Consider the following 57,494-nt stretch of genomic DNA (forward strand, 5'->3'; position numbering starts at 1 on the left):
GCCTTCGGCAGCTCCTACATCGATTCGGGTCAGCCACAGATCCAGCGTCTGCCACAGAGACTGTGGGGGAGCCTGCTCCTACAGTGGTTCGAGGTTGCCCGCAGCTTTGTGTCTAGCCACAAAACCTGTGGGAGCTGGCTTGCCAGCGATGGCGGCCTGACGGATGTACCCCAAACCACTGTAGGAGCCGAGCTTGCTCGCGATGCACGCCAGAACACCACGGGGCACCAGACAGCCCGCGTCATCGTTGACCACTATCGCGAACATGCTCGCTCCTACAGGGGTTCCCGACCTGCTTTGGCTTTGGCTTTTGATCTTGCTCTTGATTTTGATCTGCCCCGTCGGAAGGCCGAGTGGAGGTGTTCATCCGGGGGGTAAGGCGCGCGGGCCGTGCGGCGCAGCCGCACACATCGAGAGGAGGTGCAGCGCAGCAAACCGGAGGCGATGCCCCCGGATGGACACCGGAGCTCGGGAACCCCGAGCCTCAGCGAGGGGCCGTACGTCAGGGGATAAAAGCGCTTGGTTACTTGGCGCTTTTCCAAGTAACCCGCCGTCAGGCGGAACCATAAGCCGCCGTTACCGCAGCAATGGATATGTACACAGCCTAAAAAGCTCGCGAGCCTGCTCGCTCCTACAGGTTTGCGTGACACCCCACAGGTCTATGTTCCAACAGAAAACGCAGGCAAAAAAAACGGCGACTGCTGGTACAGTCGCCGCGAAAAGCCGGTGTTTTTCAAGCACCGGCCGTCGACTGCAACACGTCAGGAGTCAACGTGCTGCAGCCCTGCCACTATCGTCAGGCACCCCAGTGCAGCAACAGCAACACCAGAACAACCAGGAACACCGTCTCCCCCACCATCAGCAAAATCGGTTTGATCCCCACCGACGCCAGTTCTTTCAGCCGGGTCTTCATCCCCAGCGCACTGATGGAAATCACCAGGCACCAGCGCGACAGTTCGTTGACCGCGCCCTGCACCGCCGGGACCACCCAGCCGGTGCTGTTGATGCAGGCCAGGATCAGAAAGCCCACGGCGAACCAGGGCAGCAATGGCGGACGCTTGCCGGTCGGATCAGCGCCCTGCATGCGAGTGATCATGGCGGCAGTGACGATCACCGGCAGCAGCATGGCAACACGCATCAGCTTGACCACCGTGGCCGTGTCGCCCGTCTCGGTGGACATGCTGTAACCCGCACCCACCACCTGTGCCACATCGTGAATGGTCGCGCCGAGGAACACCCCCGCCAGCTGCGGCGACAGGTGCAGCCAGTTGGCGATCATCGGGTAGACGATCATCGCCATCGTCGACAGGGCCGAGACGCCGATCACCGTGAACAGGGTCGCGCGTTCTTTCTGCGGATGATTGGGCAGCGCCGCCGCCAGCGCCAGGGCCGCCGAAGCGCCGCAGATGGCCGTCGCGCCACCAGTGAGCATGCCGAACAGGCGTTGGAAGCCCAGGGCCTTGGCCGCGATCACCGACACGCCGATGGTCACCACCACCAGAATCACCACCAGCGCAATCGGCTTCCAGCCCAGCGCCGCCATCTGCTCCAGGGTGATGCGCATGCCCAGCAGCGCTACGCCGATGCGCAGCACCGTGCGGGCGGTGAATTCGACGCCGGCCTTGCACGCACCGTCGTCGGCCAGAAAATTCAGGGCCATGCCCAGCAGCAAGGCAAACAGCATGACCGGCGCACCGTAGTGCTCGGACAGGAACGAGGCGGCTGCGGCCACGATCAGGCTGACGATAAACCCCGGTGCCAGTTCGCGCGTGCGACTGTGGATACGGGTCAGGGCAATGGCGCTCATGGCGCGGACTCCTCTGAAGCGATGACGATAAACGCCTGGTCGTCGATGATCTCGACCGGGTAGTTGTTGACCTTCACCAGGTTGGAATTGAGCATGTAGCCACTGCGCAGGTCGAACCGCAGACCATGGGCGCAGCACTGGATCACCCTGCCCTCAAGGCGCCCGCCGCACAGCGAGGCGCCCTGATGCGGGCAGCTGTCGTCGATGACGTACAGCTCACCGTCGACGTTGAACAACGCCAGGCTCTTGTCATCGAATTCGAACAGCGCCCGGCCACCGGCCGGCGGGTATTTGCCGGCGGGTACGGGAATGCGCCGAGTCATGCGGTTGCCCGCTCGCGTTCTTGTTCCTTCAGCGCTTCGTTCATCGCCCCGAGCAGCGCATGGGCCGGTTGCGCACCCACCACGCTCATGCGGCGATTGAACTGAAAGCTGGGTACGCCACTGGCGCCGCCGGGAAAACCGTCGAACGGCGTGGCGTCGCCCAACAGGCAGTCGGCCACAACCCGAGGATCGATACCGCAGGACTGCGCGATGGCAAGCAAGGTTTCACGGTTGCCCAGGTCTTCGCCCTTCTGGAAATACGCAGCGAACAGGCGCTCGATCAGTACATCGCTCTGCACCGCATTGCCCTGGGCACTGACCCGTTCCATCAACCGATGGGCATCGGCGGTGTTGGGCATCACCGCAATGTTGCTCAAGTCGATGTTCAACCCCACCGCCGCGGCCGCCTGCTGCACCTGGGCCTGACGCATGGCCACGGCGTCGGCATTGCCCAGGCGCTTGCGATAGAACTCGGCGAAGGGTTCACCCTGCACCGGAATCTGCGGCAGCAACTGCACGCCATGCCACTTCGTGGAGATCTGCACATCCGGGTGACGACTGCGAAACTGCACCTGGGCATGCTCCATTTGACGCTTGCCGATCAGGCACCAGGGACAGATGAAATCGAAAAACACATCAATATCTAAACGACGACTCACAACTTCACCTCAAGCCCGGCTTGAGCAACGGGGTAAGGCACGCTCTGACCCTGAAGACGGGCAATATCTTTGTGGTAATGACACTTGGCGTAGAAGAACACTGCCGCGGCCGCGAGGCTGACCAGCGGCACCAGCTGGAAAGCCGCGTGCAGGCCGATCAGGTCGGACAATTTGCCGGTCAGGAACGGTCCGGGCGCCAGGCCCAGCATGTTGTTGGCCAGGGTCAGCGTGGCGAACGCCGTGCCGTGGACCGAGTAATGGGTCAGGTTGGCAACCATCGCACCGGCAGGCCCGGTGGTACCGGCGGCAATCAGCATGCCCATGCAGATCAGCAGCAGTTGCACAGGCCCCGCCGGCAAGGCGAACGCGGCCGACAACAGCAGGCAGCTGCCCAGGCAGTAGGCGATCGCCAGCGCCACCTTGCGCTCCGGCGAGTTACGGCACAGACGGTCGCTGAGCATGCCGCACAGGATCATCCCGGCACCGCTGCACAGCACGATGATCGCCGCGACACCGCCCGCCTTGTCCGTGGTCATCTCGTAGTAGCGATTGAGGTAGCTGGGCATCCACACAATCACCGTACCGCCAACGAACAGTTGCAGGCCGCTGCCGATATAAGTCGCAATCACCGACTTGCTCGACCACAGGGTGCGCAACGGACGCTTGACCGCGGCAGTCGCCGTGTCCACCACGCGCTTGGGCGCGATGCGGGCTTCCTTGACGATGATCGGGTACAGCACCGCCAGCACCAGGCCGAACAGCGACATCCCGGCAAACGACCAGCGCCAGCCCAGCTTGGCGGCAATCGCGCCGCCCAGGGCCATGCCCAGCACCGAACCGAACATGCCGCCGGCCATGAACGCACTGGCCAGGGTGGCGCGCATGTGTTTGGGGAACACCGAGATCACCACGGCGATACCGACACTGCCGTAGGCGGCCTCGCCGACGCCGACCATGAAGCGGGCGATGAACATCTGCTGGTAGTCCTGGGCCAGGGCGCAACCCAGGGTCGCCAGGCTCCAGAGCATGGCCATCAGCGCCAGGCTCTTGACCCGGCCGAAACGGTCGGCGAGCAACGACAGCGGGAACGTCAGCAGCCCGACCATCAGCGCGACGATGCCGCTGAGCAGGCCAAGCTGGCCGTCGCTCAGGGCCCATTCGCCCTTGAGCAGCGGGAATACCGCGTTCAGCACCTGACGCGACATGTAATCGGAAATCAACAGACCGAACGTCAGAGCGAAGACGATCCAGGCATACGGACGCGCAACAGCGACGGCACCGTCGTCATCGCCAGCAGCGATTGGGTGAAAGGCCATTCAGCCTCCTCGAAACCTTGTTTTATTGTTGTTATCGAGCTTGTTTGACGGGTGGGGACGAGAGGTCACGGCCTCCCGTCCCGTCCCGTTTGCGACTACGGATCAGCCGCGTTGTGGCACGCCCTTCTGCCCGGCCTTGCGGTTGGGGGCCATGCCGTTGGCCAGCAGGGTTTCCTCGATGCTGTTGTACTTCACACCGATGCGATAGATCTCGCGGGCTTCTTTGCCGCTGGCGATTTCGCGACCCAGTTCGTGGGCGATGCGCACGGTCTGCTTGATCTGGTCGACCGAGCCGAAACGGTCGCCCTTGTGATCAATGATAGTGTCTTCGTTACCCACACGCGGGTGCAGGCCCATGGCCATGGACATGGTGTTGAACGGCATGACGTTCTTGAGCAGCGATTCGCTGGTCAGGGTGCAACCGTCCGGCGCGCGGTGGATGAAGTTGAAGAAGTTGAACGGGTTAGGACCGTCGAAACCGCCGCCGATGCCGATCCAGGTCAGGTTCAGCGGGCCCATGTACACGCCACGGCGCACCAGGCGCTCGAGGGTTTCCAGGGCGTGCATGCCGGTCAGCTGGAAATGCGGCTGGATGTTGTTGTCCATCAGGCGCTTGAGGTGCTCGGCCACCCAGGCCGGCCCCGCCGGTACGGTCATTTCGCTGTAGGCGGCATGGACCATCGGGTTATCCAGGGACGTGCCCTTGAGGTACTCCGGATACAACAGCTCCATGATGTTCATCTGGGTGGTGTTGATCGCCACGGTCACCTGATCCGGTTTCGGCGTCAGCTCGGCCAGCATGTGGCGGGTGTCGTCCGACAGCCACTTGGCCGCCTCGCCTTCACTTTCCGGAGCGAAGGAGATCGAACCGCCGACCTGGATGATCATGTCCGGCACGGCTTCGCGCACACCGGCGATCAGTTCGTTGAACTTGGACAGGCGCTTGGAGCCCTTGCCGTCCAGTTCACGCACGTGCAGGTGCAGCACGGTGGCGCCGGCTTCGTAGCAGTCGACCGCTTTCTGCACCTGCTCGTCCATGGTCAGCGGGATGTCTTCCGGGAAGTCTTCCGGCATCCACTCCGGGCCGTACGGGGCCACGGTAATGACCACCTTTTCCATGTTTTCCGGGTGCAGGGAATCGTCAAAAAATTGCATGGTGTACTCCAGTTCTTATGATTGTCCCGTCCGCCCGGGGTCGTGCCGGGCAGACGTATTTATGAGTGCGGATGCAGAAAGGTCGGATCAGTACGTCTTGTCACCGATGATCCCGGCGCGCTCCATCTTGCGATGGCACGGCGGGTAGTCCATGACGGCGTAATGCTGGGTGCTGCGGTTGTCCCAGATGGCGATGCTGTTGGGTTTCCAGCGCCAGCGCACTTGGTACTCCGGGATGTAGGCCTGGCTGATCAGGTAACGCAGCAAGTCGCTGGCGCCCGGGTTGGCGTCCTGGCCGAAGCGCACCCGGTCCGGGGTGTGGTAGTTGCTGAAATGGGTGGTGAAGGCGTTGACGAACAGCACTTTCTCACCGGTTTCCGGGTGCGTGCGCACCACCGGGTGCTCGGCGTCCGGGTACATCGCCTTGAGTGCCAGACGCTTCTCGATCGGCATGGCCGCGCCAAAGCTGGCTTCGATGCTGTGACGGGCGCGCAGGTCGGCAATCTTCAGCTTCACGTCGTCCGGCAGATTGGCGTACGCCTGGACCATGTTGGTCCACATGGTGTCGCCGCCCACCGGCGGGCATTCCACGCAGCGCAGCACGCAGCCCATGGGTGGTGCTTCGCGCCAGGTGGCGTCGGTGTGCCAGGCGTTTTCGTAGCGGTCCATCGGCTGGTCGGGGTTCTTGTAGATGCGCACCAGGCCCGGGTGATCCGGATCGCTGCCGGCCACCGGATGGTCTTCCAGCTCGCCGAACCGGCGGGCGAAGGCCACGTGGTCGGCGCGGCTGATGTCCTGGTCGCGCAGGAACACCACCCGGTGCTTGAGCAACTGGGCACGAATCTCGGCGAAAAGACCATCGTCGTGGACCGCGTCGGCGAGGTTCACGCCGATCAGTTCCGCGCCGATGTTGCAGGTCAATTGTTCGACTTTCATGGCAGGCAAACTCCCTTAAATGACGAAAATCGAGGAGCCGGTGGTCTTGCGCGATTCCAGGTCACGGTGGGCCTGGACGGCGTCCTGCAAGGCGTAGTGCTGGTTGATCTCGATCTTGATCCGGCCGCTGCCGACGTGATCGAACAGCTCGCCGGCCAGGGCGGCTTTTTCCGCCGGGTCGGCGATGTAGTCGGCCAGGGCCGGACGGGTCATGTACAGCGAGCCTTTCATCGCCAGCATCACCGGGTCGAACGCCGGGATCGGGCCGGATGCGGTGCCGACGCAGACCAGCAGGCCGCGGCGCTTGAGCGAGTCCAGCGAGCCCATGAAGGTATTCTTGCCGACGCTGTCGAACACCACGTTCACGCCGACGCCGTCAGTCAGTTCGCGGACGCGCTGGGCGACGTCTTCGTGGCTGTAGTTGATGTAGTGGTCACAGCCGTGGGCCTTGGCGATTTCGCCCTTGGCATCGCTGGAAACGGTGCCGATGACGTTCAGGCCGAGCAACTTGGCCCATTGCGAAACGATCAGGCCGACACCGCCAGCCGCGGCGTGCAGCAGAATGCTGTCGCCGGCCTTGAAGTCGTAGATGCGGCGCATCAGGTACGAGGACGTCAGGCCGCGCATGGTCATGGCCGCGGCGGTCTCGAAGCTGATGGTTTCCGGCAGCTTGATCAGCGGCGCGGCCGGGATCAGGCGTTCGGTGCTGTAGGCGCCCAGGGTGTTGAGGAAACCGGTGTAGGTCACACGGTCGCCCACCTGAACATTGGTCACGCCCTCGCCGATGGCCTGGACCACGCCGGACGCTTCGACACCCATGCCGTTGGGCATCGGGATCGGGTAGGTGCCGTTACGAAAGTAGGTGTCGGCATAGTTCAGGCCAACGGCTACATGACGAAGACGAACCTGACCCGGACCGGGTTCGCCGACTTCGACATCTTCATAACGAAGTACTTCGGGACCACCGGTTTCGTAAAAGCGTACGGCTTTGGCCATTTTGTTGTTTCCCCAGTCAGCATTATTGTCGGGTGCGTCGAATTGCGCTGATTGGACTGTAGGGCGCCGCCCCTTGGGTCGCTTCTCATCAGACGACAATGGCTTTTCATTTCATGACAGCCGGCGTTTCAATGGGCTGGCCTCTTCGCGGGCAAGCCTCGCTCCTACGGAGCCTGTGTCGATCACAAGGCCTGTGAACTACACAAAAACCCGTAGGAGCGAGGCTTGCCCGCGAAGGCACCGGATCCTCCAACATCAATGTCGAATGTGCTGATTTTCATTGGCTTTCAACGCGGTTAGCGCTGCGCAAACTTTGTGTCTACGCTTCTGATCGGGGAGACAGTCAGGAGCGTGGGGATGGGTGTGAGATCATTCGTTGTCGGGCAGCGCTTGAGCCTGCCTGTTGTTGCCCTTGTCGGGCTTTCGAGTCTGTTGGGTGGATGTGGCAAAGAGCCGGTTGCACCGGCCCGCCAGCCACCGGAGGTGACCGTGATGACGGTGGCCTCGCGCGATACGCCGGTCACTTTCGAATTCGTCGCCCAGACCCAAAGCTCACGGGAAGTGGAAATCCGCGCCCGGGTCGCCGGCTTCCTCGACAAGCGCCAGTACACTGAAGGCGACCTGGTGAAAACCGGGCAGGTCCTGTTCCAGATGGACCGCAAGCCGTTCGAAGCCGCGCTGGCCTCGGCCCAGGGCCAGATGGCCCAGCAACAGGCGCGCTGGGAAGTGGCCAAGGCCACCCTCGCCCGCGTCCGTCCGCTGGCGGCGCAGAACGCGGTCAGCAAGATGGACCTGGACAACGCCGTGGGCTCCGAGCGCGAAACCAAGGCCGCGGTGCTCGCCGCCGAAGGCCAGGTGCGTACCGCACAGCTGAACCTGAGCTACACCACCATCACCTCGCCGCTCAACGGCCTGTCCAGCGACGCGAAAAAGCAGGAAGGCAGCTACGTCACTCCCGGCGAATCGGGCCTGTTGACCTCCGTGTCGCAGATGGACCCGATGTACGTCAACTTCAGCCTTTCGGAAAACGAAACCCTCAAATACCGCGACGAAATCGCCGCCGGGCACCTGATCTTCCCGCCACGCAGCGACTTTGTCGTCGAGGTGGTCCTGGCGGACGGCACCACCGTTCCGGAACGCGGCAAGGTCAACTTCACCGCGCCGTCCTACAGCCAGGACACCGGCACCTTCCTGGTCCGCGCGGTGCTGGCCAACCCCAACGGCCTGCTGCGTCCCGGCCAGTTCGTGCGCGCCCTGGCCAAGGGCGCGACCCGGCCGAACGCGATCCTGGTGCCGCAAAAAGCCGTGCTCGAAGGCGCCAAAAGCAAATTCGTCTGGGTGATCAACGGCGAAGGCAAACCCGAGCAACGGGTGGTCGAGGTCGGCGAATGGCAAGGTGACAACTGGTTCATCAACAAAGGCCTGAAAGCCGGCGAGCGCATCGTGGTCGACGGCGCCCTCAGGGTCACCCCCGGCGGAGTGCTGAAAATCAACGAGGCGGCCGTCAAGGCGCCGGTCCCCGCTGAATCCGGACAAACCATCAAGGCCGGCCCGACCACGCCACCTGCCAGTGGGAAAGCGCCATGAGCATTTCCCACTATTGCATCGACCGACCGATCTTCGCTTCCGTCATCTCCATCGTCATCACCCTGGCCGGCGCGGTGGCCATGCTGGCGCTGCCCGTGGCCCAGTACCCGGACATCACGCCACCGCAAATCACCGTGGCGGCCACCTACCCCGGCGCCGATGCGCAGGTGGTGGCCAATAACGTCGCGGCACCCATCGAGCAGCAGGTCAACGGCGCCGACAACATGATCTACATGAACTCGTCGAGTTCGGCGACGGGCAACATGACCCTCAACGTGTTCTTCGAGATCGGCACCGACCCGGCCCTGGCCCAGGTCGACGTGCAGAACCGGGTCAACCTGGCCCTGCCGCAACTGCCCGACGCGGTGCAGAGCCAGGGCATCCAGGTGCAGAAGAAATCCTCGGCCTTCATGATGGTGCTGGCGGTGTACTCGGCGGGCGACCGCTATGACAGCACCTACGTCGCCAACTACGCCAACCTCTATATCCTCGATGCCATCAAGCGCATTCCCGGCGCCAACCAGGCCAGTATCTTCGGCACGCCGGACTACGCGATGCGGATCTGGCTCAAGCCCGACCGCATGGCTCAGCTGGGCATCACCGCGGCTGATGTGCAGAAAGCCGTGGCCAACCAGAACCAGCAATTCGCCGTGGGCCGGGTTGGCCAGTCGCCGACCGGCTCGCCGGTGGAGCAATCTTTCGCGGTGACCACCAAGGGCCGCCTGACCGAGCCTTCGGAGTTTGAAAATATCATCCTGCGTGCCAGCAACGAAGGCGCGGCCATCGTGCGGCTCAAGGACGTCGGCCGGGCGGAACTGGGGCAGAAGGACTACTCGCTACGCAGCACCTACCAGGGCAAACCGGCGACGCTGATCGCGGTCTACCAGCAACCCGGCGCCAACGCCCTGGACGTTTCGGCGGCGGTGACCAAGACCCTCTCGGACATGAAGGCCACCTTCCCCGAGGGCATCGAATACAAGGTCGTGATGGACACCACCGCCTTCACCCGCGCGTCGATTTCCGAGGTGATCCACACCTTCTTCGAAGCCCTGGTGCTGGTGGTGATCGTGGTGTTCCTGTTCCTGCAGAGCCTGCGCGCCACGCTGATTCCGGTGATTGCGGTACCGGTGTCGATTGTCGGCACCTTCATCGGCATGACCGCCCTGGGTTTCTCGGTGAACATGCTGACGCTGTTCGGCATGGTGCTGGCCATCGGTATCGTGGTGGACGACGCGATCGTGGTGATCGAGAACGTCGAGCGCAACATGCACGTGCACAAGATGAACCCCAAGGACGCCGCCAAACGGGCGATGGACGAAGTGGCGGGCCCCGTGGTCGCCATCGTGCTGGTGCTCTGTGCGGTGTTCATCCCGGTGGCGTTCATGGGCGGGATCACCGGCCAGCTCTATAAACAGTTCGCCATCACCATCGCCATTTCCGTGGTGATTTCAGGCCTGGTGGCCCTGACCCTGTCTCCTGCCCTCGCCGCCCTGCTGCTAAAGCCGCAGCACGGTGAAAAGAACAGATTCTTTCGCTGGTTCGAACGCAGTTTCGAGCGCATGACCGACGGTTATTCGCGCTCGGTGGCGTTCATGATCAAGCGTTTCGCCCTGGCCTTGCTGGTGTTTGCCGGGATGATCGTGCTGATCGTGCTGATGGGCAATCGCATCCCCAGCGCCTTCCTGCCGCCCGAGGACCAGGGTTACCTGCTGGGCGCGATCATCATGCCCGATGCCGCGAGCCTGGATCGCACCGGCGCGGTGGGACAGGTGGCCAGTGATTTCTTCCAGAACGACCCGTCGGTGGAAGGCGTGGCGATCGTCAACGGCTACAGCCTGCTGGACGGCCAGAACAAGAACAACGCCGGCGCGTTTTTCGTCGGTTTCAAGGATTTCGAAGGCCGTTACAAGGACTCCGACACCATCGCCCAGCAAAGCGCCCCGGCGGTGATCCAGAAAGCCGCCCGCGCCTTCTCTACCGTGCAGGAAGGCATCATTCTGCCGGTGAACCCGCCGTCGATTCCGGGCCTGGGCACCACCGGCGGCATGGAGGTCTGGGTGCAGAGCAAGGGCGACGGCAATGTCGACCAGTTGGCCGAGATGGTCGGCACCCTGGTGGCCAAGGCCAAGGAACGTCCGGAACTGGGCGCCGTCACCTCGACCTTCAACGTGCATTCACGGCAACTGATGGTCGATGTCGACCGTGAGAAAGCCGAGTCCCTGGGCGTACCGGTGGAAGACGTCTACAGCGCGATGCAGACCATGTTCGGTTCGCTGTACGTTTCGCAGTTCAACAAGTTCAGCCGCTTGTGGCAGGTGATCCTGCAGGCTGAGCCGGCCTACCGCCTCAAGGCCGAAGACCTGCAGGAAATCTACGTGCGCAGCAAGAACCTCGGCATGGTGCCGCTCAAGGCCGTGCTGACCACCCGCTACGTCACCGGGCCGGACCTTCTGACCCGTTTCAACAACTTCCCGGCGGTCAAGCTCACCGCCAACGCAGCCCCCGGCTACAGCTCCGGCCAGGCCCTGGCGGCGCTGGAGGAAATCAGCGCAGAGATCATGACCAACGACTTCGCCCTGGCCCTGAGCGGCGAGGCCTTCGAGGAGAAAAAGAGCGGTGGCGCGTCCTCCCAGGTGTTCATCTTCGGTCTGGTGATGGTGTTCCTGATCCTCGCGGCGCAGTACGAGAAATGGTCGCTGCCGGTGGGTGTGCTGATGGCGGTGCCGTTCGCCATCTTCGGCGCCCTGCTCGCCGTATTGATCCGTGGTTTGAGCAATGACGTGTACTTCCAGATCGGCTTGACCATGCTGGTGGCGCTGGCGGCGAAGAACGCGATTCTGATTTTCGAGTTCGCGGTGCTGAACCGCGAGACCGGCATGTCCGCCTACGATGCCGCCATGACCGCCGCCAAGGAACGTCTGCGGCCGATCGTGATGACCTCGCTGGCGTTCATCCTGGGTTGCGTGCCGTTGGCGATTGCGGTCGGTGCGTCCGAAAACAGCCGGCACTCCATCGGTACCGGGGTGATCGGCGGCATGCTCGCGGCGACGGTGATTGCGGTGTTCTTCATTCCGGTTTTCTACTTCCTGATCGAGCGCGTGACCGGCAAGAAGGATGACAAGCAAACACTGTTGACTCAGACACCTTCCGCGCACATCCCCGACGGGGCGGCGCAAAACAAGCATGAGGGGGATTGAGATGCGCAAGAACTCTATCCCGCTTTGTCTTTGCCTGGGCTTGAGCCTGACCGGCTGCATGGTCGGCCCGGACTATCAGGCGCCGAACATCGACACCCCGGCGGCCTACCGTTATGCGGACAAGGAAGCCAAGGACCTGTCCAACACCCTGTGGTGGGAGCAGTTCCAGGACCCGGTGCTCAATGAGCTGATCCGCAGCGCCCTGCTCGAGAACAAGGACATCAAGATTGCCGCGGCCCGGGTCGAGCAATTCCAGGGGCGCTATGTAGAAACCCGATCCCTGTTCTTTCCTCAGGTCGGTCTGGACAGCCAAGGCCAGCGCACACGTTCACCGCGGGACAACGGCCCGGTGCCGCTGGATTCGTCGGTCGATCCGGTGTTCAACAATTATCAGGCGCTGCTCAGCGTCAATTGGGAGCTGGATATCTGGGGGCGTCTGCGGCGTCTGAACGAGTCGGCCCGCGCCGATCTGCTGGCGTCCGAGGAAGGTCGGCGCAGTGTGATCCTGAGCCTGGTGTCGTCGGTGGCGACCAGTTACATCACCCTGCGGGATCTGGACCGCGAGCTGGAAATCGCCCGCACCACGGCCAAGGTCCGGGGTGATTCCTATGGCATCTTCAAACAGCGCTTCGAGGCCGGGGTGATTTCGGAGATGGAACTGGCGCAGAACCTGTCCGAGTATCAGCGCACCCAGGCGTCGGTGGCGCAATTCGAGCCGCTGGTGGCGCAGCAGGAAAACCTGCTGGCGATTCTGCTCGGGCGCAACCCAGGGCCGATCCTGCGCGGGCGCAGCCTGGCGCAACTGACGCTGCCGGCGGTGCCCGCCGGGTTGCCATCGGACCTGCTGGAACGCCGGCCGGACCTGCGTCAAGCCGAACTGGATCTGATCTCGGCCAACGCCCAGATCGGCGCGGCCAAGGCCCAGTATTTTCCGACCATCTCCCTGACCGGGATGCTCGGTTCGGTGAGCAACCAGCTCTCGGACCTGTTCACCGGCCCTGCGGCGACCTGGTCCTACGGGGTCGCGGCGAGCATGCCGATCTTCACCGGTGGCGCAATTGCCGGGCAGGTTCAGCAGGCCGAAGCCTTCCAGAAACAGGCGCTGCTGACCTACCAGAAAGCCATTCAATCGGCCTTCGGCGATGTGGAAAATGCCCTGGTCGCCTCCAGCAAGTCCCGAGAACAAATGGCCTTCCAGGCCGGCCAGGTCGACGCCCTGCGCACCTACGCCCACTACGCGCGGCTGCGCTATGACAACGGCTACACCAGCTACATCGAAGTGCTCGACGCCGAACGCAGCCTGTTCGACGCCGAAATCAACTACACCCGCACGCGTGGGCAGGTGTTTACCTCAATGGTCGATCTGTACAAGGCCACGGGTGGGGGCTGGGTGTCCAAGGCGGATGAGCTGACGGCGTCGGGGTCTTAAAAAGGTCTGTGTCTCACACAATACCTGTAGGAGCGAGGCTTGCCCGCGAAGAGGCCGGCACATCCAACATCGATGTCGGCCTATCTGACGCCTTCGCGGGCAAGCCCGCTCCCACATGGGTTCTGTGTCGTTCAGGGGTATGAAAGCCAGTCTCGGGACCTGTAGGAGCGAGGCTTGCCCGCGAAGAGGCCGGCACATCCAACATTGATGTCGGACCAACTGACGCCTTCACGGGCAAGCCTCGCTCCTACACATCCGGCAGTGGATGCTTCAGAACTTCTCGGGCACGCGGCGCAGCGGGTGGTCTGCTTCTTTGTAATTCCCCTGTTTCTGGCGCTTGGGCAGGACGATCCTTTCGCGCTTGACCTCCTTGTAGGGAATGCGGCTCAACAGATCGGTGATGATGTTCAAACGCGCCCTGCGCTTGTCGTTGGAGTTGGCCACCAGCCATGGTCCGTACTCGGTGTCGGTGGACTTGAACATGTCGTCGCGGGCGCGGGAGTAGTCGTACCAGCGGCTGTAGGACTTCAGGTCCATCGGTGACAGTTTCCAGATCTTGCGCCCGTCCTCGATCCGCGCTTCCAGCCGACGGGTCTGTTCTTCCTCGCTGACCTCCAGCCAGTACTTGAGCAGGATCACCCCCGAATCAACGATCGCCCGCTCCACCGCCGGCACGGACTTGAGGAATTTCTGCGCCTGTTCCTCGGTGCAAAACCCCATCACCCGCTCGACGCCCGCGCGGTTGTACCAGCTGCGATCGAAGATCACGATCTCACCGGCCGCCGGCAGGTGCGGCAGGTAGCGCTGCAGATACATCTGGCTCTTTTCCCGATCAGTCGGCGCAGGCAGCGCCAGCACCCTGAACACCCGCGGGCTGACCCGCTCGGTCAGCGCCTTGATCGTCCCGCCCTTCCCGGCACCGTCGCGCCCCTCGAAGATTACGCAGATCTTCACGCCTTCCTGCTTCACCCACTCCTGCAACTTGACCAGCTCGACGTGCAGCAAGCGCAACTGAGCCAGGTAGTCCTTGTTGCTCAATTTCGTTTCTTCTACCGGCTGTTTCTTCTTCGCGTCTTTCTTGCCTTTTGCCATGTTCAATACCTCACGAATACGGACCACTGACAGTTATCAAAGGAAGGGAGCGGACTAGCCGCCCAGAGCAATGATCGCGGACACCAGCAAGGTGCCGGCGATGGCCAGCGCAAAAGCGCCCAGCCAGGGCTTGAGGCCCGCATAGCGCGCCAGCACCCACCCGGCCACGAACAGCATCCCGACGCCGACCAGGTTGGAGACGCGCACGGCCTGTGCCGTCTGGTCCACCAGCAGAAACGGCAACGCAACGGGAAAGGTCGAAAACACCACCAACAGGAAAACCCCGAACGCGCCCTTGAAATCATCGAAGCCAAGTCGGGGCGGCACGTTCTGTGCCGGTGCCTGGAGCAAGCGCTGACGCAGCATTTCCACCCCCTCGCTGCCAACCGCCGTGGCGATACGCGGGGGCAACGCATCAGCCACCAGCGCCTGCCCGGCAGCAGGATCCGGATCGCTGTGCAGGCTGGCGAGCAAGGTGCGTTTGCGACTGCGTTCGATCAGCACTCCCAGCAAATACATCGCCGCATCGGCCAGGCCCCAGGCCAGGTTGCAGCCCAGCGCGGCGATCAGCATCACCCGCTCGGCTTCCTGGTCGGTGGTGACGACGCTGATGGTGGACGTGAAGGTCATTGCCATCAGCAGGCCGAAAATCACCTCCGTGGCACGCTCGATCGGGTCGAGCACGGGTGCGCGCTTCTTGTCGCCACTGCTCTGCATGGGTCCAACCTCGCATTTCAGCCCGGTGTTGAGTGTAGTTTGAAACGCCCGTGACGCTTACAGCGACAGCACACCGCTGTACAACCCATAGGCCGCCAGCCCTGCTCCGATGATGACCAGGGCGAAGATGCCCTTCTCGAGGGTGGTGAACAGCGGCTGGCCCTGCTCGCGCTTGGCCTTGGCGAACAGGATCACACCGGGTGCGTAGAGCAAGGCCGAGAGCAGCAGGTATTTGACCCCGCCGGCATACAACAACCACACCGCATAACCCAGGGCGATCGCACCGATCAGCAGGTCCTTGGTGCGTTGCGCCGAGTCTTGCTCGTAGGTTTCGCCACGCCCGCTGAGCAGCACCGCATAGGCCGCCGACCACAGGTACGGCACCAGAATCATCGAGGATGCGAGGTAGATCAGGCTGGTGTAAGTGCCGGCGGAAAACAGGGTGATCAGCAGGAACAGCTGAATCATGCCATTGGTCAGCCACAAGGCATTGACCGGCACGTGATTGGCGTTTTCCCGGGTCAGGAACACCGGCATGGTGCGGTCCTTGGCCGTGGCGAAGAGGATTTCGGCGCACAGCAGCGCCCAGGACAGCAAGGCGCCGAGCAGCGAAATCGCCAGGCCGATGCTGATCAGCAAGGCGCCCCACGGGCCGACAATGCGCTCCAGCACCGCCGCCAGCGACGGGTTCTGCAAGGTGGCCAGTTCCGGCTGGCTCATGATCCCCAGCGACAGCAGGTTCACCAGCACCAGGAGTGCCAGCACGCCGAGAAAACCGATCACCGTCGCCCGGCCGACATCGGAACGTTTTTCCGCCCGGGCCGAGTAGACGCTGGCCCCTTCAATGCCGATGAACACGAACACGGTCACCAGCATCATGTTGCGCACCTGGTCCATCACGCTGCCGAAGCTCGGATTGGCGCGACCCCAGATATCGCGGGTGAAGATATCGGCCTTGAACGCCACGGCGGCAATCACGATGAACATGATCAGCGGCACGACCTTGGCCACGGTGGTCAATTGGTTGATGAAGGCCGCCTCCTTGATGCCGCGCATCACCAGAAAGTGCACGGCCCACAGCAGCACCGAGGCGCAGCCGATGGCGATCGGCGTATTGCCTTGGCCAAAGACCGGAAAGAAATAACCAAGAGTGCTAAACAGCAAAACGAAGTAGCCGACATTGCCCAGCCAGGCACTGATCCAGTACCCCCAGGCAGACGAAAAACCCATGTAATCGCCGAAGCCGGCCTTGGCGTAGGCATAGACACCGGAGTTGAGTTCCGGCTTGCGGTTGGCCAGAGTCTGGAACACGAAGGCCAGGGTCAGCATGCCCACCGCCGTGATGCCCCAACCGATCAGCACCGCGCCGGCTTCGGCGCGCTCCGCCATGTTCTGGGGCAACGAGAAGATCCCGCCACCTATCATTGAACCGACCACCAGCGCTATCAGCGCACTCAAGCGAAGCTTTTGTGTCGGCTGCGACATACCTGTGTCTCCCTCCACGGTAAGACTTAAGTTGCAAGACCATCAAATGCTTGTAATCAACTTGTTTGGACGATAGCGCATTAATAAATTTGCGCTAATGCCAACTGAATAGGACTTATAGCCAATCGAAATAAAAAGTTTATCTGTAATTTCGGTCAATTAACCAAAAAGTACAGGATCCAAAAACGAAAGCTATTCTTTACAATAAAAAAAAGTGAACTAATGTCTAGATTCAGCTGTATCCGCCTCTTAACAGCAAAGCCTCTGGAAAAGGCTTTTACGGCTGTTGGTTAATTGACCTGCACATTATTAGGTCACTCACTAACACCGTTGTTGTATGCCATTGATCCAGGTCAGTCGATTGAACAGGTAATGGAAATAATCTGCTTTCTCTCTTCTCGCACAATGGAGTCAACACATGTCTGAATCTCCCGGAAAGTTGCGATTGGGTGCATTGGTAGCCCTGGTTGTTGGCTCGATGATTGGGGGCGGGATCTTCTCCTTGCCACAGAACATGGCGGCCAGTGCCGACGTAGGCGCCGTGCTGATCGGGTGGGCCATCACCGCGGTCGGCATGCTGACCCTGGCCTTCGTGTTCCAGACCCTGGCCAACCGCAAGCCTGATCTGGACGGCGGGGTCTACGCCTACGCCAAGGCCGGTTTCGGCGACTACATGGGCTTCTCTTCGGCCTGGGGTTACTGGATCAGTGCCTGGCTGGGCAACGTCGGTTACTTCGTGCTGCTGTTCAGCACCCTGGGTTACTTCTTTCCAATCTTTGGCGAGGGCAATACGGTAGCGGCGATCATCGGCGCCTCCGTGCTGCTGTGGGCCGTGCACCTGCTGGTGTTGCGCGGGATCAAGGAAGCGGCGTTCATCAACGTGGTGACCACCGTCGCCAAGATCGTGCCGCTGCTGCTGTTCGTGCTGATCGCGCTGTTCGCCTTCAAGCTGGACATCTTCACCGCCGACATCTGGGGCGTGAAAAACCCTGACCTGGGCAGCGTAATGAACCAGGTGCGCAAGATGATGCTGGTCACCGTCTGGGTGTTCATCGGCATCGAAGGCGCGAGCATCTTCTCGGCCCGGGCGGAGAAACGCAGCGACGTCGGCCGCGCCACCGTGATCGGCTTCATCACCGTGCTGCTGTTCCTGGTGCTGGTGAACGTGCTGTCGCTGGGCATCATGACCCAGCCTGAGCTGGCCAAATTGCAGAACCCATCGATGGCGGCGGTGCTCAAGCACGTGGTGGGCGACTGGGGTGCGATCCTGATCAGTGTCGGCCTGATCATTTCCCTGCTCGGCGCCCTGCTGTCGTGGGTCCTGCTCTGTGCGGAGATCATGTTCGCCGCCGCCAAGGACCACACCATGCCGGAGTTCCTGCGCAAGGAAAACGCCAATCACGTACCGGTCAACGCCCTGTGGCTGACCAACGCGATGGTGCAGATTTTCCTGATCATCACGCTGTTTTCCGCCAGTACCTACCTGTCGCTGATCTACCTCGCCACCTCGATGATCCTGGTGCCTTACCTGTGGTCGGCGGCCTATGGGTTCCTGCTGGCGGTACGCGGCGAAACCTATGAAAACGCGCCATCGGAACGCAGCAAGGACCTGTTCATCGGCGCCATCGCGCTGCTGTACGCGATCTGGCTGATCTACGCCGGCGGCATGAAGTACCTGCTGCTGTCCGCCCTGCTCTATGCCCCCGGCGCGATCCTGTTCGCCAAGGCCAAGCTGGAATTGAAACAACCGGTATTCACCCACGTCGAGAAGCTGATTTTCGCCGCAGTGGTCATTGGCGCCCTGGTGGCGGCCTTCGGTCTCTACGACGGCTTCCTGACCTTGTAACGACTGCTTTTTTATCTGGAGGATCACTGAAATGACCACGGAAAAAGTCAAGTACGGCGTTCATTCCGAAGCCGGCAAACTGCGCAAAGTCATGGTTTGCTCCCCCGGTCTTGCCCATCAGCGGCTGACCCCAAGCAACTGCGATGAACTGCTGTTCGACGATGTGATCTGGGTCAACCAGGCCAAGCGCGATCACTTCGATTTCGTCACCAAGATGCGTGAGCGCGGCATCGAAGTCCTTGAAATGCACAATCTGTTGACCGAGACCGTGCAGAACCCCGAAGCGCTGAAATGGATTCTGGATCGCAAGATCACCGCCGACACCGTCGGCCTGGGCCTGACCAACGAAGTGCGCAGCTGGCTCGAAGGTCTGGAACCGCGCAAGCTCGCCGAGTTCCTGATCGGTGGCGTGGCCGGTGAAGACCTGCCCGACAGCGAAGGCTCCGGCGTGATCAAGATGTACCGCGACTATCTGGGCCATTCGAGCTTTTTGCTCGACCCGCTGCCCAATACCCAGTTCACCCGCGATACCACGTGCTGGATCTATGGTGGCGTCACCCTCAATCCGATGTACTGGCCGGCCCGCCGTCAGGAAACCCTGCTGACCACCGCCATCTACAAATTCCATCCTGACTTCACCAAGGCTGATTTTGAAGTCTGGTATGGCGATCCGGACAAGGACCATGGCAAGGCCACGCTGGAAGGTGGCGACGTGATGCCGATCGGCAATGGCGTGGTGTTGATCGGCATGGGCGAGCGCTCTTCGCGCCAGGCCATCGCCCAATTGGCGCAATCGTTGTTCGCCAAAGGCGCGGTGGAAAAAGTGGTGGTTGCCGGCCTGCCCAAATCCCGCGCGGCCATGCACCTGGACACCGTGTTCAGCTTCTGCGATCGCGATCTGGTCACGGTGTTCCCCGAAGTGGTCAAGGAGATCGTGCCGTTCATCATCCGCGCCGACGAAAGCAAACCTTACGGACTGGACGTGCGCCGTGAGAACAAATCGTTCATCGAAGTGGTGGCCGACGTGCTCAACCTGCCAAAACTGCGGGTGGTTGAAACCGGCGGCAACGCCTTCGCCGCCGAACGCGAACAGTGGGACGACGGCAACAACGTGGTGGCGGTGGAACCCGGCGTGGTCATCGGCTACGACCGCAACACCTACACCAACACCCTGCTGCGCAAGGCCGGCGTGGAAGTCATCACCATCAGCGCCGGCGAACTGGGGCGCGGGCGTGGCGGCGGCCACTGCATGACCTGCCCGATTGTCCGCGATCCGATCGACTATTAATTTCAGGGAGACGCACCATGGCTTTCAATATTCATAACCGCAATCTGCTGAGCCTGGAACATCACAGCACTCGCGAATTGCGCTACCTGCTCGACCTGTCCCGCGACCTCAAACGCGCGAAATACACCGGCACCGAACAGCAGCACCTGAAGGGCAACAACATCGCGCTGATCTTCGAAAAGACCTCGACCCGTACCCGTTGCGCCTTCGAAGTGGCTGCCTATGACCAGGGCGCGAATGTCACCTATATCGACCCGAACTCTTCGCAGATCGGCCACAAGGAAAGCATGAAGGACACCGCCCGGGTGCTCGGGCGCATGTACGACGCGATCGAGTATCGCGGCTTCAAGCAGGAAATCGTCGAGGAACTGGCCAAGTTCGCCGGCGTGCCGGTGTTCAACGGCCTGACCGACGAATATCACCCGACGCAAATGATCGCCGACGTGCTGACCATGCGCGAACACTCCGACAAGCCGCTGCACGACATCAGCTACGCCTACCTGGGCGACGCGCGCAACAACATGGGCAACTCGCTGTTGCTGATCGGCGCCAAGCTGGGCATGGACGTGCGCATCTGCGCGCCGAAAGCACTGTGGCCGACCGACGACCTGGTGGATCGCTGCAAGAAATACGGTGAAGAAAGCGGTGCCCGCATCACCCTCACCGAAGATCCGAAGGCCGCGGTCAAGGGCGTGGATTTCATTCACACCGACGTCTGGGTATCGATGGGCGAACCGGTGGAAGCCTGGGCCGAGCGTATCCAGCAACTGCTGCCTTACCAGGTCAACGCCGACCTGATGAAAGCCACCGGCAACCCGCGCACCAAGTTCATGCACTGCCTGCCGGCTTTCCACAACAGCGAGACCAAGGTCGGCAAGCAGATTGCCGAGCAATATCCACACCTGAAGAACGGCATCGAAGTGACCGATGACGTGTTCGAGTCGCCAGCCTGCATCGCCTTCGAGCAAGCGGAAAACCGCATGCACACCATCAAGGCGATTCTGGTGTCGACACTGGCTGACCTGTAACGCAGATCAGCGGGTCAAACTACTTGTCCCGCTGCCTGACCTGTAGGAGCGAGGCTTGCCCGCGAAGGCGGCAGGCCTGACACACCGTGAAAGTCCCTTCGCGGGCAAGCCTCGCTCCTACGGGATCACCGAACTCTGAAAGGACTTGCATCATGCGTATCGTCGTTGCTCTGGGCGGTAATGCCCTGCTTCGCCGGGGTGAACCGATGACCGCTGACAACCAGCGCGCCAACATCCGGATCGCCACCGAACAGATCGCCAAGATCCATCCCGGCAACCAACTGGTCATCGCCCACGGCAATGGCCCTCAAGTGGGCCTTTTGTCGCTGCAGGCGGCGGCCTACACCTCGGTCACTCCCTACCCGCTGGACGTGCTCGGTGCCGAAACCGAAGGCATGATCGGCTACATCATCGAACAGGAACTGGGCAACCTGCTGGCCTTCGAGGTGCCTTTCGCGACCCTGCTCACCCAGGTCGAAGTCGACGCCAACGACCCGGCCTTCAAGAACCCGACCAAACCCATCGGCCCGGTCTACACCAAGGACGAAGCCGAGAAACTGGCCGCCGAAAAAGGCTGGGCCATCGCCCCCGACGGCGACAAGTTCCGCCGCGTGGTCGCCAGCCCCAAACCCAAGCGCATTTTCGAAATTCGCCCGATCAAGTGGCTGCTGGACAAGGGCAGCATCGTGATCTGCGCGGGCGGCGGCGGCATTCCGACCATGTACGACGAAAACCGCAAGCTGCAGGGCATCGAGGCGGTGATCGACAAGGACCTGTGTTCGTCCCTGCTGGCCGAGCAACTGGAGGCCGATCTGCTGGTGATCGCCACCGACGTCAACGCGGCTTTCATCGACTACGGCAAGCCGACCCAGAAAGCCATCGGCCAGGCCCATCCGGACGAACTGGAACGCCTGGGGTTCGCCGCCGGCTCCATGGGCCCCAAAGTTCAGGCAGCCTGCGAATTCGCCCGCCATACTGGAAAGGTCGCCGTGATCGGTTCGCTCTCGGATATCGAGGCGATCGTTCAAGGCAAGGCCGGGACCCGTGTGAGCACCGCCGCACCGGGGATCAGCTACCGATAAAACGATGTGCCAGGCAGGTTAATCCCTGCCCGGCCTCACGATTTCCAAAGGGGATAAGAAAATGGCCATGTTCGAGCCAGGTCATCTGCACATCGAGCGCCATGCGCTGAACGACAAAGATGTGAGCTACAACATTCACCTCGACTACGAAGTCAGCAGCGATCCCAAGCAAGGCAAGGGCATGCTGTTCACCATGCACGGCAGCATCCAGGGCAAGGAACTCAAGGAGACGTTCTTTCTGCCCAAGGAAGAGGCCTACAACTTCGCCAGGAACGTGACGCAAATCGCCGAGAAATACGGTATTCCCAAGTCCATGAGCAGCATCGGCTCAATGCACAAACACTATGACCTCATGTTCGAGGATGTACGGGTGCAGCTGAACATGAAGTCCGGGGATACGGTCAATCCCGAACACTTCGAGTGACCTGCAGACGCTTCAAACGGATTCGTTCTGTCACACCATTGAATGGAAAAACAGGCTTATGAAATCTATCCGCTCCCTTGCTTCTGCCGTCGCCCTCGCCTCCCTCTTTTCAACCGCTTGCCTGACGGCCCATGCCGCCGATATTCCGTTGGGCAGCCGCGCCATTGAAGGCCACATCGTCTCGAAGGTCCTGGCCGTCGATCCGGCGAACTATCAGGTGACCATCGAAGGCCCGGACCAGCAACCGGTGCCCCTGCAGCTCACCGACCAGGCGAAGAACCTGAACAATCTCAAAGTCGGCGACACCGTCGATATCCAGGTGATCCGCTCGGTCGCCTATGTGCTGGACACCACCGTCGGTGGCGCGCCAGGCATGACCAATGAAGCGATGACCGTCCGTGCGACCAAGGATAATCCCAACCCCGGCGGTGAAGCCGTGCGTCAGGTCAAGGTCACCTCGAAAATCACCAAGATCGACATGAAAACCCACGAAGTGACGCTGATGCCTCCGGAAGGGAAACTGCGGGTGGTGAAGGTCGAGGATCCCGACCTGCAAGCGCGCATGAAGAACCTCAAGGAGGGCCAGACGGTCGACGCCGTTTATACCGAAGTGCTGAAGGTCCAGACCTCGCGCTAGTTGCGCGGCCCTGAACGAAAGGACCCGGGTTCGATATGATAGATCTGCTCAATGCTATCGGGCTCGGGTTGCTGGCGCTGCTGCCGTTGACCAACCCGCCGACGACCGTGGCGCTGTTCCTTGCCCTGAGCAAGGGACTGAGCCAGAAGGAAAAGGACTCCCAGGCTTTTCTGACGTCCTTCTATGTGTTTTTGATCATGGCGGTCACCTACTACATCGGTGCCTTCGTCATGGATGCCTTCAACATTTCCATCCCGGGCCTGCGCATCGCCGGCGGCGGGATTCTGGTGATCATGGGCTTGAAGATGCTGTTTCCGCCGCCACCCCAACCCGTCGTTGCCGGGGCCAGCACCGCGGAACAGCCGACCTTCGCTTTCATCCCGCTGGCCATGCCCAGTACCGCCGGGCCCGGCACCATCGCGATGATCATCAGCGCCGCCGCCACCATCAAGAACAACACCTTGTTCCCGCCGTGGGTGCTGCTGGTCGCCCCGCCGCTGATCTTCATGCTGACCGCGCTGATCCTCTGGATCTGCCTGCGCTGCTCGGGATTCATCATGCGGATCATGGGCCAGTCAGGCATCGAAGCCATCTCGCGGCTGATGGGTTTTCTGCTGGTGTGCATGGGTGCGCAGTTCGCGATCAATGGCTCGGTGGAGGTCCTGCAAACCCTGATCGACCACAACGCTCACCTGTTGCGAGCGCAGTGAATCCGCTGCGCTGCGATGGGATGAATGGCCGGTGTTTACCCGGCAAAGAGGCGGAAAATCGGCTGTACTCAAATTCCGGGTTCATGGGAGACACGATCATGAAAAAGCCCAGGGCACTTGGTTGGCTGGCGATGATTTTATTGCTGGTGGTGAACGGCACGGCGTGGGCCGCCACCGACCGCTCCGAAAAACGCCGCGCCGCGCGCGATACCCGCCAGGAAACCCGTCAGGACGCGCGTCAGACGAAACAGGATTGCCGGGCGGCCGACGCCAAGAGCAATCCGGAATGCAGGCAGGACAAACGCGAGACCCGGCGCGAAGGTCGGCAGAAGGCCAGGGATATCAAATATTGAGCCTTGATATCTGTGTAGCAGCTGGCGAAGCCTGCGTTGGGCTGCGAAGCAGTCGCAAAATCAGACAATGCGGTGTTTCAGGTAAATCCGGGATTCAGGTTTCACGACTGCTGCGCAGCCGAACGCAGGCTTCGCCAGCTGCTACAAAGATCGCAACCACATGGAGAGCATGATGCGCATTCCATTGTTTTACGCGGTGTCGGTCGTACTGTTGATCAATGGTTCCACTTGCCTGGCGCAGACGGTGCAGGCCACGGCGACTGCCGGCACGGGCAACAGCACGGCGACGGCGACCGCCGGCAACGGGACCGCCACGGCCACGGTGGGTGATGCCAGCGCCACGGCCACCACCGCCGATGCAGCGCCAGCTGCAGAGGTGGCAAAGGATCCGGTGTTCAATCAGGAACAACTGGATCAGATGGTCGCGCCGATCGCGCTGTATCCGGACCCGTTGCTGGCCCAGGTGCTGATGGCCAGCACCTACCCCGGGCAAATCGCCGAGGCCGTGACCTGGTCCAAGGCCAATCCGAAAGCCAAGGGCGACGATGCGGTCAAACAGGTGGCGAATCAGCCCTGGGACCCGAGTGTGCAGGCGCTGGTCGCCTTCCCGCAGGTGCTGGCGACCCTGGGCCAGGATCCGGTCTGGGTGCAGCGGTTGGGAGATGCGTTTCTCGCGCAGCCGGACGATTTGATGGGCGCGGTGCAGCGTTTGCGGCATCAGGCCCAGGCCGCCGGCAACCTGCAGAGCAACCAGTATCAGAATGTCACGGTGCAGAATATTACGCCGGCAGCGGCGCCGGCTCCCGCGCCCGAATCGTCCTCATCGTCTTCAACGCCGGCACCTGCCCCGGCCAGTTCGTCCACGATCATCATCCAGCCCGCCGATCCGCAGGTGGTGTACGTGCCGACCTATAACCCGACCACCACCTATGGCACCTGGGCCTATCCGGCCTCACCGCCGGTCTACTACCCGCCGCCACCGGCCTATTACCCGGGCCAGGCACTGGTCGCGGGGCTGGCGTTCGGTACCGGGGTGGCGATCGTCGCTTCGCTCTGGGGCGATTGTGACTGGGGCAACAACGACATCGACGTGGACGTCAATCGCTACAACAACATCAACCGCAACAATCAGATCACCAACAACCAGAACAAGTGGCAGCACAACGCCGTCAATCGCCAGGGGGTGCCCTATCGCGACCAGCGCAGCCGCGAGCAATTCGGTCGCCAACTCAACGGTGCCACTCAGCGCGAAGCCTTTCGCGGCGACAACGCCCAGCGCGCCCAGGCTCGGGAGAATGCCCGTAGCGCCATGGACCGAAGCGGCATCGAGAGACCGGCCACCAGCAATCGCCAGGCCCGTGATCAGGCGCGTCAGGCGCAGTCGGGCATGGCGGCCGGCAATCGCATGCAAGGTGGCGCGGACCGGCCTCGGGCGGCGGACAGAAGCCAGGGCGTTGACCGCAACCAGGTCGCCACGCGAAACCAGGGTGAACGAAACATTCGCGAAAACCAGCAGCCCAGAAGGCAGGACGCTCAGGTGAACCAGCGCCGACAGGATTCGACCTTTTCTCGTCAGAACGCGCAAAAACGCCCGGCCGCCAGTCCCGGCAGTGCCCGCAATAACGCGTTCGCCGGTGCGCGCTCACCTTCCCAATCCAATGCGCAGGCCCTGCGGGGTCGGGCCAGCCAGGCATCCGCCCAGCGCCCAAGCTCGATGCGGTCTTCCGGTCACCAGATCAGCAGACCGTCCAGCCCAATGCGTTCGAGGGGGGGCCGCCGGTGAACAATCCAAGTCGAGTCAAAGTGTTCATGAATCTGGTGGCGCCCGCCTTGGCGATCACCGCGAGCCTCTTGTGGTCGGGGGTTGCGGCGGCGCAGGAGGCGTTTTCCACGCCGGAAAAGGCCGCCGAGGAATTCGTCAAGGCGTTGGGGACCGAGCATGCCGATCAGGCGCGGCTGACCGAGCTTCTGGGTGAGGACTGGCGCAGCGTGATTCCCCGTGAAGGTGTGCAGCGCGAGGATGTGGATGCGTTCCTCAAGCAGTATCACGAGCAGCATCAGATCCAGAAGCCCAATGATCGCAAGGCCATTCTGGCGGTCGGCCCCGATCACTGGACCATGCCCATCCCCATGGTCAAGGACAAGAGCGGCTGGCGCTTCGACATGAAGGCCGGCGCCGTGGAAATTCGCGCTCGCCGCATTGGTCGAAACGAGCTGTCCACGGTGCAGTCGGTGCTGGCCTATCATGATGCGCAGATGGACTATGCCTCGCAGGATCGTGATGGCGATGGCGCGCTGGAGTACGCACAGAAGATCTTCAGCACCCCCGGTGAACACGACGGGCTCTATTGGGCGGACGACGACAGCGGTCAGATCAGCCCCCTGGGCCCGATGTTCGGCAACGCCTCGACCCTGGAGGACTGGCACGGTTATCACTTCCGCATCCTCAAGGGCCAGGGCCCCTCGGCCCCCGGTGGCGCCTACAGCTACCTGATCGGCGACAAAATGAGCCGCGGCTTCGCCCTGATCGCCTGGCCGGCGAAATACGACGACACCGGGGTCATGAGCTTCATGATCAGCCATGACGGGCAGGTGTTCGAAAAAGACCTGGGGCCCAGCGGGGAGAAACTGGCGCTGTCGATGAAGCTGTTCGACCCGGATGACAGCTGGACGCAAGTGCCTACCGATCAAAAGGCCGATTGAGCCGCCGCAAAACAGGTGGGAGCGGGCTTGCTCGCGAAGAGGACGGCACATCCGACATTGATGCTGCCTGACCTGACGCATTCGCGGGCAAGCCCGCTCCCACAGGGGTTTGTGTCGTTCACGGATACCGCGATCGACCACAAAACCTGTAGGCGCTGTCGAGTGAAACGAGGCTGCGATCTTTCGATCTTTGAAAAACAAGATCAAAAGATCGCAGCCTTCGCCAGCTCCTACAGTTTTAGAGCAATGCGCTGGCCAGCAGATCTTCCAGGCTCATCGGCTTGGCGAAGTAGTAACCCTGGGCCTGCCCCGCGCCCATTTCCCGCAGCAGGTCCAGGGTCAGTTCGTCCTCTACCCCTTCGGCCACCACGCTCAAATCCAACGACTCGGCCATGCGCACGATGGCCCGTACGATGGCGCGGCTGCGGGGGCTGCTGGTGAGTTCGAGGATGAACGACTTGTCGATCTTCAAGCCGCTGAACCGGTACTGGTGCACGTAACTCAGGGACGAGAATCCGGCGCCGAAGTCGTCGAGCACCACCGACATGCCGTTATCGGCCAATTGCTGCATGGTCAGGCGGGCGATGGCCGGTTCCGCCACCAGCGCGCCTTCGGTCAATTCCAGGCAGATCCGCGAAGGCTCGACCCCGTGTCGCGCCAGCAGCGCCAGCACTTCGCCGGCGAATTCCGGGCGGGCCATGCTGTAGCTGGAGCAATTGACGTGCACCGCCGGCCAGTTGGCGTGCTCGGGCTGGGCGAGGATCACCGCGATGCGGGTGAGCATGTACAGGTCCAGTCGACCGATCAGGCGCAGACCCTCGACGTCCGGCAGAAACTCGCCCGGCGCGATCACCCGGCCGCCCGGCTGGTGCCATCGAATCAAGGCTTCGAGCGCCACCAGTTCACCGGTTTCCAGACTGACGATCGGCTGGAAGTACGGCAGCAACTCATCGGTGCGCTTGAGCGCATTGCGCAACGCCCCTTCACGCTCGACCTGATCGGACACCTCACGCCGCACTTCCTGATTGAACACCGCGTAGCTGTCGCGCCCGGCACTCTTGACCCGGTACATCGCCGCATCGGCATCGCGCAGCAGGTCGGCCGGCTCGTTGTGAAACTGGCTGTCGGCACTGACGATACCGACGCTGCAGGAAGAAAAGACCTGATGGCCATTGATGAAGAATGGCAGGTCGAACGCCGCGAGGATCCGCTCGCCGATTTCAATCAGCGTCTCCAGCGAAGCCTCCGGCGCCAGCACCGAGAATTCATCGCCGCCCAGCCGCGCCAGCATGTCGGTTTCCCGCAGGCAACTGCGCAGACGGTGAGCGGCGTGCATCAACAGCAGGTCGCCAAAATGATGGCCGAAGCTGTCGTTGACCATCTTGAAACGGTCCAGGTCGATGAACATCACCGCCAGTTGCCCGCCCTCGCTTTCGAACCGCGCCCAGGCCTGATTCAGGCGCTGTTGCAGGTAGGTGCGGTTGGCCAGCCCCGTCAGGGCATCGTGGGAGTTTTCGTGCTGCAACTTGGCGTTGGCGTGGTCCAGTTCGCGGGTACGGTTCTGCACCCGGGCTTCGAGCTTGAGATTGGCGGCATGGATCGCTTCGGCGGCGGTACGGCGTGACAACGCGGTGTCGATGTGCCGCGATACGAAGGTCAGCAGTTCCTGGTCGCGCTGGCTGTAGCTGACCTGCGCGGTGTAGCTTTGCACCGCCAGTACGCCTCGCACGCTGTCGCCATCGAACAGCGGAATGCCCAGCCAGGAGTGAGAGCGGAATGCCTCCTCGATTTCGATTTCCCCCTGTTCGGACAGGCGACCCGCCTCGTCGAAGTCGACCAGGCACGGCCGACGCTGGCGGATCACGTACTCGGTCAGGCCCCGGCGCCCACGCCGCGCTGCCGGGCGCACGGTCTGGCGCTCATCGACGTAATAGGGAAAGGTCACTTCGGTGGTCGCGTCGTCGAACATCGCGATGTAGAAGTTCTGCGCGAACAGCAGATCGCCGACGATGCCGTGCAGGGTCTGGAAGAACTCGGTCATATCCCCTGGCTGGCTCGACAGTTCGGCGATCTGGAACAAGGCGTTTTGCAGATGCTCGGCGCGCTCGCGTTCGGCCACTTCCTGGCGCAGCGCGTCGTTGACCGCTGACAGCTCCAGGGTGCGGCGCATCACGGTCTGCTCCAGGTCCTCGCGGTGCAGAATCCGGTCCAGGGCCATGGCCACGTGGCGCGAGACCACCAGGAACAGCGCACGGTCTTCGGCACTGTAGGTGCGCGACACCTCGTAGACCTGCATGGCGAGCATGCCGAACACTTCGTCCGAGGCGTTTTTCAGCGGTGCGCCCATCCAGAACTCGGGACGGTCGCCCACGCAGTAGAAACGGCCTTCGGCCTGGGCCTGGAGAATCCCGGCCGAATCGATCAGCAACGGCTGGCCGGACGTCAGCACCTGGCCGGTCAGCGACAGGCGATTGGGGTCCAGGTACTCGTAATTCGAGGATTCCAGGGCATCGACGTCGATTTTGTCGACGTAGTACGGATAGTCGATTTTGTGGGTGTGCGGATCGTAAAGCGCCAGGTAGAAGTTTTCGGCGTCGATCAGGCTGGCCAGCAACTGGTGCACGCCGACCAGGAACACCGAACGGTCGCGGGTCGAGCTGGCCAGGTAGGTGATTTCATAGAGCACCCGCTGGGTGATCTGCGCGCGGGCCAGGGTGTTGGTCTGCACCTGAATGCCCAGGCGCTGGGCAAATTCGGCGAGCGCGGGTTCCGCCGCGTCATCGACGGGTGCGAGCAGCCAGCCGAGAACGCTTTCGCCCTTGCCGGTGGGCCAGCGCTGCAGGCGCCGGGTTCGGCAAAAGGCGTCGAATTCTTCATTGGAAATGCTCGCGGGCCACTGTCCCTGCGGATCGCCCTGTCCGACCAGATACATTTGTTCGCCGGCACGGTAAACGGCCCATGCCGTGGTATGGGGCCAGTTGCGCGCTGAGTCGAGCAGTTTTTCGATCTTGTCGTCGTTGCCGGCGTAAGCCACCGCGGCAGTCTCCGAATTCCCTATCAGTTGAGAGGCGACCAGATCGTCGCCGCTCGATTGCCGTGGCGAACCGGTCAATTGACGAAAACTCATCAGCGCTCCATGAGCCAGAAACTGGCGATACTCTTTTACTGATTGTTAGCGATATGCCGGTGTCCTTTTCCTTTATAGCTTATGACAGTTTTTTTCAATCATTTTGTTTCCGCGGCATCCATCAACTGTAGGAGCCGAGCTTGCTCGCGATGGAGGCAGGAACGCCGTGGCGCGTCACGTTTCCCGCGTTATCGTTGGCGACCATCGCGAGCAAGCTCGGCTCCTACAGGGGGTCCGGTGTTGAGGCAAATGTTCAACGCCTGGAAAGTTACACCCGGCTACGCAGCCACTGCAGAAAGCCCTTTTTCTCGATGGCCTTGGGCTCTTCCTGCAGCAATGTCTGGGATATCTGCAAACGGAAGTCCACCAGCGCTCGCATCGCTTCGCTGATGTCATGCCGCGCTTCCACGCAGGGCCGGAAGTATTCCTTGTCGATCCGGTACAGATAGCAGAACGTCAGCGCGGCGAAATCCGCGGGCAAGGCCTTGCCCGAGACGATCCCCGCCTCGCCGATCACCTCCCCCGGCCCCATGCGCCCGGCTTCGAACTTCACGCCCGCGCGGCTGAGCGCCACCGTCACCACCCCCGACTCGATAATGTACAGATGCTCGCTGATCTCCCCGCCCGGGAGAATCATGTCCCCCGGCTGGAACGCCTGGCGGGTCATGTTCTTGCTGACGCTGTCCTTCTCTTCATCACTTAAGGTATTGGCGAAAATCGCCGAGTGATCCAGCAACGCCCGCGCCCGGGAATGGCGCACCGGTTCGTTGGTTTCCACCGTCGACAGCCAGTTGATGCCGGCCGCCAGCAAATGCCGGTACGCCAGGTCGAACAGCTGATTGCGCACCAGGCGCTTCTGATCCATGGAAATCACGAAGCCGCTGACCTCATATTCCACGCCACCGCTGCCGGTGCTCTTGATCGTCACCTTGGGCGCCGGCTTGGTCAGCAGGATCCGGCAACCCTGGGCCGCCCGCTCCAGCGCATCGAACACCCGGTTCGGGCGCACATGGGGGCTGATCAGCAGACTGATGGACACCCCGAACATGTCGCTGGGCCGACTGAAGTTGGTGATCTTGGCCTTGGCCGCCATCGAGTTGGGAATCACGATCATGCTGCCCTGGGAGGTCTGCAGGAAAGTGGCGCGCCAATCGATGTCGGTGACCCGGCCTTCGGTGCCGTCGATAGCGATCCAGTCATCGATCTGATAGGGCTTGGTGGTGTTGAGGACAATTCCGGAAAACACGTCGCTGAGGGTGCTTTGCAACGCCAGGCCGACGATGATCGCCAAAGCGCCGGAGGTCGCCAGCACGCCCTTGACCGGCAGATTGAGCACATAGGCCAGCGCGGCAATCACCGCCACCAGAAAGATCACCGCGCCGAGCAGGTCCTGGATCAGCCGGCCGGTATGCCCGACCCGCTGCATCATTACCGCGCCGATCATCACCGTCAGCGTCCGCGCACCGAACAGCCACCAGCCGATCTGCAGCGCCGTGGCCGCCATCTGCAACGGTACGCTGTCACCCGCGGGCGCCGGTTCCAGCGGGCTCAGGCCTTCATTGAACAGCAGCAGGCTGTACAGCAGGAAAATGACCAGGCGTATCAGCACTTTCCAGTTGTGCCGCCGGGTGCTGATCAGCCGCCACATCACCGTATCGATCAGGATCAGGGCCAGGGCGCCGAGCAACGGGCTTTCAGTGAACATGGACAGCATCGAATACCTCCAGCGCAGCCCAATGACCGGCCGTCGATCAAATCGACAGTCCGGTCAATGAATTCTTCTGCCCTTGAAGCATAGTCAGCGCCGTCGTAAACAGAATGCGCGATTCATCCGCTGCTCACGCCCTGAGCTTTAACACGCGCATCAGCCTGGATACAAGGCCTCGAACCGGGCAAGCCCTGGCACCCTCTGTCAGCTGCGCACGGGCCGGCTCGTTGAACGAAAGGCCCATCAACTGGGGCAGCAGAAAGCCGCTTTCGAATTCGCTGTGCGCCTGGCTGGCACTGTCGGCTCGAAGGGTTTCGGCGCAGAAATCGGTGGTCTCGAACATGAGGAATCTCCCGCGATTGAAGCCTGCTGCGATGACCCGCACGGTCATTCGCTTCTGGAGCCAGTTTCACCGCAACAGTTGGAACGGGGAATGGACAGGAATGTCATGGCTCCATTGCCGCCAACGAAACAATCGCCTCCCCTGCAGGAGCTGCCGCAGGCTGCGGTCTTTTGATTTTGCTTTTAAAAGACAAGATCAAAAGATCGCAGCCTTCGGCAGCTCCTGCATTAGAGACGGTGGTGTCAGGAGGTTTTGTCGGCTTGCATCGCCGGATGCTCACGCAACCGGTCAACGATGTAGTCGACAAAACTGCGCACGCGCATCGACGCCTTGAGCCTTTCGCGGTAGACCACCTGCACCGGCAACGCCGGCAACTCATAGGCTTGCAGCACCCTGCGCAGGCGTCCGCCATGCAGATAGTCGTACAACGGATAACTCAGGCAGCGCATCAACCCGGCGCCATGGGCCGCGGCGTCGATGGCGCCCTGCACTGTGGCGCAACTCAGTACCGAGCGTGCCTTGACGGTCAAGGGTTCCTGCTGACGCTGGAACGCCCAATTGACCTGATTCTGGCTGGCCTGCGTGGCGATCAGGCGATGATGCTTGATGTCTTCGGGCTCCATGGGTTCACCGTGGGCTGCCAGGTATTTGGGGCTGGCGCAGACGATCGATCGGACGTGCCCGACAGAGCGGGCAATCAGCGACGAACTGGGCAGGTGCCCCACCCATACCGCCACGTCGAGTGCTTCCTCGTTCATGTTGGGAAAGCGGTCATGGTATTGGGCGAAAAACCGGACGTGCGGATAGCTGTCCATATAGCCGGTGAGCAGCGGTCCCATGACATGGCGGCCGAACAACAGCGGCATCAGCACCCTCAGGTTGCCTTGCGCCTCGACGTGCAGGCCTTTGGCGGACGCCTCCGCCTGCTCGATTCCGTTGAGGATGCGCGTGCAATCGGCCATGAACGCCGCCCCGGCCTCCGTCAGCCGCACGCCGCGAGTGCTGCGCGACAACAGCGCGACGCCCAGCCGCGCCTCGAGACGGGCGATGGCGCGCGCGACAGTCGGCCCCGAGACATTGAGCCGACGCGCCGCCGAAGCCAGGCTTGGCCGCTCGGACAACGCTTCGAATATCTGTATTTCGCGATAACGATCCATCAGCCCTCGCCCCTGACATTCGCCTTGAGCGTTTCGTCATAGCCCAACCGGTCGACGAGAAAGTCCGCGAAGGTGCGCACTTTGGCCGGCACCCGGTTGCTCTTCTGGTAGACCACCTGTATGGGCAATGCCGGCGGCTCGAAGGCTTGCAGGACGATTTCCAGTTCGCCCCGGGCCACGTGCCGGGCCACTTGATAGGACAACACCCGCGTGATGCCCCATCCCAGGCAGGCAATATTGATCGCCGCCTGATTGGCGGTGACAATCAGGCGCGGGTCAAAACGAAAGCTCAGCGTCTTGTCTCCCTCCATGAATTGCCAATCGCTGAGCAGGTGGCTGGCCGACGACATCACGATGTTGCCCGAACCCAGCGCCTGGGGATGATCGGGCCTGCCGTACTTCTCGAAATAGGCCGGAGCGGCGCAGACCACCTGGCGCACCTCGCCGACCTTGACGATGTTCAGGTTGGAGTCCTGCAGATGGCCGATGCGCACGGCTACATCAATGCCTTCATCGGCCATGTTGACCATGCGATCGACCAACAGGGCATTGAGGTGCACCGAGGGATACTGATCCAGATAATCGGTCAGGAGCGGCGCGATGTACGACTCGCCGAACATCACCGGCGCCGTCACCGTCAATTGTCCACGCGGCACCCGGTAGCTGCCGGCCGCGGCCTCCTCCGCTTCGTCGATTTCGCTGAGGATGCGCCGGCAATCTTCCAGGTAACGTTGACCGGCTTCGCTCAGGTGCAGGCTGCGGGTGGTTCGCGACATCAACTGGGTGCCGATCCGCTCTTCCATCGCGGCAATGGCGCGGGTCACGCTGGGTGGCGAAATGTTCAGGCGGCGGGCCGCTGCGGCGAAGCCTTCCTCTTCGGCCACCGCCATGAAAATCTGCATTTCCTGAAAGCGATCCATTGGCGACCCTGAGTTGAGCGAGCGAGGTTTGAGCGGTATCCGCGGGCGAATCAATCGCCAGTATTGTCGGCCGTGACGGCTTTCGCACGTTTGCGCATCGCTATTGGCTGTTTTAGGGGAGGAACTTCAACGTGCGGGGCCCGGCGAAATCTCATCGCCGGGCCCCGGGTTCACTTCAGGCTTGTTGCAAGCCGACAGCGGTGCGCTGCATGCCGACGAAACCTGGCAAGGCTTCGATGCTGCTCAGCCAGGCACGGATATGCGGATATTCGGTCAGCGCGACGTTGCCTTCCGGTGCATGGGCAATGTAGGTGTAGGCGGCGACGTCAGCGACGGTGGCCGTGTCTCCTGCGAGGAATTTGCCTTGCGCCAGTTCCTGCTCCATGACTTTGAGCAAGGCATGGGAACGGCTGATGACTTCATCGGCGTTGTACTTGGCGCCAAAAACGGTGATCAAGCGCGCCGTGGCCGGACCCGAACTGATCTGACCCGCCGCCACCGACAGCCAGCGCTGGACCTTCGCTTGCGCCAGTGGATCGCTCGGCAGCCATTGGCCATTGCCGTACTGGGCGGCGAGGTACACCAGGATGGCGTTCGAATCGGACAGCACGGTGCCGTTGTCATCGATCACCGGCACTTGTCCGAAGGCGTTGAGCGCCAGGAACTCAGGGGACTTGTGCGCGCCTTTCATCAGGTCGACGAACACCAGTTCGGCAGGCTGGCCCAGCAACGAAAGCATCAACTCGACACGATGCGAGTGGCCGGACAAAGGGTGACGATAAAGTTTGATGGCGTTCTGGGACATGACGTACTCCGCTTTGACAAGGGTTCGACCCGGGGATCGCGTCGATGGCGCTATGGTCTCTCGCTACCGCAAACTGCGGAATCACCAGCTTTTACAATCCAGCATTTCAGCAGCTGAAACAGTCGGGCCTTCACGGAGCGCACGCAGGCGACCAACGGTAAACCGGTCAAGGGCAATGGGACGATACTGGGCGGTGCAGTACCGATCAGGCATTCAGGTTTTGCGGGCAATCACGCAGGGCCTGTTCCCTTCCCGAAATCCGAGGTACCAACCAAAATGGCCAAGGCTGCCGATGTCGTTGTGCAATGTCTGGAAAACGAGGGCGTGGAGTTCGTGTTCGGAATTCCCGGCGAAGAGAACCTTGACCTGCTGGAGTCCCTGCGCAAGTCGCCCATCAAGCTGGTGCTGACCCGCCACGAACAATCCGCCGGTTTCATGGCTGCTACCTATGGCCGCCTGACCGGCAAGACCGGCGTCAGCCTCTCGACCCTGGGCCCTGGCGCGACCAATCTGGTGACGGCCGGTGCTTATGCCTATCTGGGCGGCATGCCGATGCTGATGATCACCGGGCAGAAACCGATCAAGAAGTCCAAGCAGGGCCGGTTCCAGATCCTCGATGTGGTCGGCATGATGCAGCCACTGACCAAGTACACCCATCAACTGGCGTCCGCCGACAACATCCCCTCCCGGGTGCGCGAAGCCTTCCGCCTGTCCGAAGAAGAAAAACCCGGTGCCGTGCATCTGGAGCTGCCTGAAGACATTGCCGCCGAACAGACTGAAAGCATGCCGATCCCGCCGAGTCTGGTCCGTCGTCCCCTGGCCGAGACCAAGTCCATCGAAGGCGCCGTGGAAAAGCTCAAGGCCGCCCGCAGCCCGATCCTGGTGATCGGCGCCGGGGCTAACCGCAAGATGACCTGCAAGGTGCTCAAGCAGCTGATCGACAACACCGGCATTCCGTTTGTGACCACGCAGATGGGCAAGGGCGTGGTGGACGAGCGCCACCCGCGCTTTCTCGGCAACGCCGCCCTCTCCGCCGGCGACTTCGTGCACCGCGCCGTGGAAGCCGCCGACCTGATCGTCAACATCGGCCACGACGTGATCGAGAAACCGCCGTTCTTCATGGTCCGTGGCGGTACCGAGGTGATTCACATCAACTTCCGTTCGGCGGAAGTCGACCCGGTGTATTTCCCGCAGATCGAAGTGGTGGGCGACATCGCCAACGCCGTGTGGCAGATCGGCGAGGCGCTGCAAGTCCAGCCGCACTGGGATTTCAGCCGCCTGATGGCGATCCGCGAGGCCAACGAGGCGCAGATCATCGAGGGCGCCGACGACAACCGTTTCCCGATCTACCCGCAGCGTTTCGTTGCCGACGTGCGTCGCGCCCTGCCCTCCGAAGGCATCGTCGCGCTGGACAACGGCATCTACAAAATCTGGTTCGCCCGCAACTACAAGGCCCACCGGCCAAACACCGTACTGCTGGACAACGCCCTGGCGACCATGGGCGCCGGCCTGCCGTCGGCGATGGCCTCACACCTGGTCTACCCCGACCGCCCGGTGGTCGCGGTGTGCGGTGACGGCGGTTTCATGATGAACAGCCAGGAACTGGAAACCGCCGTGCGCCTGAAGATGAACCTCACGGTGATCATCCTGCGCGACGACGGCTACGGCATGATCCGCTGGAAACAGGCCAACATGGGCTTCACCGATTTCGGCCTGGACTACGGCAACCCGGACTTCGTCAAATACGCCCAAGCCTATGGTGCCAAGGGCCATCGGGTCGACAGCGCCGAAGGCTTCCTGCCGCTGCTGGAGCGTTGCATCGGCGAACCGGGGGTGCATGTGATCGATTGTCCGGTGGATTATTCGGAGAACGACTTCATCCTCAACAGCGAGCTCAAGCGCAGGAGTGCGTTGGTCTGATCGGCACGCTGCGCCGAACACAACATCCGTAGGAGCGAGGCTTGCCCGCGAAAGGGCCGGTACATTCAACATTGATGTTGGCTGATCTGGCGCCTTCGCGGGCAAGCCTCGCTCCTACAGATAGGTGGGTTCAGATGTCGAGCACCAGCGGTTCGCTGCCTTGGGCCGGGACCGAACAGCAAATCAGCACTTCGTCGGCGGCCAGGCCCTGGTCCGGGGTGTTGAGGTAGTGCACGTGCCCGCTGGTGATGCGGGTTTTGCAGGTGCCGCAGGAGCCGCCGCGGCAGCTGAATTCGGGGTTCAGACCACGGGCTTCGGCCAGTTCCAGCAAGGTTCCGGTGCCGGGTTCCCAGCGCGCTTCCTTGCCGGAGGTGGAGAACAGCACTTTCACCGGTTCACTTGAAGCGGGTGTCTGTTGCGCGGCGGGCACGGTGATTTCGGCGTCGCGGACCAGGGTCGACGGGCCAAAGGTTTCGGCGTGAATCCGGTCATCGGGAATGCGCAATGCACGCAAGCCATCGTACAGCGCCTGGGTAAAACTCCCCGGTCCGCACAGGTAGAAGTCGTAGTCGTTGAGCGGCAGCACGGTCTTGAGCAGTTCGACATTGATCCGACCTGCCTTGTCATATTCACCGCCGGAACCGTCGGTGGATGGCTGGCTGACTACGCGCAACACCTTGACCCTGTCCCCCGCCCGTGCGACCAGCTCATCGATTTCCTCGCGGAAAGCCAGGTCCTCCACAGCGCGGCTGCTTTGCACCAGCCAGGTCGGGCGCAGGCGATTGATGCGTTTTCCCTGATAAACCACTTCCCGCAGCATCGACAGCAACGGCGTGATACCGACACCGGCGGCCAGCAGCACCAATGGACGCCGCTCAGCCGCGTGAACGGAAAAATGCCCTTGGGGTGCGCGTGCTTCGATCCAGTCACCGACCTGGATTCGCTCATGCAGATGCGAAGAAACCAGGCCGTCACGTTTGACGCTGATGCGCAGGAAGTCATCCGACGGAGCGCTGGACACGCTGTAGGTACGAATCGAAGGCGCCTGCTGCCCATGGGGCAGGATCCGCACGGGCACGTGTTGCCCCGGCTCGAACCCGGGCAGGCCAATGCCGTCATCGGGTTCCAGATAAAACGAACGAATGCTCGGGCTTTCCTCGACGATGCGCGCCACCCGCAGCGGCCGCCAGTGGGTGCGCATGGCCTCGGCCCGCAAGCGCTCGGCGGCGTGCTCCCAACTGCCGGTCATCAGGGAATTGGGCGACTCCCCCTCTTCCTTGTCTTCCCAACGCAATGCCAGCGCGGCCTGACGGTAAACGATGCGCTGCGGCTTGAAACGCCACAGCCGCTCGGCCCCCTGGAATGCGGCAATCCGGGGATCGTCCAGCAGCACCTCGGCAGTGCCGGTCATTTGCAGCAGGTCACCGCTCTTGAAATCCATGAACACCAGCCCGGCCCGGGGGTTGAGCAGGATGTTGCCCAGGGTGTTGAAAAACAGATTGCCGGAGAAGTCAGGAATGGTCAGCGTGCCGTCTTCTTCCATGCGCACGAAACCCGATTTGCCACCGCGATGGGAAGCGTCGACCTGATTCTGGCCGTCGCGCTCGACGTAGGTGGCGACGTAAAACGAATCGGCCGTGGTGGTCATCTGGCGCACGATCTCGTCCGTCGCACTCAACTCGCGGGCAATGTCGAGCGTTTCTTCGACGAAGGCGTACTGACGCAGATTGATATAACGCGGGCAATTGCCGTAGGCCTGGGTGACCGCGATTTCGATGCCATCCTCCAGCTCGCGCCGCACGTTGCCATTCATGCGGTTGCGCCGGCGGGTGTGCAATTCCATGCCGAGCATGCCGATGGCATCGCCAGCCTTCATGCCCTCCTGCGCCGGATCGTTGGGTTGCGGCTCAAGCTTTATATGCAGGATTTGCGGCTCCGGAGAATGCATGAAGCCGGGTTGGCCGGTGCGAATCGTGGCCCAGACATCACCCTGAGGGTCCACCGCCCCCAGAATCACAAACGGCAGTTGCGCATAGAACTCGCGATGCTGGTCCGGCATCCACGCCCGCGACATCTGGCGCTGGCCGACCCCCACCATCATCTCGACCGCGCCGACGCTGCGTTGCAAGGTCAGCTCGCCTTCATGCCAGGGTGAGGATTGCGGTTTCGAGATGCCGTCCATCGGGTGTCTCCTCGCTGCGCCAGGGGTGATGATCGGAATGCAGAGTGAGCGCTATCTTCCCCTCAACGCCGGTGCGGCGGAATGCCTACGAATTGAAATCCACTGTTTCAGAAACTGAAATGACCCGCTTGCTCGTGGATCAGATCGATCAGTGATCGCAGGCCGGGGGGAATATGCCGATGTCCAGCGTAGTACAGCGACAGGCCGGGCGCGTCGGGCGTGAAAGGCGCCAGGACCTGGATCAGCCGCCCTTCTTCCAAATCTTCCTGCACGTACCATTGCGGCACCTGCGCGAGCCCGACGCCTTGCCGTACCGCTTCGACCATCAATTGCGGCGCGTCCAGCACCAATGGCCCGAGCACATCGAGGGTGAACGTCTGCTCGTCACGGATGAACGCCCAAGGGGACGATTCCCCACCGGGCAGGCGCGCGCGGATACAGGCGTGATCGGCCAGGTCCTCGGGTGCATCTGGCTCAGGGTGCGTAGAAAAATAGTCTGTGGAACCCACCACCACCCTTTGAATGTTCGGGGTGATGGGCACTCGGATCATGTCCCGTGGCACCCGCGTACCCTGACGCAATCCCGCGTCGAAGCCTTCGGCGATGATGTCGACCATTTTGCCTTCGGTGACGATGTCCACGGTCATCCCGGGGTAACGGTTCAGGAATTTGAGCAGGATCGGTTGGAAAACCATCAGCGCCGCGCCCAGCGAGCTGTTGATGCGCAGCGTGCCTGTCGGTCGGGCCGGGTCTTCGTGCAGGTTTTGCATCGCCTGCTGGATATCGGCGACGGCGGGCTCTATCTGCTCGATGAAACGCTGCCCGGCCTCGGTCAGTGAAACGCTGCGGGTGGTTCGATGGAACAGCCGTGTTCCCAGGCGCGCTTCCAGGCCGGCCACCGCATTGCTGACCGCCGTGGTGGACATGTTCAAGTCGGTGGCTGCCGCACGGAAACCCCGCCGCTTGGCGACTGCCAGTACCACTTCCAGTTCGGTCAAGCCGCTTCTGTACATTGTTCCGGTTTCCTTGATGATTCATCCGCATTTGAACGGATTATCAGCTCAATGACAAACCGCTAGTTTGGCCTTTCCTTCTTCACGAACGACCGGGACAGATCATGTGGAACATCAAAGAGGCTTACATCGACGGCAATTTCGTCCCGGTACAGGGCACGGAGATCATCGAGATCATCAATCCGGCGACCGAAGCGGTCATCGGCACCGCCACCCTGGCCAACCGGGATGATGCGAAGCTGGCCATCGCTGCCGCGCGGCGCGCGCAAAGCGGGTTCGGCAACACGAGCAAGGCCGAACGCATCGAGATGCTCCGCCAGCTTCAGGCCGCCGTGCTGGGCAGCGCCGAGCGGATTCGCGATTCGGCCATCGAAGAATACGGCGGCGTGTTCGCCCGCACGCAATGGGTCAGCCAGTATGTCTCCCAGTGTTTTGCCAATGCCGCGCAAACCCTGGAGGACTATCCGCTGAGTCGCACCGTCGGTACGGCGCAAGTGGTGATGGAACCGGTGGGTGTCGCGGCATTGATCGCGCCCTGGAACAGCGTGGCCGGGACGGTCTGCAGCAAGCTCGCCTGCGCCATCGCCGCCGGTTGCGCGTCGGTGATCAAACCCAGTGAGCTGAGCCCGTTGCAGAGCCGCGTGATCGCCGAGGCGCTGCACAGCGCGGGTTTGCCGGGCGGGATTTTCAACATTCTGTTGGGACGCGGCCACGATGTCGGCGATGAACTGAGCACACATCCCGACATCGCCCGGCTCTCCTTCACCGGCTCCACCGCCACCGGCAAGCTGATCGCCCGTGCCGCCGTGGACAGCATTAAACGGGTGAGCCTTGCCCTGACCGGCAAATCGGCGTCGATCGTGCTGGACGATGCGGACCTGGCCACCGCCATACCACTGGCGATCAATGCCGCCTTCAACAACAGCGGACAGGCGTGCATTGCCGGGACTCGACTGCTGGTGCCGCGAGCGCGTCTGGATGAGGTCATCGGCGCCGTGCAGGCCTATGCCGCGACCTTGCGCGTGGGCGATCCCCGGGATCCGGACAGCGCCATCGGGCCGCTGGCCAGCCTTGCCCAGTACGAGCGTGTTCAGCACTACATTGAGCGTGGCCTTGTGCAGGGTGCGCGGTTGATTGTCGGTGGCGAGGGTCGCCCTGCCGGGCTGGAAAAGGGCTATTTCGTGAGGCCCACGGTGTTCGTCGATGTCAGCCCGCAGATGGATATAGCCCGTGAAGAAATCTTCGGGCCGGTGCTGTCGATCATGACCTATGACAGCGAGGAACAGGCCATCGAGATTGCCAATGGCACGGTGTATGGGCTGCATGCCTATGTGCTTGCGAGGGATCTGGAACGTGCCGGGCGAATCGCCTCCAGGCTGGAAGCGGGCACCGTGATGATCAACCGGATCAACCCGGAATTGCTGGCGCCGTTTGGTGGGGTGAAGCAATCGGGGATTGGCCGGGAATTCGGGGTGCTGGGGTTGGAGTCGTTTTTGGAGGCCAAGAGCATCGTATCGGCACAGTGAGCATGTTGCCCTTTGTGGGAGCGAGCCTGCTCGCTCCCACAGGGGTTCAGGTTTCAGCCGATTGTTACGCCGGCACTGGCGCGTTAGCCGCAATCAACCCGGCACTGCGCAGTTGCGCCCAGAATGCCGCCGGGATCACCGCTTGCAGCGCAGCCACATCTTCGGCGATGCGCTCCGGACGGCTGGCGCCTGGGATCACCGCGGCCACCGCCGGGTTGGCCAGGGAGAATTGCAGCGCGGCGGCCTTGATGTCCACGCCATGGGCCTGGGCGATGCGCTTGATGTGCTCGACCTTCTGGATGATCTGCGGGCTGGCCTTCTGGTATTCGAAGTGCGCGCCACCGGCCAGGATCCCTGAGCTGTACGGACCACCGACCACGATGTCGACATTCTGCGCATGGGCCGAGGCCATCACGCGTTGCAGGGCACGTTCGTGATCGAGCAAGGTGTAGCGACCGGCGAGCAGCATGCCATCGGGGCGGGCTTCTTCCAGGTCCAGGGTCAGTTCGATCGGCTCGACGCGGTTGACACCCAGGCCCCAGGCCTTGATCACGCCTTCGTCGCGCAGACGGTCCAGCACCTTGAACGCACCGGTGCGGGCCTGTTCGAAATATTGCAGCCACTGGTCGCCGTAGAAATCCTGGGCGATGTCGTGAATCCAGACGATGTCCAGGCGGTCGGTCCTCAGGCGCTTGAGGCTGTCCTCGATGGAGCGCTTCGTGGCATCGGCGCTGTAGTCATTGACGATCTTGTTGCGCAGGCCGTGTTCGAACACGCCGCTTTTTTCGCCCAAGTCACGGGCGCTGTTGTCCAGCTCGTCGAGGATGACGCGGCCAACCTTGGTGCTCAGGACGTAGTCGTCCCGGTTGTATTTTTCCAACGCGTTGCCCAGGCGGATTTCGGAAAGACCGGCACCGTAGAACGGCGCGGTATCGAAGTAACGCACGCCGGCGTCCCAGGCCGCATCGACAGTGGCCAGTGCCTCGGTTTCGGGAATGTTGCGGAACATGTTGCCCAGTGGAGCGGTACCGAAACCCAACACGCCTGGCAATTTGTCTTTCAAGCTCATTTTCAAATCCTCTGGATCAGTTGAGTGATCGCCGGTTGGCGACCGTTGAGCAGATCCTAGATTGCGCAACGCAGACCGTCCAAGACACAATAAGCCACACTTGAGACCTCGCGAGCATCACCATGATCGACCTGCGCCAGCTTCGCTATTTCATCGTTACCGCCGAAGAGGAACATGTGGGCCGTGCCGCAGAGCGGTTGCACATTTCCCAGTCGCCCCTGAGCCGACAGATCGCTCAGCTCGAAGAGCGTCTGGGCCTGGTCCTGTTCGAGCGCACCCAGCAACGCATCCGCCTGACAACCGACGGACGGACCTTCCTCACCGAAGCCCGCGCCCTGCTCACCCACGCCAATCGCCTGGAGTCTTTGGGCAAGCGCCTGGGGCGTGGTGAGGAAGGTGGTCTGTGCATCGGCTACATCGAAAACGCCATGCATGCCAACGTGCTGCCGGCGGCGCTCCGAGAGGTGCGCGAGATTCGTCCCGGCGTGCACATTGCCCTGCATCACCTGAGTTCGGCCGATCAGCTCGAAGGCTTGCGCCAGCGCAGCCTGGACGTGGCGCTGGTCAGCGAGCCGCCGAGCAACGACGACGCGGAACTGACGCACTTCCAGTTGCTGGAAGACCCGATGCTGCTGGCGATGCCGGCGAATCATCCGCTGGCGGGTACCGAGCGGCTGCTGCCGACTCATGTGCAGGATCTGGACTGGATCGGCGTGAAGTACAGCCAGGGCGAGAACCATCATGCGGATTTCGTCGCTGCGTGCATTCGAGCGGGGTTCACCCCGCAGATTCGTCTGGAGGCGGCTGAGCCTTACACCGCGCTGGGTCTGGTGGCGGCCGGACTGGGGGTGGCCATGACACAGAAAAGCCTGAATCAGGCGGCGCATCCGGGAGTGGTGTTTCGCGAGCTGCCGTGGCTGACCTTCACCATGCCGCTGTGGGTGGCGTGGCATCGGGTTACGTTGCGGCCGTTGGTAGAGACCTTCCGCCTGATTCTTACCGGGCCTGAGCCGGAGCCTTTTGTTTCGCAGCCACAAGTCAGCCTGGCCGAAGTGCGCTAATTGCGCCCATAACAAAAAACGCCGCGTTGGACGCGGCGTTTTTAGTTGTTTTACAACGGTAGTGGGTCACTTCAATCATCAACTTCAACCGTTCTGCTGGGCGTTACCGAGGATGGTGTAGTCCAAGGTGCGAGTTACGCCGGCGCTGTCCAGGTAAACCATCTTCGAGTCGATGATACCGCTGGTGGTGGCAGGGTCCTGAGCGGGTTTGATGCTGATGACCTTGGCGATATCCAGACCTTTCCGGGCTGGAGTGGCGTCTTGGGCCGAAGCAAAGACACTGGCTAACGAAAGTGCGGCGAACATAACGTATTTCATGATGAATCTCCGGGATAAGTTGGTTAAGAGAGCAACTCAGTGGTCTGTGTTTGCTCGCTTGAGACCCATTATCAATTCATCACTTGAGTGGCGGAAGTTCGCTTAATCAATACCAAAGATTAAGAAAATTGATGAGGCGTTGCGCGCTGATTGATTTTGACCCTGCAGGAGCTGCCGATGGCTGCGATCTTCTAAGGGCAAGATCAAAAGATCGCAGCCTTCGGCAGCTCCTACAGGGGGTTTGCGTTCACAAACGGTGGGAGCGAGCCTGCTCGCTCCTACAGTTACTGCAGCGGTGAAAACTTCGCCGGCAGGTAGATGGTGGATTGCATGTCGCGCAGTTGCGGGCCGGAGTTTTCCGGAGGCCAGACGCCGTCTGCAACGGCCTGGGTGCGTACTTGCAGGCGCTGCTCCAGGGTGGACCACGGCCAGATGTGCAGGTAGCGCGGCAGTGCGCCGTCGGTGGCATAAAACGCGGCGTACACCGGGGAATATTGTTCGGCGGTGCGTGCTTCGATGGCCTTGGCCCAGCCATCGAGGGTCGGTTGCAGGCCGGCGCTGATCAGGTCGTAGACCCGCAGTTCATAGCACGGCCCATGATTGCCGGGGGCCAGGGGTTTGAGGAAGGGAAACAGGCTGTAGTTTTCGATGCGCAGGTCGGTGATGAACTCGTTGATGCCAAACGCCCGGCCATCCAGCAAGAACCGCTCGCGCTCGGCTTGCCGCGCGTTTTCATCGGCAAAGCCGCGCAACAGGGCAATCTGGTTCAACTGACCGATCTCCGAGGCCCAGCACCCCATCAGGGCACCGCCGACCTCGGACTCGGCCAGTGCCGTTTCGATCTTCGCCAGCGCTTGGGCGACGGTGCGAACCTTTACCGTGAAGGTGATCAACTCGAATAACCGCATGGCGTACTCCGGCCAGAACTTGGGAGCCGTAACGCACGCTCTTTTGTAGCCGCTGGCAAAGCCTGCGGCTACAGGGGACGGCGTTACGGGTTGCGGGCAGCCTAGGGCAACGCTTTGCGCTGCGGTATTCGGGTGATCACTCTCGGTCTAAGTGTTTTCTTTAGTTCGGATCCAGCAGCCCGCCGCTCCAATTGCGCGACACGCGGGTGCCGGTGAACTTCGCCACGCCCATGCCCTGGCCGATCAGGCGGTCGCGGTAGCGGGTGACCAGGCGTCCGGTCTGTTGCGCGTACAGCACCACTTCCGAATACGGATCGCCGGGGCGGCGCAGGATTCGGGCGAAGCGCTGGCCTTCCTCGACGAGATCACCCAGTTCTTTCTCGAAGATCAGCACGCCGGGTTGCGGCGCGAGGATGGTTTCCATATGGCCCATGTCCACCGCTTCGACGGGCCAGTCTGCAGCTACCGGGGTATCGTCGATCACGCCGTATCCGCACAGCCAGGAGTAAAGGCCGTCGGCATCCTGCCCGGCGAAGTGATCGCTGACGTCGCCCTGCCCGCGCAACTCCAGGGTCGCGGCCATGTGCCGCTCGGCGCTGCCTTCGCGCAGCCAGGGAGCGATGATGGTTTCTTCGAAGGAGCCGTCGCCGCCGTCGTCCCAGATGATCGCCACGTCCATCTTCATCGCCACCGCCAGGTCACGACCGCGCGGCCAGAAACTGCGGTGCACGTAGAGGTAAGGCAGTGCTTCGTCATCGGTGTGCAGGTCGAGCATCACATCCGCCGGCGCCGCCAGTTGCACCAGTTGCTTCTGCCATTGCTGGACCACGGTGGAAGGCTGTTCCATGGCCGCCGACTGATCGAAGCCACGGTTGAAGTTATGCCCGGTGGCGTCGTGATGCCGACCGAGAATCCGCCCCTGACGGAACTGGCCGATGCCCAGCGGATTGGCTTGAGGCACCACGGTGATGCTGCCCTTGAGCCAGCCCTGCCGCTCCGCCACTTGCAGGCGTTGCATCAGCAGGTGCAGCACCAGCATCCCGGCGATTTCATCGGCATGCACGCCGGCCTGCAAGTGCACAGTCGGACCGCTGCCGTCACCGACGAACCGCCATGCTCCGACCTGAACTGTGCCACCGTTATTGTTGTGAACGTTGAACGAAACATCCTGCGCCATATGATTGCTCCCCCTGTCCTGTATCTGCCCTGAGTGTCAAAAGCGTCGTCGTGAACGAGACTGGTGATTGAACGTGTGTTCAACTAAGCTCGGCAACGTGGAACCATTCAAGGAATCTCCCGTGACCACACCTGCCCCGAAAAACCGTCGTGCCGAAGCCGATGAACGCCGTGAGTCGCTGGTATCCGCTGCCCTGCGCTGTCTGGTCCGCGATGGCCACGCCGGGCTTTCCGTGCGGCGTATCGCCACCGAGGCCGGTGTCTCCGTCGGCTTGCTCAATCATCATTTCGGCAGCATCGATGCGCTGATCGCCGACACCTACCAGAAGCTCGCCATCGAACTGACCACCGCCCTGCGCAATGAAATCGATCAGGCCGGCACGCCGGCGCAGAAGATGGATGCGTTCCTGGTCGGTTCCTTTTCACCCAGGGTCCTGGACCCGCAATTGCTGGGCGCCTGGGTGGTGTTCTGGAGCCTGATCCGGCATTCCGAACACGTAAGCCAGGCCCACGAAAAAAGCTACGGCACCTACATCGACCTGCTGTGTCAGCTACTCGACGACCTGGCGGTCAGCGAAGGCTTCAAGATCCACGACACCCGCCTGGCCGCCATCGGCCTATCGGCGATGCTCGACGGCCTCTGGATCGAGTGGAGCCTCAACGCCGAGACCTTCAGCCCGGCCAACGGTCTGCACATCTGTCGCTGCTGGGTAAAGGGGCTGCGAAACGGAGCATTCAGCGCCGACGACGTCCTGTGAGGCGTGTCGGCCGAAGATCATCGCCAGGGTGCCGCTGACCGCGATCAGGCCGGCACCGATCATCAGCGACACATCCATCAGCGTGCCCCAGACCACGCTCGACAGCAGGAACGCCCAGATCAGCCCGGTGTACTCGAACGGCGCCAGCACCGTAGCCGTAGCGCGCTGGAAACTGGCGAACAGCAAGAACTGCCCCGCTCCACCCATCAACCCGGCAGCGAGCATGCCCAGCCACGCCGGCATCGGCGTCGGGGTGTGGGTCCAGGGCAAGGCCACGGCCATGCAGATCACGAACACCACATTGGTGATGAGCATCTGCTCCAGCACCGAAGTCTGGTCATCCACCTGACGCAACTGGATGTAGGTAAACGCCCAGAACACCGCCGCCAGCAGGGTCAGGACGATCGGCAGCGGGTCGGTCATGTTGTTGGGACGGCAGGCAATCACCACGCCGATGAAACCCAGGATCAGGGCGAACCACTGCCAGCGGTTGACCTGTTCCTTGAGAATGCTCGTCGCCAGCACGGTGACCATGATCGGTGCCGAGAAATACAGGGTGGTCATTTCCGCCAGGGTCAGGTCCCGGGCCGCCGTGTAGTACAGCAGCCAGGCCGCAATCGACAGCAGGCCGCGCACCACCAGCAGCCGCCGACTGGATGAGCGCCAGGCGCGGCGAACCAGTTCGGTGCGTCCCGCCAGCAAACAGGCGCCCGCCACCACGACGGCGCGCCAGAACAGAATGGTGAACACCGAATAGCCATCCACCAGCCACTTGATGCCCGCGTCCTGCAAGGACAGAAAGGCGTAGCCCAGGACACACAGGCCAATGCCTTGCAGTGAGCGATCAACCCGTGGCTGGTTCATCATGCGGACCTGCGCACCGGTGTGCCGCGACGTTCGAAGAAGGCGAACAGCGCTTCGATCAGGAACGTCAGGCAGATGTACACGCCGGCCACCAGCAACAGCGGCTCATAGACTTGCAGGGTCTGCGCCCGCACCACGTTGGCCGCGCCCAACAGGTCGATGACCGCGATGGTCGAGGCCAGCGCCGTGGATTTGAGCAGCATCACCGTTTCCCCGGCCAGGGTCGGCAACAGCAGGCGCAATGCCCGTGGCAGGCGTACCCGCAACAGGGTCTGGCGCGGGGTCATGCCGAAGGCCGAGGCGGCTTCCATTTCCCCTTTGGGCACCGCCAGCAGGCCGCCGCGAATCACTTCGCCGACGTAGGCGCCCACCGACACCACCAGGGCGAAGACGATGTACCAGTAGCCGTCGCGCATGTACGGCCAGAGGAAGCTGCCGCGGATCAACGGGAACTGTGCGAACAGGCTGCCCAGGCCGTAGTAGAAGATGTAGATCTGGATCAGCAGCGGCGTACCGCGGGTGACGCTGGTAAACAACAGGCTGACCTTGGCGATCAGCTTGTTTCTGGAGATGCGTGCCAGTGCCACCAGGATTGCCAGGACGAACCCCAGCACGCTGGAAATCAGCAGGATGGCGATGGTCGTTTGCAGTCCGCGCATCAGCAGCGATGCGTATTCGATTGTCCACGCTGGAATCATTTCGCTCTCTCAACCCGTTCGTTCGGCCCGGTTAGTCGACTATTGGCATCCAGCGACGAATGCGTCGCTCCAGCCGTCCCGACAAGTAGTTGGATACCAGCGTCACCGCGTAATACAGCGCCGCGGCGGTGAGGTAGAACAACAGGTACTGACGCGTCGAACCCGCGGCCTGCTTGGCGGTGTACAGCAGCTCGTTGGTCCCGACCACGCTGATCAGGGCACTGTCCTTGATCAGGTTGATCCACAGGTTGGCCATGCCCGCCATTGCATACGGCGCCATGATCGGCAGCGTGACCCGGCGGAACAGCGCGAAACCGTGCAGGCCGAACGCCTTGCCCGCTTCGATCTGGCCAAAGGGAATGGCCTGGATCGCCGCGCGGAAGATCTCCGAGGCGTAGGCGCCCTGCACCAGCCCCAGTACCAGGATCGCCGCCAGCGGGCCGCTGACGTTGACCGGGTCGTAGCCCATGGACTCCATCAACGAATTGAGCAGCATGGAGCCGACGTAGAACAGCAACAGGATCATCAACAGCTCGGGCACGGCGCGGAACAAGGTGGTGTAACCCCGGGCCAGTGCCGCAATGGGCTTGGGCGCGCCCAGCTTGAGACAGGCCACCACCAGCCCGACGATCAAGCCGACCACAAAGGCCCCGGCCGATATCTGCAGGGTCATCCCCAGACCCTTGAGCAACGCAGCGCCCCATCCCTGATCGCTGAAACCGATCATCTCGAACATTGTTGGCATTTCAGTCTCCGCATGACGAATTCAAACGTCTGCCATGTTCCCTGTGGGAGCGAGCTTGCTCGCGATGAACCAAAGAACACCGCGGGGCATCAGGCATTCCGCGTCATCGTTCACGACCATCGCGAGCAGGCTCGCTCCCACAGGTACTGCGCCGTCCGCTGTAGGAGCCAGCTTGCTCGCGATGGACTCCAATACACCGCGGGGCATCAGGTTTCCCGCGTTATCGTTGACGCCCCTTCGCGGGCAAGCCTCGCTCCTACAGGTATTGCGCTCCAGAAGGTCACAGCTTCGGTTTTACGCTGGTACCGAAGTAGCTCTGGGAGAGTTCGTCGTAGTCCTTGCTGGCCAGCAGTTCGGTGATGGCCTTGTCGAGCCTGGCCTTGAGTTCGGTGTCGTCCTTGCGAATGCCGGCGCCGACGCCCTTGCCGAACAGCGGGTCGTAAGGGACGGTGGCGAGCAGTTCGAGGCCCTTGGCGTCCGGGGATTTGACGAACGCGGTCATCGCGGTGCCGTCAGCCATCATCAGGTCGATGCGACCGGCGACCATGTCGGCGTTGGCCGAGTCCTGGGTGTCGTAGTACTTCACGTCGGCGATTTTTTCGTAGTAGGCCTTCAGGTAACTGGCGCTGACGGTGGAGTTCTGCACGCCGATGGTCTTGCCCTTCAGGTCATCCGGGTACTTGGCGACTTTAGTGCCCTTGGGGCCGACAATCGCGATCGGGGTGTCGTAGTAGGCCTTGCTGAAAGCGATCTGCTTTTCACGCTCCTCGGTCACCGACATCGAGGAAAAAATCACGTCGATCTTCTTCGCCAGCAGCGACGGAATGATCCCGTCCCAGGCCACTTCCTTGATCTCGCACTCGGCTTTCATTTCGCTGCACAGCTTGTGGATCAGGTCCACTTCAAAACCCTTCCACTCACCGTTGGCCTGCTTCTCGGTGTACGGCGGATAGGGTTCGGCCGCGACCGCGAAGCGGATCGGCTGGGCCTGCGCCGCGCTGATGCCGGCGAGCATGACGCAAGCCACGCCGCCCAACCAGTTTGCCAAACGTCGATTTCCCATGATTGTTCCCCGTCTTTTATTGATGTTATTAGCGAGTCTGATGAGCGTTGACGAACTGTCGGCAACGCTCGCTGCGTGGGTGTACGAACACATCGTCCGGCGTACCGGTTTCCTCGATCAGGCCTTGATGCAGGAAGGCGACCTTGGATGAGACATCGCGTGCGAAGGCCATTTCATGGGTCACCAGGATCATGGTCCGGCCTTCTTCGGCGAGCGAGCGGATCACCCGCAGCACTTCGCCGACCAGTTCCGGGTCGAGTGCCGAGGTGGGTTCATCGAACAGCATGACCTTGGGTCGCATGGCCAGGGCCCGGGCGATGGCCACCCGTTGTTGCTGCCCCCCGGAGAGAAACGCCGGGTATTCGTTGCGCTTGGCCGCCAGCCCCACGCGCTCGAGCAGCGCTTCGGCCCGTTCGGTGGCCTCCGCCTTGCTCTCGCGCAGGACCTGGGTCGGCGCTTCGATCAGGTTTTCCAGCACCGTGCGATGGGGCCAGAGGTTGAAGTTCTGGAACACCATGCCCAGGCTCGAACGGATGCGCACCAGCTGCTTGGCATCCGCCACCAGCGGCGCGCCGGGACGGGTGTGGTTCAAGTGAATGCTTTCGCCATCCACCAGGATGCGCCCCTGGTCCGGCACTTCGAGCATGTTGATGCAGCGCAGCAAGGTACTTTTGCCCGAGCCGCTGGCGCCGATCAGCGAAATCACATCGCCTTCGCGGGCAGTCATCGAGACGCCCTTGAGCACTTCGATGTTGCCGAAGCGCTTGTGCAGTTTTTCCACCTCGATCATGTTGCGCACGGTCACCGGCTGAATCAGCGGTTCGCTGGTCACGCGGGCGATTACAGGCTTGGGTGCTTCATCCCTGAGTACAAGGAGGAAGTCGCGGATGCGCTTGCACGCTTCGGCCAGCCGCTCTTCACCCATGGTGAAGGACAAACGCACGAAGCCCTGAGCCGGTTCGCCGAACGCGGCGGCATCGAGCACCGACACCCGCGCCTCACGCAGCAGCCGCCAGGCGAATTCCAGCGAGGTCAGGCCGGTAGCGCGCACGTCCACCAGCACGAACATGCCGGCATCGGGCTTGAGCACGGAAATCGCGTAACAGCCCGACAGCCCCGCCACCACCAGGTCACGACGGTGCCGATAGATATCACGCATGCCGTGGCTGACTTCGTCATGGGCCTGCACCGCCTTGAGCGCGGCTTCCATGCAGAACCCCGGCAGGCCGTAGAGCATGCTCAACACCAGGGTTTCAGCGTGGGCGACCAGCGCCGGATCCGCGACGATCCAGCCAATGCGCCAGCCAGTCATGGCATGGGATTTGGACAGGCTGCCGATCACCACGCAACGCTCGGCCATGCCTGGCAACGCCGCCAGGCTCAGGTGATCGCGCTCGAACGTCAGGCTTTCATAGACTTCATCGACCACCACCCACAGGTCATGGGCGATGGCCAGGTCGGCGATGGTCTGCAGCTCTTCGCGGTTGAGCACCACGCCGGTGGGATTGTTCGGGTTGGAGAGGAAAATCGCCTTGGTGCGGTTGGTGATGGCCTTGGCCAGTACGGCGGCATCGAGGCGGAAATCATCGTCCGCCGAGCACGGCACCCGTACCAACGTGGCGCCGGAAGCCTTGAGGGTCGCCTCGTAGGTCACGTACATCGGATCGAGGGCAATCACCTCGTCGCCGGCGCTGAGCAGGCACATCGAGGCCGTGAACAAGGCGTTCTGCGCCCCGGCCACGGTGATCACGTTTTCAGCTTGCAGTTCACGACCGAGGAGTTTGGAGTAACGCCCGGCGATGGCGTCGCGCAAGGCCTTGCGGCCAGCGATTTCGGTGTAGTGGGTGTCACCTTCGCGCAGCGCTTCGATGGCGGCGTCGGTGATGAAGTCGGGTGTCGGGAAGTCCGGATCGCCGACACTGAGAATGATCACATCCTCACCGCGTCGTCGCGCATCGAAAGCCGCGTAGTGAATATCCCAGGCCGCTACGCCTTGTCCTGAGATCCGCTCAACAAAGGGTGAAAACCGCATGCCAGTGCCTCGTTCAAAAAGAAGAAACGCAAGCCCGCAACCAGCCGGGAGAGTAGGTGGAAAAGAACATAATCCAAGCTGAACACTCGTTCAACAGAAAAGTGATGAAGGTGCGCGTTTAGCGCAAACAGGTCGTTTTTAATGCATTGGCGCCGTTTTTGCGTGACGGCTCGCGCAAACCCTCCGGGCGGCGTTTGGGCGGCTATGCTGCTGTGATATTCCCTGGCCGGAACCACGCAATGCCCTTACCCGCCCCTCCCTTGCTGCTGTTTGCCGCGCTCGCCCTCGTCCTGTCTCTGGACGGATGCGTACGCTTGGGACCGGATTTTCAGCCGCCCGCAGAGCCCTGGGTGGATCACTGGCATTCGCCACACCTGGAACAGGCCAGCCAGCGGGAACTGCAACCGGATATTCGCCAGTGGTGGTCGATTTTTGCCGACCCGACCCTGGACCAGTTGATCGCCGAAGCCGACACCAACAATTCCAGCCTGAAGATCGCCGGCCTGCGGGTCATGGAAGCCCGGGCGCAATTGGGCATCGCCGAAAGCGGTCGTTATCCGCAGCTGCAACAGCTCAGCGCCGACAGCGTGTATGTGCACCGTGACCAGTCCGGCGGACGCAACCCGGTGGACAGCCGTTTCTGGCAGCACAGCGCCGGCTTCGATGTGGGTTGGGAACTGGATTTCTGGGGACGTTTCAGCCGCGCCATCGAGGCCTCCGACGCCAGCTATTTCGCCGCCGAGGCCAATTACGAGGATGCCCTGGTGCTGCTGCGCGCCCAGGTCGCCGACAATTACTTTGCCCTGCGCACCACCCAGGCGCGCTTGCGGGTCGCCGAGGAAAACGCCCGCCAGCAGGAACGCAACTACGAGATCACCGAGAAACTGTTCAAGAGCGGCCAGAGCGCCGAACTCGACCTGCAACAAGCCAAGACCCAATACCTGGGCACCCTGAGCAGCATCCCCGGCCTGCAGGATCAGCTCGTGCGCCTGCGCAATGCCCTGGCGATCCTGATCGGCCAGCCGCCGGGAGAATTGCCGCTGGTGGTGGAGAACAACAGCCTGATTCCGCTGGTGGATCGCGCGGTGCTGCAAGACGTCCCGGCCAAGCTGCTGCTGCGCCGCCCCGACGTGCGCGCCGCCGAATTGAACGTCGCCGCCCAATCGGCGCTGGTGGGCGTTGCCGAGACTGACCTCTACCCGTCGCTGAGTCTGCTGGGCAGCATCGTCTGGTCCACCGACACACTGAGCGGCAGCTCCCGAAGTCTCGACCTGATCGGCGGACCGAGCCTGCGCTGGAACGTTTTCGATTATGGGCGCATCACCAACAACGTGCGGATCCAGGATGCGCGCCTGCAGCAACTGATCGAAGCCTATCGCGACAAGGTGCGCCAGGCTGCGCGGGAAGCGGATGACGCCGCCAACGGTCTGACCCAGGCCTTGCAGCGCGAACGTATCCTGCGCGAGGCCGAAGGCGCGGCGAAGCGCTCGCTGGAATTGGCCAACACCCTGTATCGCGAGGGTTACTCGGACTTTCAAAGGGTGCTCGATGCCCAGCGCGCGCTGCTCGATACCCAGGACAGCTACCTGGTCAGTCGCAGCGACGCGGTCAGTAACGTGATTGCCCTGTACCGGGCCCTGGGCGGTGGCTGGTACAGCGCCCAGGCCAGGATCGATCCGGCCACGCGCAAGCAGATGGAACAACGCACCGACTGGGGCGACCTGCTGTCCGAGCCGCAACCCGCCTCTTCCTTTCCCAACCCGGTGAGCAACCATGACTGACGCCGCGCCTACTTCCCCTGACGCCCCGCCGCCCGCCGACCCGACGAAGAAAGGCGTGAAATGGGTGTTGCTGCTGATCGTCTTGAGCCTTGCCTGGTATCTGCTGGCGGATCGGTTCACGCCCTACACGCAGCAGGCCCGGGTCGGCGCCTTCGTGATTCCGGTGGCGGCGGAAGTCGCAGGCCGGGTGATCCGCGTCAACGTGCGCAACAACCAGGACGTCAAGGCTGGCGATGTCATCTTCGAGGTCGATCCGCAGCCGTATCAGATCGCCGTCGACCGGGCCAAGGCCGATCTGGAGTCCACCCGCCGGCAGATCGGCGCGAGCACCGCCGGTATCGCTTCGGCTCAGGCCAGTTTGCGAGCGGCCCAGGCCAACGAACTCAAGGCGCGGCAGGACAATCAGCGCCTTGAAGGCCTGTATCGCCAGGATCCCGGCACCGTGTCCGTGCGTCTGCTGGAAGTGTCCCGGGCCAACCGCGAGGCGGCGGTCAGCCAGGTCGCCGCCGCCCGCGCCGAAGTCCAAAGGGCCCGGGAACAGGAAGGCGGCAGCGAGGAAGACAACGCCCAGTTGCGCAGCGCCGCCACCGCCCTGTCGAAAGCCGAGCTGGATCTGTCCAACACCCAGGTTCGCGCCCGCTCGGCCGGGCTGATCACCGACCTGCGCACCGACGTCGGCCAGTTCGCCGCCGCCGGCAACCCGGTGATGACCCTGATCGCGATCCATGACGTGTGGATCAGCGCCGACATGACCGAGAACAATCTGGGACTGGTCAAACCCGACACGCCGGTGAGGATCGTGCTCGATGCGCTGCCCGGCGAGGTGTTCGTCGGCCGTGTTCGCAGCGTCGGTTACGGTGTCAGCGTCGGTCAACCGACCGCCCCCGGCAGCCTGCCCACGGTACAGAACAGCCGCGACTGGTTGCGACCGGCCCAGCGTTTCCCGGTGATCATCGAGTTTTCACCCGACGCCCTGGCGATGCTGCGCGATAACCGTTCGATCCGCGCCGGGGGCCAGGCGGAAGTCATGGCGTTTCCCAGCGAAGGCAATCTGCTGAACCCCTTGGGCCGGTTCTTTCTGCGGCTGATGAGCTGGCTGTCGTATGTCTACTGATCCTGCGTTCAGTGGGCATCCGCGTTCGCCCAGGGTACAGCGCGCCCTGCGCCTGGCCACGGGAACTGCGTTGTGCCTGGCGGCCAGCTTTGGTCTGGCCCTGCCGATCCCCTTTCTGGCGCCGGTGCTGTGCGTGTTGTTGCTGGCCAGCGTCAATCGCCCGTTGCCATTGAAGGCCACAGTGGCGCTGGCGCTGATTGCGATGTTGACCACGGGCATCGGCCTGCTGCTGATCCCGCTTTTGCGTTACTTCGCCGTCAGCGGTGTGCTGTTGATCGACCTGTGCCTGTTCGTGGTGTTTCGCTTTGGCCTGCGCGGGGGCAACAACCTGATCGTCACCTTGCTGGTAATCGGCCTGACGATGATTTCTTCGGCCGGCGTCGCCGACTTCGACCTGGCACTTACGGTCATCCAGGCCCTGGTTGCGGGCTTGCTGTTGGCGGTCATGTCCGGTGTCGTGAGTCACGGTTTGTACCCCGAGCCGGACAATGCCCCACCCGCGCCTGCTGCACCGCAGATTGCGGCGGACGAAGTCGACCGGGTGGCCTTGCGTGCCACGCTGATCGTGATGCCGGCCTTCCTGCTGGCGCTGATCAACCCCGCCAGCTACCTGCCCATCGTCCTCAAGGCGGTGAGCCTGGGGCAACAGAGCTCGACCACCTCGGCGCGCTCCGCCGGGCGTGAGCTGGTGGGTTCGACCCTGCTCGGAGGACTGCTCGCTGTCGGGTTCTGGAATGCGCTGGGCCTGTTCGTGCACCTGTGGATGTTCTTTCTGTGGATGCTGCTGTTCGCCCTGCTACTAGCACGCAAGCTCTACGGCCTGAGTCCGGGCCGGGTTAGCCCCGGTTTCTGGCTCAACACGCTGATTACGCTGATCATCCTGCTTGGGCAGTCAGTGCAGGACAGTGCGGCGGGCAAAGACGTGCAGACCGCCTTCGCGGTGCGCATGGCGCTGTTCATCGCGGTCACCCTGTATGCCTGCTTGATGGTTCATTTGCTGGATCAACGGAAAAACACCAGTTTCAGGATTTAAGCAATTTCTTAATGTCCGTGCGGACATGGAACAACCCGACTTGTCCATCAATCCAGCGTTGCCCAATCGATGCCTTTTTCCAGTTCGAATCGACAGACAGGCCCAATCATCGACATCTGCCTCTGGATGGCCTGCTCAGCGGCCGCGGTATGCCCCCAAGGAACCGTGTCCAGATCCCGAAGCAGCCCCCCCAACGTTTCCTGATCAAGGCGATCACCGAGGCGTGCAACTAAAAAGTGTTTCGCGCGGCGAAATCGAAATCCGGTGCCGATCAGTTGCGAAGCCAAGGGCGATGCGCCAGTGCCCGCTACGGCAATTTCCGGCGTATGCCGCACGATCATCCCCGACATACCCGATAGCGTTGATGATCCTGCCGTCACGACTTTCCGCAGGTCATCCGCCAAGTCCGAGCGTTTGAACAGGCAAGCCGCGATCAGGTCATCGCCAACATTGAAGACAGCCCGTCCGGCAAGTTCCGAAAGCGCCTCTTTTGGCCAGTTGGCCGCCAGGAAAAGGCTGGCCTGACGGAGCAACTCATAGCGTTCGGACCACAACCTATCGTCCTCTGCCTCCTCGTTCAGCCAGTGCGCATATCCGTCAATCAAGCCTCGGCAATAATCGAATCCCCTACGCAGGCAACGCAAGAACAGACCACGAACGGTTCGGCTCTGCGCTATCGCGGCGACCGTCGACGACATCGGCAGGGCGTGCAAGGCGACGTACTGCGAAGCGTCCTCTAGCACCGCTCGATGCCGTACCAGTGTGGTGAGTATCGCCTTCCATTCCGACCCGTGAAAACGTTCAGCGAAACCGTCAACGGCTTCGTTCGCGACATATGAAAAATCATAGGAGGCGTCGAATAGCAGGCGCGTAACCACCACAAAGTGCTTGAGATCCTCATAATCCCAAGGTTCCGACCCTTGCGCATTGAGGCGGATGAACAGTGTCCAGGTACCCATCACCTGCTCACGCCGAATCGTCAGTTCTGGGAACATCCAGGTGCGCAATCGATCCAGGAATACCTCAAACGCCAAGATCCGAGCAATTTCGCGTCCTGGGCAATCAGGCGGTTCTGTCCACTCTACCGAGACCTGCCGCGGCGTGAACACGTAGCTCGCCTTGTGCGTTCCCATTGGAATCTGGATCTCGAGCAACTCCCGCTCAAAACGCAGTACCTTTGTCGAACGACTACTAAAGGTCGAACAGAAGCGTTCGAGCGCTTGTACGCGTCGGGGTAGGTACAACGTGTCAAGCTGCAGCCCCGCCAGCGAGTATTGGTGCAGGAGATTGTGTAGAACGTGCGCATTCTCATACCGCCCCGGTGTCTCGCGAGAAACCGCAATGGCGTCAAATTCGAATCGCCAGTTGCGATCTTTAATTTCGAATGAATCCGGGATCGCTTC

At 62.0% G+C, this 57,494-nt stretch carries 48 protein-coding genes and 1 pseudogene (1 of these 49 running past the window's edge); 20 read left to right on the forward strand and 29 right to left on the reverse strand.

The window, feature by feature from the left end; genetic code table 11:
* Positions 1–78 precede the first annotated feature (78 nt).
* The 8 genes from HNO86_RS30135 to HNO86_RS20190 all read right to left on the reverse strand — a co-directional run bounded on the left by HNO86_RS30135 (position 79) and on the right by HNO86_RS20190 (position 7,192).
* On the reverse strand, positions 79–267 hold the full coding sequence (locus HNO86_RS30135; RefSeq protein WP_218583528.1) for a hypothetical protein: 189 nt from the start codon (positions 265–267) through the stop codon (positions 79–81).
* Positions 268–796: 529 nt separating this feature from the next.
* Complete coding sequence (locus tag HNO86_RS20160) at positions 797–1,807, reverse strand: YeiH family protein (RefSeq protein WP_175378689.1); 1,011 nt, start codon at positions 1,805–1,807, stop codon at positions 797–799.
* The gene (locus tag HNO86_RS20165) at positions 1,804–2,130 is read right to left on the reverse strand and encodes a Rieske 2Fe-2S domain-containing protein (protein ID WP_175378690.1); all 327 of its coding nucleotides are present in this window, start codon (positions 2,128–2,130) and stop codon (positions 1,804–1,806) included. The genes HNO86_RS20160 and HNO86_RS20165 overlap by 4 nt, the downstream gene beginning before the upstream one ends.
* A complete protein-coding gene (locus tag HNO86_RS20170) occupies positions 2,127–2,789 on the reverse strand; it encodes a DsbA family protein (RefSeq protein ID WP_175378691.1) in 663 nt (220 codons plus the stop codon). Before HNO86_RS20170 ends, HNO86_RS20165 begins: the two co-directional genes overlap by 4 nt.
* Positions 2,786–4,105: an MFS transporter gene (locus HNO86_RS20175; RefSeq protein WP_175378692.1), complete on the reverse strand. Its 1,320-nt coding sequence runs from the start codon at positions 4,103–4,105 to the stop codon at positions 2,786–2,788. Before HNO86_RS20175 ends, HNO86_RS20170 begins: the two co-directional genes overlap by 4 nt.
* Positions 4,106–4,207: 102 nt before the next feature.
* Positions 4,208–5,260: a 3-keto-5-aminohexanoate cleavage protein gene (locus tag HNO86_RS20180; protein ID WP_175378693.1), complete on the reverse strand. Its 1,053-nt coding sequence runs from the start codon at positions 5,258–5,260 to the stop codon at positions 4,208–4,210.
* A gap of 87 nt (positions 5,261–5,347) precedes the next feature.
* Positions 5,348–6,196 carry a TauD/TfdA family dioxygenase gene (locus HNO86_RS20185; RefSeq protein ID WP_175378694.1) on the reverse strand — a complete coding sequence of 283 codons (849 nt, stop codon included), beginning with the start codon at positions 6,194–6,196 and terminating at the stop codon, positions 5,348–5,350.
* Between the two features lie 15 nt (positions 6,197–6,211).
* A complete protein-coding gene (locus HNO86_RS20190) occupies positions 6,212–7,192 on the reverse strand; it encodes a quinone oxidoreductase (protein WP_175378695.1) in 981 nt (326 codons plus the stop codon).
* A 357-nt stretch (positions 7,193–7,549) separates the two neighbouring features.
* Here HNO86_RS20190 and HNO86_RS20195 point away from each other — a divergent pair, with 357 nt between their 5' ends.
* Genes HNO86_RS20195 through HNO86_RS20205 form a run of 3 tightly spaced genes read left to right on the forward strand, consistent with a single transcriptional unit; the run spans position 7,550 to position 13,405 of the window.
* Positions 7,550–8,779 carry an efflux RND transporter periplasmic adaptor subunit gene (locus HNO86_RS20195; protein WP_175378696.1) on the forward strand — a complete coding sequence of 410 codons (1,230 nt, stop codon included), beginning with the start codon at positions 7,550–7,552 and terminating at the stop codon, positions 8,777–8,779.
* On the forward strand, positions 8,776–11,976 hold the full coding sequence (locus HNO86_RS20200; protein WP_175378697.1) for an efflux RND transporter permease subunit: 3,201 nt from the start codon (positions 8,776–8,778) through the stop codon (positions 11,974–11,976). Before HNO86_RS20195 ends, HNO86_RS20200 begins: the two co-directional genes overlap by 4 nt.
* Before the next feature lies 1 nt (position 11,977).
* Complete coding sequence (locus HNO86_RS20205) at positions 11,978–13,405, forward strand: efflux transporter outer membrane subunit (protein ID WP_175378698.1); 1,428 nt, start codon at positions 11,978–11,980, stop codon at positions 13,403–13,405.
* A gap of 270 nt (positions 13,406–13,675) precedes the next feature.
* On the opposite strand, the gene ppk2 is transcribed toward HNO86_RS20205, so the two are convergent.
* The 3 genes from ppk2 to arcD (HNO86_RS20220) are packed head-to-tail and all read right to left on the reverse strand — an operon-like array spanning position 13,676 to position 16,699.
* Complete coding sequence (gene ppk2 / locus HNO86_RS20210; protein WP_175378699.1) at positions 13,676–14,497, reverse strand: polyphosphate kinase 2; 822 nt, start codon at positions 14,495–14,497, stop codon at positions 13,676–13,678.
* Positions 14,498–14,551: 54 nt separating this feature from the next.
* Positions 14,552–15,214, reverse strand: coding sequence for a hypothetical protein (locus HNO86_RS20215; protein WP_175378700.1), 663 nt, complete (start codon positions 15,212–15,214; stop codon positions 14,552–14,554).
* A gap of 57 nt (positions 15,215–15,271) precedes the next feature.
* Positions 15,272–16,699: an arginine-ornithine antiporter gene (gene arcD / locus HNO86_RS20220; protein WP_175378701.1), complete on the reverse strand. Its 1,428-nt coding sequence runs from the start codon at positions 16,697–16,699 to the stop codon at positions 15,272–15,274.
* A gap of 418 nt (positions 16,700–17,117) precedes the next feature.
* Here arcD (HNO86_RS20220) and arcD (HNO86_RS20225) point away from each other — a divergent pair, with 418 nt between their 5' ends.
* From arcD (HNO86_RS20225) to HNO86_RS20270, 10 genes are all read left to right on the forward strand, one after another.
* Complete coding sequence (arcD, locus tag HNO86_RS20225; protein ID WP_175378702.1) at positions 17,118–18,545, forward strand: arginine-ornithine antiporter; 1,428 nt, start codon at positions 17,118–17,120, stop codon at positions 18,543–18,545.
* Between the two features lie 31 nt (positions 18,546–18,576).
* Positions 18,577–19,833, forward strand: coding sequence for an arginine deiminase (gene arcA / locus HNO86_RS20230; RefSeq protein WP_175378703.1), 1,257 nt, complete (start codon positions 18,577–18,579; stop codon positions 19,831–19,833).
* 17 nt (positions 19,834–19,850) lie between these two features.
* Positions 19,851–20,861, forward strand: a complete 1,011-nt coding sequence (locus tag HNO86_RS20235; RefSeq protein ID WP_175378704.1) for an ornithine carbamoyltransferase — start codon at positions 19,851–19,853, stop codon at positions 20,859–20,861.
* A 152-nt stretch (positions 20,862–21,013) separates the two neighbouring features.
* On the forward strand, positions 21,014–21,943 hold the full coding sequence (gene arcC, locus HNO86_RS20240; protein ID WP_175378705.1) for a carbamate kinase: 930 nt from the start codon (positions 21,014–21,016) through the stop codon (positions 21,941–21,943).
* A 61-nt stretch (positions 21,944–22,004) separates the two neighbouring features.
* A complete protein-coding gene (locus HNO86_RS20245; RefSeq protein ID WP_175378706.1) occupies positions 22,005–22,367 on the forward strand; it encodes a DUF5064 family protein in 363 nt (120 codons plus the stop codon).
* Between the two features lie 58 nt (positions 22,368–22,425).
* Positions 22,426–23,004 carry a hypothetical protein gene (locus tag HNO86_RS20250; protein ID WP_175378707.1) on the forward strand — a complete coding sequence of 193 codons (579 nt, stop codon included), beginning with the start codon at positions 22,426–22,428 and terminating at the stop codon, positions 23,002–23,004.
* 35 nt (positions 23,005–23,039) lie between these two features.
* Complete coding sequence (locus HNO86_RS20255; protein WP_175378708.1) at positions 23,040–23,714, forward strand: MarC family NAAT transporter; 675 nt, start codon at positions 23,040–23,042, stop codon at positions 23,712–23,714.
* A gap of 98 nt (positions 23,715–23,812) precedes the next feature.
* Positions 23,813–24,067 carry a hypothetical protein gene (locus tag HNO86_RS20260; RefSeq protein WP_175378709.1) on the forward strand — a complete coding sequence of 85 codons (255 nt, stop codon included), beginning with the start codon at positions 23,813–23,815 and terminating at the stop codon, positions 24,065–24,067.
* A 172-nt stretch (positions 24,068–24,239) separates the two neighbouring features.
* Complete coding sequence (locus HNO86_RS20265) at positions 24,240–25,850, forward strand: DUF3300 domain-containing protein (RefSeq protein ID WP_175378710.1); 1,611 nt, start codon at positions 24,240–24,242, stop codon at positions 25,848–25,850.
* Positions 25,851–25,876: 26 nt separating this feature from the next.
* Entirely contained in the window at positions 25,877–26,770 is an 894-nt protein-coding gene (locus HNO86_RS20270) for a DUF2950 domain-containing protein (RefSeq protein ID WP_175378775.1), read from the forward strand.
* A 238-nt stretch (positions 26,771–27,008) separates the two neighbouring features.
* Here HNO86_RS20270 and HNO86_RS20275 read toward each other — a convergent pair whose 3' ends face one another.
* From HNO86_RS20275 to HNO86_RS20300, 6 genes are all read right to left on the reverse strand, one after another.
* The gene (locus tag HNO86_RS20275) at positions 27,009–29,897 is read right to left on the reverse strand and encodes an EAL domain-containing protein (RefSeq protein ID WP_175378711.1); all 2,889 of its coding nucleotides are present in this window, start codon (positions 29,895–29,897) and stop codon (positions 27,009–27,011) included.
* Positions 29,898–30,165: 268 nt separating this feature from the next.
* The gene (locus HNO86_RS20280; RefSeq protein ID WP_175378712.1) at positions 30,166–31,611 is read right to left on the reverse strand and encodes a mechanosensitive ion channel family protein; all 1,446 of its coding nucleotides are present in this window, start codon (positions 31,609–31,611) and stop codon (positions 30,166–30,168) included.
* Between the two features lie 124 nt (positions 31,612–31,735).
* On the reverse strand, positions 31,736–31,948 hold the full coding sequence (locus HNO86_RS20285) for a hypothetical protein (RefSeq protein ID WP_175378713.1): 213 nt from the start codon (positions 31,946–31,948) through the stop codon (positions 31,736–31,738).
* 242 nt (positions 31,949–32,190) lie between these two features.
* Positions 32,191–33,105, reverse strand: coding sequence for a LysR family transcriptional regulator (locus HNO86_RS20290; RefSeq protein ID WP_175378714.1), 915 nt, complete (start codon positions 33,103–33,105; stop codon positions 32,191–32,193).
* Positions 33,105–34,025 (reverse strand): LysR family transcriptional regulator, encoded by a 921-nt coding sequence (locus HNO86_RS20295; RefSeq protein WP_175378715.1) that lies wholly within the window; start codon positions 34,023–34,025, stop codon positions 33,105–33,107. Before HNO86_RS20295 ends, HNO86_RS20290 begins: the two co-directional genes overlap by 1 nt.
* Positions 34,026–34,200: 175 nt before the next feature.
* On the reverse strand, positions 34,201–34,830 hold the full coding sequence (locus HNO86_RS20300; RefSeq protein WP_175378716.1) for a glutathione S-transferase family protein: 630 nt from the start codon (positions 34,828–34,830) through the stop codon (positions 34,201–34,203).
* 276 nt (positions 34,831–35,106) lie between these two features.
* Between HNO86_RS20300 and HNO86_RS20305 the strand changes: the two genes are divergently transcribed.
* Complete coding sequence (locus HNO86_RS20305) at positions 35,107–36,750, forward strand: acetolactate synthase large subunit (RefSeq protein ID WP_175378717.1); 1,644 nt, start codon at positions 35,107–35,109, stop codon at positions 36,748–36,750.
* Between the two features lie 130 nt (positions 36,751–36,880).
* Here HNO86_RS20305 and HNO86_RS20310 read toward each other — a convergent pair whose 3' ends face one another.
* Together HNO86_RS20310 and HNO86_RS20315 are read right to left on the reverse strand one after the other, a co-directional pair.
* Positions 36,881–38,932: a pyridoxamine 5'-phosphate oxidase family protein gene (locus tag HNO86_RS20310; RefSeq protein WP_175378718.1), complete on the reverse strand. Its 2,052-nt coding sequence runs from the start codon at positions 38,930–38,932 to the stop codon at positions 36,881–36,883.
* 107 nt (positions 38,933–39,039) lie between these two features.
* Positions 39,040–39,945 (reverse strand): LysR family transcriptional regulator, encoded by a 906-nt coding sequence (locus tag HNO86_RS20315; RefSeq protein WP_175378719.1) that lies wholly within the window; start codon positions 39,943–39,945, stop codon positions 39,040–39,042.
* 104 nt (positions 39,946–40,049) lie between these two features.
* Between HNO86_RS20315 and HNO86_RS20320 the strand changes: the two genes are divergently transcribed.
* Positions 40,050–41,471: an aldehyde dehydrogenase family protein gene (locus HNO86_RS20320; protein WP_175378720.1), complete on the forward strand. Its 1,422-nt coding sequence runs from the start codon at positions 40,050–40,052 to the stop codon at positions 41,469–41,471.
* Between the two features lie 64 nt (positions 41,472–41,535).
* On the opposite strand, the gene HNO86_RS20325 is transcribed toward HNO86_RS20320, so the two are convergent.
* Complete coding sequence (locus HNO86_RS20325; RefSeq protein ID WP_175378721.1) at positions 41,536–42,540, reverse strand: aldo/keto reductase; 1,005 nt, start codon at positions 42,538–42,540, stop codon at positions 41,536–41,538.
* Positions 42,541–42,662: 122 nt separating this feature from the next.
* Here HNO86_RS20325 and HNO86_RS20330 point away from each other — a divergent pair, with 122 nt between their 5' ends.
* Positions 42,663–43,601, forward strand: coding sequence for a LysR substrate-binding domain-containing protein (locus HNO86_RS20330; protein ID WP_175378722.1), 939 nt, complete (start codon positions 42,663–42,665; stop codon positions 43,599–43,601).
* An 84-nt stretch (positions 43,602–43,685) separates the two neighbouring features.
* Here the strand turns inward: HNO86_RS20330 and HNO86_RS20335 are convergent, their stop codons facing one another.
* The 3 genes from HNO86_RS20335 to HNO86_RS20345 form a co-directional block, all read right to left on the reverse strand.
* Entirely contained in the window at positions 43,686–43,919 is a 234-nt protein-coding gene (locus HNO86_RS20335; RefSeq protein ID WP_175378723.1) for a DUF2790 domain-containing protein, read from the reverse strand.
* Positions 43,920–44,203: 284 nt separating this feature from the next.
* Positions 44,204–44,827, reverse strand: coding sequence for an NIPSNAP family protein (locus tag HNO86_RS20340; RefSeq protein WP_175378724.1), 624 nt, complete (start codon positions 44,825–44,827; stop codon positions 44,204–44,206).
* Positions 44,828–44,987: 160 nt separating this feature from the next.
* Complete coding sequence (locus HNO86_RS20345; RefSeq protein WP_175378725.1) at positions 44,988–46,004, reverse strand: succinylglutamate desuccinylase/aspartoacylase family protein; 1,017 nt, start codon at positions 46,002–46,004, stop codon at positions 44,988–44,990.
* 232 nt (positions 46,005–46,236) lie between these two features.
* Between HNO86_RS20345 and HNO86_RS20350 the strand changes: the two are divergent.
* Positions 46,237–46,665: pseudogene (locus tag HNO86_RS20350) on the forward strand (TetR family transcriptional regulator C-terminal domain-containing protein); the annotation flags it as partial.
* Here the strand turns inward: HNO86_RS20350 and HNO86_RS30295 are convergent.
* The 5 genes from HNO86_RS30295 to HNO86_RS30470 all read right to left on the reverse strand — a co-directional run bounded on the left by HNO86_RS30295 (position 46,621) and on the right by HNO86_RS30470 (position 52,163).
* Positions 46,621–47,625: a DMT family transporter gene (locus HNO86_RS30295; protein ID WP_256672697.1), complete on the reverse strand. Its 1,005-nt coding sequence runs from the start codon at positions 47,623–47,625 to the stop codon at positions 46,621–46,623. The pseudogene HNO86_RS20350 and the gene HNO86_RS30295 overlap by 45 nt on opposite strands.
* Positions 47,625–48,323, reverse strand: a complete 699-nt coding sequence (locus tag HNO86_RS20355; RefSeq protein WP_175378727.1) for an ABC transporter permease subunit — start codon at positions 48,321–48,323, stop codon at positions 47,625–47,627. The genes HNO86_RS30295 and HNO86_RS20355 overlap by 1 nt, the downstream gene beginning before the upstream one ends.
* 31 nt (positions 48,324–48,354) lie before the next feature.
* On the reverse strand, positions 48,355–49,068 hold the full coding sequence (locus HNO86_RS20360) for an ABC transporter permease (RefSeq protein WP_175378728.1): 714 nt from the start codon (positions 49,066–49,068) through the stop codon (positions 48,355–48,357).
* 280 nt (positions 49,069–49,348) lie between these two features.
* Complete coding sequence (locus HNO86_RS20365; RefSeq protein ID WP_175378729.1) at positions 49,349–50,131, reverse strand: transporter substrate-binding domain-containing protein; 783 nt, start codon at positions 50,129–50,131, stop codon at positions 49,349–49,351.
* A gap of 28 nt (positions 50,132–50,159) precedes the next feature.
* Entirely contained in the window at positions 50,160–52,163 is a 2,004-nt protein-coding gene (locus HNO86_RS30470) for an aminotransferase class I/II-fold pyridoxal phosphate-dependent enzyme (protein ID WP_175378730.1), read from the reverse strand.
* Between the two features lie 239 nt (positions 52,164–52,402).
* Here HNO86_RS30470 and HNO86_RS20375 point away from each other — a divergent pair, with 239 nt between their 5' ends.
* The 3 genes from HNO86_RS20375 to HNO86_RS20385 are packed head-to-tail and all read left to right on the forward strand — an operon-like array spanning position 52,403 to position 56,091.
* Positions 52,403–53,944: a TolC family protein gene (locus HNO86_RS20375; protein WP_175378731.1), complete on the forward strand. Its 1,542-nt coding sequence runs from the start codon at positions 52,403–52,405 to the stop codon at positions 53,942–53,944.
* Positions 53,937–55,058 carry an HlyD family secretion protein gene (locus tag HNO86_RS20380; protein WP_175378732.1) on the forward strand — a complete coding sequence of 374 codons (1,122 nt, stop codon included), beginning with the start codon at positions 53,937–53,939 and terminating at the stop codon, positions 55,056–55,058. Before HNO86_RS20375 ends, HNO86_RS20380 begins: the two co-directional genes overlap by 8 nt.
* Positions 55,048–56,091 carry a DUF2955 domain-containing protein gene (locus tag HNO86_RS20385; protein ID WP_175378733.1) on the forward strand — a complete coding sequence of 348 codons (1,044 nt, stop codon included), beginning with the start codon at positions 55,048–55,050 and terminating at the stop codon, positions 56,089–56,091. The genes HNO86_RS20380 and HNO86_RS20385 overlap by 11 nt, the downstream gene beginning before the upstream one ends.
* 47 nt (positions 56,092–56,138) lie before the next feature.
* On the opposite strand, the gene HNO86_RS20390 is transcribed toward HNO86_RS20385, so the two are convergent.
* Positions 56,139–57,494 carry the 3' end of a hypothetical protein gene (locus tag HNO86_RS20390; protein WP_175378734.1) on the reverse strand. It continues 2,295 nt past the right edge of the window, so the window shows 1,356 of its 3,651 coding nt (coding positions 2,296–3,651); its start codon lies off the right edge, out of view — the gene reads right to left on this strand; the stop codon is at positions 56,139–56,141.

Source organism: Pseudomonas sp. C1C7 (assembly GCF_013359595.1).
In the GTDB taxonomy this organism is placed as follows: domain Bacteria; phylum Pseudomonadota; class Gammaproteobacteria; order Pseudomonadales; family Pseudomonadaceae; genus Aquipseudomonas.

What these genes read in the sequence shown, in the direction of transcription:
- HNO86_RS30135 (WP_218583528.1), bottom strand. Translation starts at nt 267, where the DNA reads ATGTTCGCGATAGTGGTCAACGATGACGCGGGCTGTCTGGTGCCCCGT.
- HNO86_RS20160 (WP_175378689.1), bottom strand. Translation starts at nt 1,807, where the DNA reads ATGAGCGCCATTGCCCTGACCCGTATCCACAGTCGCACGCGCGAACTG.
- HNO86_RS20165 (WP_175378690.1), bottom strand. Translation starts at nt 2,130, where the DNA reads ATGACTCGGCGCATTCCCGTACCCGCCGGCAAATACCCGCCGGCCGGT.
- HNO86_RS20175 (WP_175378692.1), bottom strand. Translation starts at nt 4,105, where the DNA reads ATGGCCTTTCACCCAATCGCTGCTGGCGATGACGACGGTGCCGTCGCT.
- HNO86_RS20180 (WP_175378693.1), bottom strand. Translation starts at nt 5,260, where the DNA reads ATGCAATTTTTTGACGATTCCCTGCACCCGGAAAACATGGAAAAGGTG.
- HNO86_RS20185 (WP_175378694.1), bottom strand. Translation starts at nt 6,196, where the DNA reads ATGAAAGTCGAACAATTGACCTGCAACATCGGCGCGGAACTGATCGGC.
- HNO86_RS20190 (WP_175378695.1), bottom strand. Translation starts at nt 7,192, where the DNA reads ATGGCCAAAGCCGTACGCTTTTACGAAACCGGTGGTCCCGAAGTACTT.
- HNO86_RS20195 (WP_175378696.1), top strand. Translation starts at nt 7,550, where the DNA reads ATGGGTGTGAGATCATTCGTTGTCGGGCAGCGCTTGAGCCTGCCTGTT.
- HNO86_RS20200 (WP_175378697.1), top strand. Translation starts at nt 8,776, where the DNA reads ATGAGCATTTCCCACTATTGCATCGACCGACCGATCTTCGCTTCCGTC.
- HNO86_RS20205 (WP_175378698.1), top strand. Translation starts at nt 11,978, where the DNA reads ATGCGCAAGAACTCTATCCCGCTTTGTCTTTGCCTGGGCTTGAGCCTG.
- ppk2 (WP_175378699.1), bottom strand. Translation starts at nt 14,497, where the DNA reads ATGGCAAAAGGCAAGAAAGACGCGAAGAAGAAACAGCCGGTAGAAGAA.
- HNO86_RS20215 (WP_175378700.1), bottom strand. Translation starts at nt 15,214, where the DNA reads ATGCAGAGCAGTGGCGACAAGAAGCGCGCACCCGTGCTCGACCCGATC.
- arcD (WP_175378701.1), bottom strand. Translation starts at nt 16,699, where the DNA reads ATGTCGCAGCCGACACAAAAGCTTCGCTTGAGTGCGCTGATAGCGCTG.
- arcD (WP_175378702.1), top strand. Translation starts at nt 17,118, where the DNA reads ATGTCTGAATCTCCCGGAAAGTTGCGATTGGGTGCATTGGTAGCCCTG.
- arcA (WP_175378703.1), top strand. Translation starts at nt 18,577, where the DNA reads ATGACCACGGAAAAAGTCAAGTACGGCGTTCATTCCGAAGCCGGCAAA.
- HNO86_RS20235 (WP_175378704.1), top strand. Translation starts at nt 19,851, where the DNA reads ATGGCTTTCAATATTCATAACCGCAATCTGCTGAGCCTGGAACATCAC.
- arcC (WP_175378705.1), top strand. Translation starts at nt 21,014, where the DNA reads ATGCGTATCGTCGTTGCTCTGGGCGGTAATGCCCTGCTTCGCCGGGGT.
- HNO86_RS20245 (WP_175378706.1), top strand. Translation starts at nt 22,005, where the DNA reads ATGGCCATGTTCGAGCCAGGTCATCTGCACATCGAGCGCCATGCGCTG.
- HNO86_RS20250 (WP_175378707.1), top strand. Translation starts at nt 22,426, where the DNA reads ATGAAATCTATCCGCTCCCTTGCTTCTGCCGTCGCCCTCGCCTCCCTC.
- HNO86_RS20255 (WP_175378708.1), top strand. Translation starts at nt 23,040, where the DNA reads ATGATAGATCTGCTCAATGCTATCGGGCTCGGGTTGCTGGCGCTGCTG.
- HNO86_RS20260 (WP_175378709.1), top strand. Translation starts at nt 23,813, where the DNA reads ATGAAAAAGCCCAGGGCACTTGGTTGGCTGGCGATGATTTTATTGCTG.
- HNO86_RS20265 (WP_175378710.1), top strand. Translation starts at nt 24,240, where the DNA reads ATGCGCATTCCATTGTTTTACGCGGTGTCGGTCGTACTGTTGATCAAT.
- HNO86_RS20270 (WP_175378775.1), top strand. Translation starts at nt 25,877, where the DNA reads ATGAATCTGGTGGCGCCCGCCTTGGCGATCACCGCGAGCCTCTTGTGG.
- HNO86_RS20275 (WP_175378711.1), bottom strand. Translation starts at nt 29,897, where the DNA reads ATGAGTTTTCGTCAATTGACCGGTTCGCCACGGCAATCGAGCGGCGAC.
- HNO86_RS20280 (WP_175378712.1), bottom strand. Translation starts at nt 31,611, where the DNA reads ATGCTGTCCATGTTCACTGAAAGCCCGTTGCTCGGCGCCCTGGCCCTG.
- HNO86_RS20285 (WP_175378713.1), bottom strand. Translation starts at nt 31,948, where the DNA reads ATGTTCGAGACCACCGATTTCTGCGCCGAAACCCTTCGAGCCGACAGT.
- HNO86_RS20290 (WP_175378714.1), bottom strand. Translation starts at nt 33,105, where the DNA reads ATGGATCGTTATCGCGAAATACAGATATTCGAAGCGTTGTCCGAGCGG.
- HNO86_RS20295 (WP_175378715.1), bottom strand. Translation starts at nt 34,025, where the DNA reads ATGGATCGCTTTCAGGAAATGCAGATTTTCATGGCGGTGGCCGAAGAG.
- HNO86_RS20300 (WP_175378716.1), bottom strand. Translation starts at nt 34,830, where the DNA reads ATGTCCCAGAACGCCATCAAACTTTATCGTCACCCTTTGTCCGGCCAC.
- HNO86_RS20305 (WP_175378717.1), top strand. Translation starts at nt 35,107, where the DNA reads ATGGCCAAGGCTGCCGATGTCGTTGTGCAATGTCTGGAAAACGAGGGC.
- HNO86_RS20310 (WP_175378718.1), bottom strand. Translation starts at nt 38,932, where the DNA reads ATGGACGGCATCTCGAAACCGCAATCCTCACCCTGGCATGAAGGCGAG.
- HNO86_RS20315 (WP_175378719.1), bottom strand. Translation starts at nt 39,945, where the DNA reads ATGTACAGAAGCGGCTTGACCGAACTGGAAGTGGTACTGGCAGTCGCC.
- HNO86_RS20320 (WP_175378720.1), top strand. Translation starts at nt 40,050, where the DNA reads ATGTGGAACATCAAAGAGGCTTACATCGACGGCAATTTCGTCCCGGTA.
- HNO86_RS20325 (WP_175378721.1), bottom strand. Translation starts at nt 42,540, where the DNA reads ATGAGCTTGAAAGACAAATTGCCAGGCGTGTTGGGTTTCGGTACCGCT.
- HNO86_RS20330 (WP_175378722.1), top strand. Translation starts at nt 42,663, where the DNA reads ATGATCGACCTGCGCCAGCTTCGCTATTTCATCGTTACCGCCGAAGAG.
- HNO86_RS20335 (WP_175378723.1), bottom strand. Translation starts at nt 43,919, where the DNA reads ATGAAATACGTTATGTTCGCCGCACTTTCGTTAGCCAGTGTCTTTGCT.
- HNO86_RS20340 (WP_175378724.1), bottom strand. Translation starts at nt 44,827, where the DNA reads ATGCGGTTATTCGAGTTGATCACCTTCACGGTAAAGGTTCGCACCGTC.
- HNO86_RS20345 (WP_175378725.1), bottom strand. Translation starts at nt 46,004, where the DNA reads ATGGCGCAGGATGTTTCGTTCAACGTTCACAACAATAACGGTGGCACA.
- HNO86_RS30295 (WP_256672697.1), bottom strand. Translation starts at nt 47,625, where the DNA reads ATGAACCAGCCACGGGTTGATCGCTCACTGCAAGGCATTGGCCTGTGT.
- HNO86_RS20355 (WP_175378727.1), bottom strand. Translation starts at nt 48,323, where the DNA reads ATGATTCCAGCGTGGACAATCGAATACGCATCGCTGCTGATGCGCGGA.
- HNO86_RS20360 (WP_175378728.1), bottom strand. Translation starts at nt 49,068, where the DNA reads ATGCCAACAATGTTCGAGATGATCGGTTTCAGCGATCAGGGATGGGGC.
- HNO86_RS20365 (WP_175378729.1), bottom strand. Translation starts at nt 50,131, where the DNA reads ATGGGAAATCGACGTTTGGCAAACTGGTTGGGCGGCGTGGCTTGCGTC.
- HNO86_RS30470 (WP_175378730.1), bottom strand. Translation starts at nt 52,163, where the DNA reads ATGCGGTTTTCACCCTTTGTTGAGCGGATCTCAGGACAAGGCGTAGCG.
- HNO86_RS20375 (WP_175378731.1), top strand. Translation starts at nt 52,403, where the DNA reads ATGCCCTTACCCGCCCCTCCCTTGCTGCTGTTTGCCGCGCTCGCCCTC.
- HNO86_RS20380 (WP_175378732.1), top strand. Translation starts at nt 53,937, where the DNA reads ATGACTGACGCCGCGCCTACTTCCCCTGACGCCCCGCCGCCCGCCGAC.
- HNO86_RS20385 (WP_175378733.1), top strand. Translation starts at nt 55,048, where the DNA reads ATGTCTACTGATCCTGCGTTCAGTGGGCATCCGCGTTCGCCCAGGGTA.